Source organism: Streptomyces sp. NPDC018693 (assembly GCF_044391385.1).
GTDB lineage: Bacteria > Actinomycetota > Actinomycetes > Streptomycetales > Streptomycetaceae > Streptomyces.
This window is the reverse complement of the sequence record NZ_JBIRZZ010000001.1, coordinates 353,359-408,825: the sequence shown is the minus strand read 5'-3', so window position 1 is coordinate 408,825 and position 55,467 is coordinate 353,359. Positions and strand designations below refer to the sequence as shown.

The following is a 55,467-nucleotide window of genomic DNA, read 5'->3' as shown; positions in this document are numbered from 1 at the left end:
ACCAGCCGAGGAACTCCTCGATCTTCTCGGCACCGGCCCGGTGACCGTGCACGGTGGAGGAGCCCGCCGCCTTCGCCCAGCGCCGGTTGCCGTCCATGATGACGCCGATGTGCTTGGGCACCTGAGCGTGGTCCAGGTGGCCTTCCACCCGGCGTGCGTAGAGCCTGACCAGCAGGCCGCGCAGCTTGTCGCGCAGGTTCACGTGATTGTCAGCCCCTCCGTACGCAACGGACCCGAGAGCGGTCCCACGGGGCGAAGCGTACCGCTGCGCGGCCGGGAGCCGAATTCCTGGGGGGCGGACACAAGGTGGCACAAGGTGGTGCCACGGTGTTCCACGGTGGTTCCACGGTGGTGCCCAAAAAAACGGGCCGGTCCGTGGGGGGGAGACGGACCGGCCCGAGGGGGGGTTTCCACCATAACCCTTCGTAAGTGATGCTGCGCGCATCGGCGGGTCACAACTACTCTCCGCAGTCGCCTGACGACGCCGTGAGGGCCCGGAAAGGGGCTGTTCACGCGGTGTTCATGGCCGAAAGTCGGGCGGAATCCCAGGGCGATCGAGTGAAAGAGGGGTGGTTTCGGAGGCTCGAGGGGCGTCCCTCCGATGGGCTACCCGGCGCGCGAACGTCCGCTTGACGCACACGTCACCGCGCAGCCCCCTCCGCTGCGCGGTGACGCCCGCGCAGCTTTGCTTACGCGAATTACCCGGTCTGAACTTACGTGAGACTCAGGTGTGGTGGGAGGGGTTTCTGGTAACGATGTGAAAAACCTAGGGAGAGGCTTCCGGCCATTTCCGCGGAGGGCCTGCTAGAGGGCGGGCCGTCGAGGGCTCTGGCGGGCGTCGGGCCGTCGTGCCTCGATCAGGTGCCGGGCGCTGTGGGCGACGAAGGGTCCCTCGGCCAGGATCCGCTCGTGCAGGGCGCGCAGCTGCGGCTCGTACGCCTCGACCGTGAAGCCGGGCACCATCCACACCACCTTGCGCAGGAAGTGGACGACCGCGCCGATGTCATGGAACTCCATCCGCAGCCGCTCCGCCCGCAGATCCACGACCTCCAGCCCCGCCGCCTCCGCGTCGGCACGCTCGCGGTCCGGATGCCGACCGCCGCGCACCGCATCCGGCTGCGGCCCGAGAAAGAACTCCACGAGCTCGAAGACACTGCTGGGCCCCACATGCTGGGCGAAGTACGTCCCGCCGGGTACGAGCACCCGGGCGATCTCGGCCCACCGGGGCGCCACCGGATGCCGGCTGACGACGAGGTCGAACGTCCCGTCGGCGAACGGCAGCGGCGCGTCCTCCGCGACAGCGACCACCGCGACCCCGCGCGGCCGCAGCAGCGCGGTGGCCTTGGCGACGTTGGGCGGCCATCCCTCGGTGGCCACGGCGAGCCTGGGCACCACGGACTTCTCCCTGGACTTCGCCCTGTGCTCCGCCCGCCCCAGGGCGAAGTCCAGCACCTCCCCTCCCCCGGTATCGACGTCGAGCACGGCGGTGGCGGCGCCCAGCCGCTCGGCCAGGGACACGGCGTACCCCCAGGAGGGCCGTGCCTCGGTCGCCCGCCCCTCGAACCAGGAGAAGTCCCACCCTTCGGTGGGCACGGCGGCGCCTTCGGCGACGAGGGCTTCGTACGTACTGTTCTGCACGGGGGGCCTCGGCGCCCTCAGGAAACGAGCGGGCGCACGTCTTCGCCCACGAACCTCAGGAACCCTTCCGGATCGGGCTCATCGGCGGTCGGCAGCAGTACGACGGTGTCGGCACCGGCGTCCGCGAAGCGCCGCACCGCCCCGGCGACGGTCTCCGCGTCCCCCGCGACCCCGAGGCCCGGCACGGAATCGAGCCCGGTCGCGACCAGCTCACGCCGCAACCGCTCCTCAGCGCCCGTCCCCGTGGCGGCGAAGAGATAGACGACGAGCTTGTGCGCCCCCGACCGCCCGGCCGCGTCCCGCTCACGGTCGACGATCCCGCGCACCTCACGCACCCGCTCGGCGGAGGCGGACTCGTTGAGCACGGTGCCGTCGGCGACCTCCCCGGAGAGCCGCACCGTACGAGGCCCGATCGCGCCGACGAACACCTCGGCGGCCCCGGCGGCCGGCGGCCAGTCCAGCCCGACGTCGTCGAGCTGGACGTACCGCCCCTTGGTGGTGACCCGCTCACCGCTCAACAGCGCCCGCAGCGCGACGGTGTACTCCCGCAGAAGCGTCACCGGCGACTCGACCCGCGCCCCGACCTGCCCCATCCAGTCCTGCACGCCGTGCCCGACGCCGAGCGAGACCCGCCCCGGGAACATGCGGTGGAGGGTGGCCACCTCCATGGCCGTGACAGCGACATTCCGCAACGGTACGGGCAACAGCCCCACCCCGACCCGAACCCGCTCGGTCCACGCCAGCACGGCGGCGGCCGACGAGACACCACCCTCCCGGAAGCAGTCCTCCCACAGCCACAGCTCCTCAAGCCCGACGTCATCGACGAGCCGAGCGACCTCGCGCAGTCGCTCAGGGGGCAGCTGAGGCCGGAAGATGGCACCGAGAACAGTCATGACAGCTTCCTACCCAAGCGCCGGCAACTGCCACAACTCGTTAACACGGGGAAGGAGAACCGGGCGATGGGACGCCAACGCTGGCCGGACGGCCCAGGCACACTGACCGTGCACGGCGACCACGACACGGAGGTGGCCAGGACCATCCCCCTGGAGATAGCCACGTCCTACCGAGCCCGCACAAGGGGCCTGCTGGGCCGGGACTCGCTGGAGGGCGCGATGCTCCTCTCCCCCGCCTCCAGCATCCACACCTTCAGCATGCGCATACCCATCGACGTGGCCTACCTGGACCGTTCCCTACGCGTTCTCGCCATCCGCACGATGCCCCCGAACCGCCTCGGCCTGCCCCGCCCCCGCTCCCGGCACGTACTGGAAGCAGAGGCAGGCGCGATGTCCGAATGGGGCCTACGCCCCGGGGCACGCGTCTCGGTCCACCTTGGCCGGCCCTGAGTACCAACGCTCATGCCACCCCCCATCCCCTTGGTGTCAAATAGGCACGGGCATGACCTGATCCCTTCACCGCCGCGACGGCGCGAAGGGCGGTGTCACCGCTGGTGGTTACAGTTTCTGAAGCGGCTACGGGTTTCAGCCTGACCATTCGGGCCGTACGGGGAGGATGTGCTGTGTTGCCGAGCGAGGCCGGTTCGAGTTCGGGTCCGGACCAGACGTCGACATCGACGTCGCCCTCATGGGTCTCATCCATGTTCGACTTCGCCAAGGCCGCGGCCGCCGCGCAGGCCGACCTCGCCACCGAGCTGTCCTCCTTCACCGACTTCCGCAAGCGCGTCGACGAACTCATCCGCGACCTCAAGGGCTCGCCGGCCGGCCCCACCCAGGTGGCCCAGGAACAGCTCGCCCGCGCACAGTTCGGCGGCGGCGCCGGCGCATGGGCGGAGGCCACCGGCCTCTACACGGCCTACGAAACGGTCATCACCGAGCTGGAGAACCTCTCCAAACTCCTCTCGGACTCCATGGAGGGCATGAGCATCGCCGTCCTCGCCTCGCACAAGGGCTACGCGAACATCGACCTGGACATCCGCGACCGCATGACCGCGATCAGCGCGCAGACGACGGCCCACTACGGCGGCGCCTACACCCCCGACACCCCACCGGCACAGCCGAGCGATCCGGGCACCACCGGGACGAACACCCCATCCGCCAACGACGCGGGAGGCACCATCTAATGCCGGCCAAGGGCCCCGGACCCACCACCTCCTTCGAGAACATGACCCACGAGCAGATGCTCACCTGGCTCGACCAAGCCAATTCCGGCCAGGTCCAGGCAGCCGCCGAACGCCTCCTCGCCGCGGCGAAGGCCATCCGCGACATCGCCGAGGAACTGAAGATCCGCCCCCAATGGGTCGCCTGGAAGGGCGAGGGCGCCGACGCCTTCCGCACCTGGACAGCGGATCTGGCAAACTCCACCCTCCGCCTGGGCGACTTCAGCGACGACGCGGCCAAGTGGCTGACCGAGGCGTCATGGGCGATCGCCCGAGCCCAGTCATCCATCCCCCGAGAGGTCCCGGGCGACGTCCAAACCCTCCAGGCCAACGTCGACGCGGCCCGCGCCGCCCACAACGACCCCGACGCAGCAACCGCAGCCACCCAGGCAGAGCAGGAACTCCAGGCCCTGACGAGGCGCAAGGAAATGGCCCGCCTGCAGGCAGCCGCCCAGATGCGAAAACTGGCCCAGACGTACAGCTGGTCAGCAATGCAGATGAGCGCGTTGGAACGGCCCAAGTTTCCGCCGCCTCCCCAAGCTGTGCGCCCGCCGGAAAGCGAATCATTCTCAACAGAGATCTCCAGGCCCGGGGCAGGTGCCTCCCCCTCAGGCGCCCTGTCCTCCGAGGTGGCGGCCACAGCTGGTAGCGCGCCAGTCCATGGTGCCTCTACCCATGCTGCCGACGCCACGAGGACTGTTGGGCCGAAATCGCTGGAGCGTGCCACGGCATTGGACACCGCTCCTGCACCAAGCATGAGCATTGACTCATTGACCACCTTGCCGCCACAGGCCCCGCATGCCCCGACCGACGCCATCAGCGGCTCGCCTGTCCCGGACCAGGTAAGGCGCGAGGCGCCGACTCAACCGGGCTTGGCTGCCCCTGCGTTCGGAAACAACAGAGGCCGCACTGCCGTACATGGCCCGGGTAGGGCGGTCACGGGCTCGACAGAGCCTGTCAGAGCCGTCACCGGATCCCCCCGGCAGGGTGCACCGGTCACTGGTCCGATCAGCCCGTCAGGGCCCGGACAAACAGCGGCCGGACGATCACCCTTGCTACCTGGCCAGAGCGTTCCACCGACGAGTTCCGGTCGAATCCCCAGCGGCCCAGCGAACGGCATCGTCGGCGGTCGCCCGGTCACGCCGCCTGCGGGCAGATCGCAGGGTGCCATTCCACGAGGCGTGGTCGTCGGAGGAGAGCACGCACCAGCACGCGGCCCACTGGGCCCCGTTCCCGGAACGGCGAATCCGGCCGGTCGCACGATGGGCCAGCCGCGCCAGGTCACCGGTCGCAGCCTTCCGTCCCCCAGCAGCGGCATCGTGGGCGGGCGTCCGCTTCCGTTCAACGGAGTTGTCGGCGACGCCTCACAGCGGCCGGGACATACAGGAGCCCGTACGAGCGCACCAGGCGGCCCGACTACGCCGGTTGGTAACGGCGCGGCACACAACGGCGTTACCGGAGGCACGACCAGCACGTCACGCCCGGGCGGGAGCCAAGTCACCGGCGGGTCCCGTGCACCGCAGCCGACTTACTCGACAAACCCCGGCAAGAGGGGTGGACAGCGCCACCAAGCCGCGCAGGACCCAGAAACACGACAGCAGACCCGCCAACGTAACGTGCCGCGCGTCGTCGACTGACGCCTCCAGAACCGAGAAAGTGACTTCATGCACAGCAGCGCTCGAATCAGAGGCCGCCACGCGGCGACAGTGGCAGCTCTGGCCCTGCTGTTCGTGGGCACTGCGGGAACTCCGGCCGTAGCGGATCCGATCCGTGAGGACCAGTGGTTCTTGGACGCGATGAAGGCCGAGGAGATGTGGCGGATCAGCACCGGCGAAGGCATCACCGTCGCGGTCATCGACAGTGGTGTCGATCCGACCAATCCTGACTTGAAGGGCCGTGTCCTGCCAGGCAAGGACCTTGCCGCGAACCTCCCCGGGGACGAGCACACCGGCTACAACAGTCACGGCACAGGTATGGCCGGCCTGATCGCCGGAACTGGTGCCTCTGGAGGCGGCAACGGCGCCTTCGGCCTCGCGCCCGGCACGAAGATCCTCCCAATCCGGATGCCCGACCCCCTCAAAGCGGCCAACGAAGCAGCGGCAATCAGGCAGTTCAACGAGACGCTGCCAACGGCAATCCGCTACGCCGCCGATCAGGACGCGCAGGTCATCAATATTTCGCTGGGCCAACAGGGCACCAGCCAACAGGTGACAGACGCTGTGAAGTACGCCTTGGACAAGGGATCCTTGATCTTCGCAGGCGTGGGCAACGACGGGGAAAAGGGCAACCCGGTCATGTACCCGGCAGCCACACCAGGCGTGGTGGGCGTCGCGGCCGTGGGCAAGGACCTGCGCAGAACGGCCGAGTCAGAGTACGGGCCGCAGGTCGACATGGCCGCACCCGGAGACGCACTCGTCTACGCATGCGGCGGCAAGACCGGAGTGTGCGAAGGACACGGCACGAGCGGCGCCACCGCCCTCGCCTCCGCCAGCGCCGCCCTCATCTGGTCCGCCCACCCCGACTGGACCAACAACCAGGTCCTCCGCGTCATGCTCAACACCATCGGCGCCCCCACCGACGGCAGCAATCGCAACGACGCCATCGGCTACGGCATCGTCCGCCCCCGCATCGCCCTCACCAACCCCGGCGACCCGGGCCCGGCCGACGAGTACCCGCTACCGGACCTCGCGGCGGCACAGGCGTCACCGTCACCGAAGCCGGCCATCACCGGAACCCCTGGCACCTCCCAGGACATCGACTCAGGCATGGCAGTGCCCAAGCCCGACGACGACGGGGATGTGTCGTGGCTGGCCGTGGGCATCAGCGCCACCGTCCTACTCTGTGGCGGAATCGCCGTAGCCGTGGTCGCCCTGCAACGCCGACGGTCGCAGGCAACGAGTTCCTTTCCCAGTCAACTCCCCCACCGGCCAGCTGAATTCGGCTCACCACAAAGTGGGTCTAATCAGCACCGTCCCCCGGACCACACTCAGGGCAATTTCTGAACACGACCCACGTGGTTCCGGACGCCAAGCCCAGCATAGGCGGGTAACGTGCACACGGATCGCCAAGCCATGAAGGGGCGCGCGCACGCCCGCGCAGCGCACCAGACACATCACGACAGAACAAGGTTGGTACGGGGAGGCTCCGCGCATGGCGTGGGACGAGTGGGAACAACTCAAAGCCGAGGCTGCGAAGAAGCAACCGGCTCAAATGCAGTTGAACCATGTGCCAGTCGATCCCCTCGAAGGCGGGACTCGGGGTGACCTCGTAGCGGGCCAGCAAGACCTTGAGGCAGTCGGCAGGGCCGCTCATGACCTGTTCGACGATTTCTCCCAATACAGTAGCCACGCGCGAGTCGCCTCTGAATCAGCCGCAGGTGGACTCCAAGGCGAAGGGTTCGCGTTGGGTGCCGCGCTGGCGCACGTCGCCGAGCGCTGGGGCGAGCAGTCAAAGACGCTGCTGGACGCCTGCGCGCACATCTCCAACCACCTGCGGTTCACCCAGAACGTACATGCAGCCGACGATTCGTACATTGCCGGCGCCGTCAGCAGCATCGCCTTGCTGGACGAGGGCTTCGACGACAGGAAGGGTCACTGACGCCGATGGACCTCGACGCGCTCCGCTTCGGAAACTTCTCCAAGCTCGGTGAAGCAGTCACCGACTGGGAACAGATGACGCAGAAGCTCGCGCTTCTGATGGAAGAGGCGGAGGCTAACCTCAAAGCCAAGTCGTACAAGGCCAATTGGGCTGGTCTCAACGCAACCGTCAGCCGCGAGTTTGTCGACAAGACAGCTGCGGAGTTTACTGACGCGCACACCCAGGCCAACTCCATCACCAAGATCCTCAGCGACACGCGCGGCGAACTCATCAGTTACCGAACGCAGGTGAACGACGCGATCACGCGGGCTACGGCGCAAAACTTGAGCGTGATCGACACCGGTGGCGGCACCTTCACCGTCACGGGGAACACCCGGCCCGACTGGGCGTCCGACCCCAGCGGAAAGACCGGCGTGACGGACCAGAAGGTGGTGGACGCCTTTCGCGACGAGATCCAGGGAATCCTGACCAAGGCGACGGAGAGTGACAACAGTGCCGCAAAAGTTCTGAGGCTTCTTGTCGATCAGGCCAAGTACGGCTTCACTGACGCTTCCTACGCAGACCGGGACGAGGCGGCCAAGGCCGTGGCGGCCGCGGAGAGGTGGGCGAAGGCAGCCAAGAACCCGGCTGACATGACCCTCGATGACATCGCCGACTTCAACCGCACAATGGAGAAATACAACAGCGACCCTCTGTTCGCCGAGCAGTTCGCCAAACAACTGGGGCCCAAGGGCACGCTCCAGTTCTGGGCCGAGATGTCCCATGCCCACGCGGGTGCCCGGGACTCCGAACTGGACACGATGAAGGAGCTGCAGAACAACCTGAGCCTGACTCTGGCCACAGCTTCCTTCTCGGACTCGGACGCGATGCAGGACTGGAAGAGGAACTTCATCGCCGAACGCAACACGAACTTCCTTGCCAGCAACGCCATCAGTCCGATCGGGGCCCTAGGCTCCCAGATCATCAGCAGCCTCATGCGCCAAGGCCAGTACGACACGGAGTTCCTTGACGAATACCGAAAGGAGGTATTCAAAGCCGACAAGGCCGCAGGCAATTCAAACACCGACGCGCTGTATTCAAGAGGATACGACGTCATCTTCGGTGACGGCGACGGCCGAGACCCGCTCGAGGGCCTGTTCGAGGGCCTCTCTCATAACCCAGAGGCGGCAACTCACGCCTTCGAGTCCAAGTCGGACTTGGACCACATGCTCGGAACAACTACATATACAGATAGAGGAGAGCACCTCGGTCACGCTCTGGAAGCCGCCGTCACCGGACTTGCCAATGGTGACACAACATCCGTCGCTCCGCCGCACAGTGCGGCTCAGGTGGAAATCATGACCAACGTTATGAAGGCGGTGGCGCAACCCGGCGGAGGTGCGGGGCTCGTAGGCGAGGGCTTGGGGGACAGCTTCGGCAATATGGCGGCTTCTTATATGCCAGAGATCAGCCAGAAGCTGGGCGGCCGTGGATCTGAAGCGATATTCCTAACGAACAGCGATGACCCTGACGGCCTGGGTGATGTAAAGGACGTGGTCCGATTTCTCTCTGCCGTTTCCACAGATCCTGCAGGAAGGGCGGGCATCGTTCTCGGCGAAAGCATTTACACCAGCGGACTCATCGAGTCACACCTTTCGGATCCTTCCTTGTTCGACGGCCCTGATGATCAAGCCCTTAGGAATATCGGCAAAAACGCCGGAATGATTGAGGGTATCGTCGCCCACTCCCTTGCCGACGAAGAAGTTCGAGCCGCTGTCAAGGGTGAGACCGATTACAATGACGCCTTGAAGGCAAAGGGGGATTTTGCCAAAACCTGGATTGCGACCGGCATGACCTTTGTTCAAGTCCCCGAAGCTTATGGGGGCGCGGCGATGGGGGCCGTAGTCGGCGGAGGAATCGGGGCCGTAGCCGGAGCCGCCGTTGATCGGATCCTAGAGGGCCAGAAAATGAGTGGTGCACGTGACGAAGCGCTCTATCACAGCGCGAAGGATCTGTACGACTCACGTGACTCAGTCAGCCAGCACACGCAGTGGGCGGCTGAAGAAGCCATCGGTGAGCACAACCTCAACCTTCCCACAGATGGCACCAAGGACCTGATCCGTAACGCTGTTAATGACGGCTGGAACGACGGCAGTGACTTGTTGAGTGACACGAAGGAGCGTCCGCGTGGTTGAAGACAGGGAGAAGGCCGCCAATCGGGCGAGCGTGAGAGGATTTCTTCTCAGCCTGACAGCTCTCTGCCTTGCGGGTGCTACCGCCTGGTTCGTGTACGTGCAGTTCTTCACTAAGGGGCTTGAGCAGCTACCCGACAAGCTCTGTGAAGGCACCGTCGGACGCAACATGGTCATCCAGGTGCTGCCCTCGGCGCGATCAGCGGAAGAAGATGCCAGGCACGGAAACTCAGAAGACGACCAGAAATTTTCATGCCATATCACTACCAGCGGCGATTCGTCTCTCTTGGGCAGATCTTGGGTCCGACCCGTCTCTAAGGCCAATTGGCTCAATAGCTATGAGGGGGGTGCGGGAAACGGTCAACTCCTCCACACTTCGATCGATGGCGTTGAGGCTCTGGCGCAACTCAGCACCGAACATGCGGCGGTGTACATTTCCTGCGCGCCCCCTTCTGGGCCCTCCTACAACGCTGCCGCAGAGTATGGGGTCTTCACAGAGGTAGAGGCCAGCGGAGACACCAAGACCACCGGCCCCGAACTTGGACAGGCTCTGACCGACATTGCCTATCAGCTAACCAAGCACGTCTACAAATTGGCCGAGTGTCAGAAGCCGATGGACTTTCCTGATCAACTCCCTCGCTACGAGCCCAACACGACTGGCAGGAGTCAATAGGACACCATCTTGAGCGAGAATTCCGAGATCGCTCTCACAACAAACACCGAGTACGTGCGAGCCGGCCTCGATTCGGCACCGCCGTGGGAAGAGCAGGACGGTGTGCATGTGTCAGTCAACTCCGGCTCTCTCGTCCAGGTAATGCGTCCTCTGGCGGACACCCCCACCGCCTACGCCGAGTTGCGGAACTCGGTTTCCCAGGACATCGGCGGACAGCTTGCGGCAGTGCCAACAAGGCGCCGAAGAGTGGCACTTCGAGTCACCTCTGAGAAAGACTGCCTACACGATGGGAATGCTGGACGCCGTGGCAGCCGATATCGAGCGAGACCGGGGAGAGGGCAGCTGGAAGGCATGGAGCAGCGACGCCTTGGCGCGTTCAACTGCGGTCATGTCTACGGTGCCCCTTGTACGCACTGAATCCGGCAGGGTACATCGTTGCGGCCTGGCAGCAGGACCTACTTGAAGGTGGGCGAGAGGGCTGCTCAACCGGTTTGAGGAGCAGAGCACAGTCATGGTCAAGGCGTGCAGCGAGGGCGCCGGCATCGACGGAAGCCTTCGCGACTCGCTCCTCAAAACAAGGCAAGACACTGCGACTCTCGGCCGTCACGAAACCAGCCGAGACCTCAGTTGACCGAGGGTCCAATACAGCGCAAAGCGCCTGACAGACACGACGAACTGAGCCCGCCTCGCCCGGCAGTAAGGAATGTCATGCCCGCCATGCCCCTACGACGCGTCCGGCGCCCCTTCTTGATCGCAACTGTCACAGCCATCTCCTGTGCGGCGGTGGCCGGTGGGCTCGTGATGTGGCACTTGCGCGGCTCTGGCGACGGCTCTGACAGCTGCGACATCCTGCTCCAGGACACACGGGTGCACAAGGCGCTGGGCGACGGGTACAAGGCCGGGATGAACTGCTCGGAGCTAGGAGCAGCCATCAGGAACGCCGCAGTGGGGACTGTGGACCCATCCGACCCGGAAGGGCATTCACTCCGGCAGGCTCAAGCAATGAAGAACGTGTTGGTGGCCGTCGAGGACAGCCTCCGGGAAACCGGCGAGCATCTCGATCCCGAACTGAGGATGCCCCTGGCCGAGTCACTAGCGGCTTACAGGGCCGACACCCATGTGATCCTCGGCCTCGGCGACGCCGACTACGTCAGGCATGCCCTACCCAATCAACCCGCTTGGGAGAACGACAGCGGCGTGCACATGTCCCTGTCCCGGGACTCGCTGCTCCGTATCGTGCGGTCGGTATCGGAGGATCCCGCTGCTTACGTCACCCTTCGCGACGCGACGACGCAGCGAGCCGCTCAGGAACTCGCGTCCGTGAGCAGTGACACCACAGGCGCCGAACTCATCGCACCTCCTGCCCGGAGCTCTTCTGTCCTGGGGACGTTCGACGCTGTTGCCGACGACGTTCGGAGAGATCTCGACAACACCCGGGCAGAGGAATGGCAGCAAGACGTGCTCAGTGCGTCGACAAAAGTGGACTCTGTGCCGCCGCCGTATGCCGAAGATCCGGTCAGCCATCTCGTCGGCTCGTGGCGGCGAACCCTGCGCGAAAGCGGGGAAGCGAGCAGTGCCGAAGTCTTCGAGCGGCAGAGTGCCGCCATGGTCGACACATGGAGCTCTGCTTTGGGGCTGGACGACAAAACCCGGAGCTCGCTCCGAGAGGACGCCGCAAGCGACTCATTCCAAGCACGTCGTGAGGCGTTGCGCAAACTCTCCTGACATGGTTCTAGCGTCCACCGGCGCTCTCTGTGGCCTCGCAAATTTGTCCGAGCAATACACAAAGTAAATCGGTCCGGCCGGCGCGACGCCCGGACCGATTCCACGCGGCAGGTGCACAACCTCAGGCGGCAGACGCCCTGTTCCGGCGAGTCTCGGCGTTCAGCCGTCCCCCTTCCCCGCCGAGCCGTGGCACGCACAGCCGCAGCGGCCGACAAGGAGCAGCCCGCCGCCATACGGCAGTGGGATGTCCTGCAAGCGGCGGCACGCGTTGTGCATGTCCTCGTCCAATCGGACCGCGAGCATGCACTCTGTTGACAGTTCCTCCATGGCCGATGCTCCGCCGGGCCGCGCGCTCATTTCCCGCCCTCGGCTTGGCGGGACGGCGGCAGGAGGGTGAGTACGTCGGGCTGGGGCGGGTAGTGGCCGGCGCACGCCCGGCAGGCGTACACGACGAAGCCCGGACCGGAGTTCTGGTGGACCACGCCGACCACGACCGGGGTCTCGGTGGTCACGTGGCAGCGCGCGCACATTCGCATCGGCGGGCGGGACCGCCCTGCCAGGTACGTGGTCGGCGGGGTGTTTGTGGTGCCGGTGGCGTTGTCCGGCTCCGGCAGCGCACTGTCGGTCAGGCGCTCGGCAGGGTCCGTGCCCTCGGGGAGTTGGTGAGCTTCGGTGTCGTGCGGGTGGCTCTGCCGCTCACTCCGTGCCTCCATCACGCCGCCCTCTCCGCGCCGAGCACATGACGGTCGAGGTCGACACCGAAGTCGGCCGCCAGGACCAGGACTACGCGGCGTCGGGTCTGCCGCGCCCGCTCGTTTTCCCGTTCCTGTTTCCAGTGAGCGTGATCCTCCGCGCGTACGTACGGACGGACCGAGGTCGAAGCCCTGCCGTCCAGCGGCCCATGCAGCCCGTACGGGGAACGGTGAGCGGGAAGCCCTACGGTGACCCAGTCCGGGGCCCCATCCGGCTCATGGACGGGGGCCGGCGCGGCGGGGCTTGCGATCGCCCTCCGCCTGCCGGTGCCGGGCGCGCACATGCCAAGGATCCAGCGCAACAGCGCGTGGATAATGCTCACTGTCATCAGCTCCTCAGAGGCTGGTGGCCATGCCCCCGGACGGCGCCCACCGTCGCGGGGGTCCTTCTGTATCGGCAGACTAAACAACCTGGTCATGCCCTGCCATGGCATGACACGAATGAGCGTTGCCTTCCCTGGCCACTTACGGTCGAATCATGGTGGACATCCCGGAGGGCTACGGCCCGGACGACGAGCTCGACCCCGAGGCGGCTGACCCTCTGTACCTTCAGCTCGCCGCTGTGCTCATCTCCCGGATCGCCAGTGGCGCGTATCCGCTGGGCCGCTCCCTGCCCGGCGTCGACCGGCTGATGCAGGAGTTCGGGATTGCGCGAGGAACCGCCCGCAAGACGCTGGTCCTGCTCGCCGAGCTGGGCTACGTACGGACGGTCGTCGGCAAGGGGTCGTTCGTGATCGAGCGTGCGGCCGAGGGGGAGCCGACCGATCAGCCGGCGTCCGACGAATCGAGCGACTAGGTAGCGGCCCTCGGCGGCCCAGAAGGGCCGGAAGCCTCGAGCCTTCACCCAGAGGCATCAGGCTCAATGGACACACCTCAACCGCGTGGATGTGTACGTATACGTGTACGTCCCCTGTACGGTGGGCCGCACGGAGGCGTTCGTCGTCGGCCGCCGCCCGTCTCCGTTGTACAGCGCAGAAGGGAGCCGATCTCATGGCAGATGCCACTATTCGAGCCCGGTCCGAGACGCGGGACAAGCTCGCAGCCGTCGCCGAGGCCGAAGGGTTGAGTCTGCGGGCATGGCTCGACCGGCTGGCCGAGAGCGTCAGGACGCCCGCCGAGAGGGCCGAGGAGGCCGAGCGGACGCGGCGGCTCCTCGTGGAGTGGAGCGGTTACGACCCGGCCGTGCCCGATCCGGAGGCCGACGCGCTGCTCGCTCGCCGTATCGCGGAGGCTGACGTCGCGTGAGCGACCTGCACGTCGTACTGGACACCGGGGCGCTGCTCGCCCTGCGCGGCAATCCGCTGGTCTCCCGGCTGGTCTACCAGGCCACCAGCGGCACCGGGACGCGCCTGTACACGGCTGTCTGCGCGCTGGTGGAGGCGGACCGGCAGTATCCGGGGCTCGCTGAGCACGTCGTGCAACTGCCGGCGGTGGACATCGTTCCCCTCGATCTGCCCGCCGCCCTTGCACTGACCGCGGACACTGACAACGGGTGGGCGCAGCCGCACACCCAGCACATCGCCCTGCCGTCGGTGGAACGCCCCCGCGGTGCCGTGGTCGCAACCGTGACCCCCGAAGAGTGGAAGGGACGTCCGGTGCGGCTGCTGCCGCTCACGCCGGGCGCGTGACGCGGTCGGGCTCGGGGTCAGCGGTTCAGGTCCATGGCGGGGATTCCGAGCCTGTCGTACGGCTCCGGTGTGACGGTGGCGACCAGGGCGCCCTCGGGGAGTGTCGCGTTCGGTCGGGCCGCGTGGGCTGCCGCTGCGATGCCGAAGGGGACGGCGTCGGCGCAGTTCGGCGACGGTCGCGGCCAGGGCGTAGTCGTCGTCGATGACGTGCAGGACGTCCAGGAGTACTCCTGCGTGTTCGACGATGCCGGGACGCTCTCGCTCGACCTCGCGGAGGCACCGCATGGGCGCCCAGAGCCGGACGTCGTCGTTGGCCGCACCAGCATGGAAGAGGCTGGACAGCTGCTCGTTGCCGCCCATGGCCAGGAGGGTGGGGGTGTCCAGCGGCCGTGGCCTCATGCATCTTGCGCCGCATGTCCGCGGACTCCTCATCGGCGGTTGGAGCTTCGCCGGTTTCGCAGTCTGTATGAGTCCGGTGCGGTCAGCCTGTCGGAGATCGCGAAGGAGGCCGGACTGAACCGTCGGACGGTCCGGAATACCTGTCGGCCCAGGCCCCGCTGCGGGTCGCACCGCGAAGGATATGGGGCTCGGTCCCGAGGAGCAGGAGTCCCAGGAGTCGTAGCGCGGGGTGTCGGGTGCGTGGACTCCTGCTCCTCGGTGTTGGTTGACTCAGCCGCGGTCCGTCGCGCGTGGGTGGCCGGTGCCGGCGAAAGTGATCCAGCAGGTTTTGCGAGTGGTGTCGAGTAGGTACCAAAGGCGTCCGCCGCTGGTGACTTCGATCTGCCACTGCTCACAGGTCTGTCCGCGGTGGGTGCCGTGGGCCAGGCTGCCCTTCAGGCGATGGTGCCGAGGGGTCTCCGTGACCGGCCGAGGGTCCGTGCGCATGATCAGCCAGGCGCGATACGTGTTCTCGCGTGCCTGTTGAGCCAGGCTCTCCCAGCCTTTCGCCGATGCCGCGTCCGCGAAACGGACCTCCCACTCTCCGTCCCGCGCCGGAGGTGCGGCGCGATTTCCTCGTCCGGCGCTCATGAGATGTCCCGCGGGTCCGGCGCCTGACCGTAGTCGTCATCCTGGTCCCGGGTGAGCGCTGCCAGTAGTTCCGGGTCGGAGTACACCTCTGCCGTGTGCTGCCAGGCGATGAGCATCTGGGCGACAGAGGCACTGTTGCCGATGGAGTCGGCGGCCCGCATCGTGTCGACCAGTTCCACAGCGAACGCATGGACGTCCCGTTCGGGCAGGAAACGGACCCAGGGGAAGGCATCCGGCAGGAGGTCCAGGAGCAGTTCCATGCTGCCGGGCTCCCGGCGTGCCATCGCGGCGAGCATGCGAGTGGCGGCTGATACCACGGTCTGCTCCTGCTCGGCCCGTGCGGCCGTGGTGAGGACCAGATCCTCGCCGTCTCTGCGGTGCAGCAGCAATCGGGGTGATTCCTTGAGACGGGCGAGTGTCTGCTTGTTCTTGTTCACCAGCTCGGAGAAGTTCACGGCTGCGTTTTCGGTCGCCATGACTTTGAAGGTACTTCGAAAGTCTGCCGGCCGCCATCACCCGGAAGGGTTCCCCTCACAGTCGTTGTCGAGGCCGAAGTGCTGAGCCTGCAGGGTCGGCTCGGCCGGTTGACCGAGAGCGTCAAGACACCCGCCAAGCGGGCCGAGGAGGACTCGCAGACGCGACGGATCACCGCCGAGTGGGGCGATTACGACCCGACCGTCCCCGATCCGGAAGCCGACGCGCCGCTCGCCCGCCGCATCGCGGAGGTTGACGCCGCGTGAGCGAGCCGCACGTCGCACTGGACACCGGGGCGGGGCCACGCCCCTGCCCGGTTCGCGGTGCGGTTGGTGACAGACCTGGGAGGCGGGAGGGCGTTCTACACCCCTCCTGCGGCCGAGCGCTTCGAGTTCAAGGGGTAGCTCAGGTCGCTGGGAGTGGTTTGCGGTGGGGTTCTTCGAGCAAGATCGGGGTGATCATGCATTGCTTGAAGTTGAAAGGAACCTCGGTGGGCGTCGTACCTGTGGCAGATATCGACATGTTTGCGAGTTCGGATCGGCATACCCGGTATGAGCAGTATCGGCAGCTGCGGGAGTTGGGGGGCGTGGTGCGGTTGCGGGAGCCGGATGTGTTTGTGGTGACGCGGTATGAGGAGGTGAAGGGCGTGCTGGGTGATCATCACACCTTCGTCTCCGGGGAGGGTGTGGGGTTCAATCCCGACGTCAATCAGATGATGCGGGGAGTGACTCTGGTGAGTGATGCGCCGGAGCACGGGGTGTTGCGGTCAGTGGTGGGGGCGGGGCTGCGGCCGGGGGCCGTGCGTCGGCGTGGGGAGGAGATCGCGGAGAAGGCGCGGGGGCTTGTTGCCGGCGTTGTCGGCAGGGGGGAGATCGACGGGGTCAGGGAGCTGGCTCAGGCGATGCCGATGTTGGTCATCCCTGACTATCTGGGGCTGCCCGAGCGGAATCGTGAGCATCTGTACGAGTGGGGGCAGGTGGGCAACGACCTGCTGGGGCCGGTCACGGAGCGCACTCCGTACAACATGGAGATGACGCGGCGGCTGTTCGAGTTCGCCCATGAGCTGGCGGAGAAGCGGGAGTTGGAGCCGGGCAGTCCGGGCGCCGGCATGCTTGAGGCGGCCGATCAGGGGGTTATTCCGAGGGAGAAGTGCCCGTTTCTTCTCGTTGACTACATCGGGCCGTCGCTGGAGACGACTGCGTCGGCCATCGGGCATCTGCTTGTTCTCTTCGCCGAGCGTCCCGATCAGTGGGCCGCGTTGCGGGCCGAGCCAGGGCTTGTGGCTTCGACGATCAATGAGCTGCTGAGGTTCGAGAGTCCGGTGCGGGGGCTTACTCGGGTCGCGGCGCGGGACGCGGAGGTGGGTGGGGTGGTGGTGCCGAAGGGGGCTCGGGTGTGGGCCCTCTTCGCCTCCGCGAACCGGGACGAGCGGAAGTGGGAGCGGGCCGATCAGTTCGACTTCCGTCGCAACCCGCTTGATCACCTGGGGTTCGGGTTCGGTGCGCACAACTGTGTGGGGCAGGGGGTCGCTCGGCTTGAGTTGCACGCACTGATTCATGCGCTGATCGAGTCCGTTGAACGGATCGAGCTCACCGGCGATCCGGTCATCGCGGAGAACACGCTGCTGAACACGTACGCCGAGGTACCTGTCCGGCTCGTCGCGAGGGCGGGCGTGGCTGCCTGAGGGCGGGGCGCGCTGCGCTGCTTCAGTGCCGTTGCGTGGGGGCGAGGGGCGGAGGGGTCAGGTGGTCGCCTGACGGGGTGACGTCGTGCCTGTCCCACTCGGGGTCGTAGGCGCAGGGGGGGTGGCGCCGCCGGTGAAGTACGCGCGGTCCGGGTACCAGGTGAACGACATGCGCTCCGCGTCGTCGTCCCGCTGGGCTCGTAGAGTCCAGTCCTGGTTCCCGGCGCCCTCGCGGTACTCCGTGATCTTCCAGCCGGTGTTCCTCAGATGCTGGTGCAGGCGGCGTAGGGCGGGGGTGGCCCGGCTTGCGGGGACCTGGTCCAGGGCCCAGCTGTGGCTCAGCTGGTAGGCGCCGTCGACTGTCTTGTCGTCGAGGCCCAGCGGGCCGTTGTCCCAGCAGTAGGCAGAGCTGAACGTGTTCTCGGGGCTGGTGCCCGGCCGTTCGGGTGCTGGTCGCAGGATGCGGTCGAAGCCGAGGGTGTCGTACGCCTCCTGGGAGTGCTGGAAGACGCGGTTCGCCATGTCCTCGGGGGCGGTGCGGGGGAAGTCCGTCGATCCCCTTGCACTCCAGGCGAGGGTGGCGAGCAGGGCGAGTACGGCCAGAGCGGGTACGGCGATGAGGGCGACGCAGCCCCATCCGAAGGCGTTGAGGGTGGGGTACGGGGGCTTGCCCGCGGTTTGGGCGGGGGTGGGGGTGGGGGTGGGGGTGGTCCTCGGTGGGGTCTGTTCTGGCATGCGAGGACCGTAAGTCGGGTGGGGGTCTCGGTGGATGGGCGCGGTTACCCGGTGAGGTGTGGGTGCGCGTACTCAGTTGATCGGTGCGAGAGACAAACGCTCCAGTCGGGTCAGTTCTGGTCTCGCTGGAAGGTGACCTCGACTCGGCGGTTCTTCTTGCGGCCGGCTTCCGTGGAGTTGTCGGAGATGGGGTACTGCTCGCCGTAGCCGCGGACCTCGAAGGTGATGTTCGGGTCGTTCAGGGCGGCCGAGAGGGCCGTCTGTACCGCGTTGGCTCGTTGGCGGGACAGGACGTCGCCGTGGGCGGAGGAGCCGAGGTTGTCGGTGAAGCCGAAGACCCGGACCCGGGTGGCTTGCTGGTTCTTGATCTCCTGGGCCATCGCGGTGATGCGGGCCTTTGACGCGGTGCTCAGCTGTGCGCTGTCCTTGCCGAAGAGGACCTCTGCCTGGAGCGCGAACTTCACGTCCGCGTTAGTGTCTTCCCGGCGTTCCTCTCCTGACTGCTCCTCCACCACCTGCTTGATGTCCAGGACCTTGGGTTCGGCGAGCGTTGCGCCTTCCGGGAGTTTGAGGTCCGGGTCGTTGGGGTCCACGTCGACGGGGGCGGTGGCGGTGGGTTCGGTGCCTGGGGGGACGCTGGGGCCGTCGGCATGGGCCGACGGGACGGCCAGCAGGCAGGTGGTCGCCAGTGCTACTGCCACGGTTCGGGCTCGGGTCATCGTGCGCCTCACCCGGAGATGCCGATCGTGGCGGATGGGAACATCGGAAGCTGGAAGGCCACCTCTGTGGTTTCGGCCGGGGGCGCCGGGAACTGCATGAATACGGGCGTGGACTCCCCGGCCTTCAGGGCAGGGAAGTTGGTCGTGGTGAGGGGACGTCCGTCGGTGTCTCGCAGCACGTAGTAGCGCTTCTTGCTCTTGGAATCCACCAGCGTGGCACCGCCGAGAGACCTTCCGTTGCGGATGATCTCGGTTTCGTTGCCGCTCAACTGGGCCGGGACGTTGACCGTCTCACTGCCCTCGTTCTTGAGGTTGCCGTTGACGGTGACGAAGCCGCCGGAGTCGCGCTGGGCACTGGTGATCTGCAGCAACAGGCTTTGGGGACCTCTCAGCTCTGCCAACGGCTGCTCCGACTTCCCCTCCTGAGCACTCGGCTGGGATCCGCTGCTGCGGGTTGCGGATGATGGACTCTGCGGCTTGTCGCCGTCGTCGCCACCGCCGCCGCAGCCGGCCACTCCGAGGGCCAGACCGGCCGCGACCGCGCACGCGACCATCCCCCTTTGGGCCTTCGCCGTGAACCGAATGCTCATGCGTCTGCTTCCTTCGTCCTTCGTCGTTCACTTGTCAGTCGGTCAGATGGACGTCGAAGAGGTCCTGGGGCTCCGGGAGATCGGTCAGGTCCTCCGGGTCCAGGGACCAGATGCCGTCCTCGCAGGTGAGTTGCGGCAGCACGTCTTCCTCCGCTTCCTGAAGGAGGAATTCGCAGAGCGGCTCGATCACGGCGGAGGCTGTGGCCGTTGACCGCTTGTTCTCTGTACCGGGAACGATGGACTCACCCACGGTTTTATTGGTGTGCACGGTGACGGTGTAGCCGAGAAGTCCGTCCGGATCGCAGCCGTCCACACTGGCGTCGTTCTGCGCGGCAAGCTCGTAGGCGCGCCAGCATGAGTTCTCGATTCCTGGTGCTTCTCCGTCGAAGATGCGCCGCCATGCGGCGGGATCGAGAACACTCTCCACCCACGCGCCCGCGAGTTGATCCCGGGTCTCCTGTGCCACCGCGAGTGCCGCCGCGTCGGCCGCCGTCTGTGCCCCGTTCCGGTTCGCCGCCGCCTGGCCGACCGCCAAGTAGGCGAACGCGAGAAAGAGCAGGCCCGCCACCACCGTGATGTAGATGGGGGAAGCCTGCCCTGGGTCACGTCGCCTATCGGGACGCGTCAACCGCCCGTGACTTCGGTGATCTTGTCCGTGATGGCGTTGTAGATCGTCTGGCCGATGTCCGTCCCCGTGATCGCCAGCACAATCGCCACCACCACCGCAATGATCCCCAAGTACTCCACCGCCGTCTGCCCCCCGTCCCCCCGCGCGGCAGCGCGTGCGCGGAGTGACGTGACGGTGGTGTTGCGCCAGTTGGTCATGGGGGTCCCCTCCGGTGGTCACGGTGCCGGCGCCTGCACTGTAGGGAGCCGCACTGCGGTCGGGCGAGGGTCCCGGGGCCCAATTTCGGGCCCAGGGTGGGCCCAGGTGTGTGGTCATCCCGCCCCCAGCCACTTCGCGGTCGCCTCCGCGCGGCTCGTGCTGTGGAGCTTGGCGAAGATGCGGTTGATGTGGTTCTTGACGGTCTTCTCGGAGATGAAGCATGCGGCGGCGATCTGATGGTTGTTCATGCCGGATGCGATGAGGTCCATGATCTCCGCCTCCCTCGCGCTGAGTCGGGCCATCGGAGACCTCGACTGTGCCATAGATGGTTGCAGTTGCGAAAGCTGTTTGGGTGTCATCGGGCTTATATTTTCCCGACGTGGCGCGACGGCGTGTGCATTTGCATTCAGAGGGGACCTCAGATGTGCCAGCAGCGCGTCCGTCGCCGTCGGGCTCACGTGCGGGCGGCCCCGTACGACGTCCCGTACCGCCGTGAGCAACTGGTCCACCGTGAACTCGCCGTGGACCAGGTAGCCGCCCGCGCCTCCGCGCAGCGCTTCCTGGACTGTCTCCGTCTCGCCGCTGTACGTCAGCATCAGCACCGGCGCGATGTCCACCAGGTGCGGGAGGGCCGCGATGCCGTCCATGCCGGGCATGCGGACGTCCAACAGGACCACGTCGGGGCGGTGGGTGCGGGTCGCCTCGCAGGCTTCGGTGCCGTTCGCCGCCTGCGCCACGACCGTGATGTCCTCGTGGTCGGAGAGGAGGGCGGTCAGGCCCGCGCGGACGACGGGGTTGTCGTCGGCGACCACGACTCGCAGGGGCTGGGTGGTCATTCGGTCGGCGCCCCTTTCTCGGCTTTCTCGGCTTTCTCGGCTTTCTCGCCGCGGAGCAGGGGGAGTTCCAGGCGGACCTCTGTGCCCCGGCCGCCGCCGGTGATGTCGAGGGTCGCGCCCAGGGTCGCCGCCCGCTCCGTCATGCCCAGCAGGCCGAACCGGCCCGAGCGGCGCAGGGCGTCGAGCGTCGCCGTGTCCAGGGCCGGGGGCAGGCCGCGGCCGTTGTCGCGGATCGTGATGTGCAGGGTGTCGGGCTGTACGTCGGTGTGCACGTCCACGCGCGTCGCGTACGCGTGGCGGTGGGCGTTCTCCAGGGCCTCACCGGTGATCGCGAGGAGGTGGTGGGCGGTAGCGGATGAAAGAAGGACGGTCGGACGGGGGCCGGTTGTGCGGTACGACGTCGGCAGGGACGCTCGGTGCTGGAAGCTGCGGGCCTGGGCGGCCAGTTGCGGGAGTACGTCCGTCGGGTGGCCGGCGTCGGAGGCGGCGGCTCGTAGGTCCGTCAGCAGGGCCCTCGACTCCGCCGCCGCCGTCCGGGCCGCCCTCGCCACCAGGTCCGCCTGCTCGCGGAGCCGCTCCGGGGTGGCGTTCGCCGAGCGGGCCGTGTGGGCCAGGGCCTCGGCGGCCAGGGCCACGCCGTGCAGGGTCTTGGCCACCGAGTCGTGCATCTCCCGGGCCAGCCGCGCACGTTCGGCCTCGGTCGCCTGCGTGGCGGCCAGACGGGCCCGGGTCGTCGTGAGGGCCTGCGTCGCCTCGCCGAAGCGGAGCATCAGGCCGCGGAGAGTCGAGCCGACCGCGCCGGTGATGACGCAGAAGCCCGGCAGGAGGAGGCGTTCGGCCAGGCTCGCGTCCGGGCCCGGGTGCAGGGTGGCATGGACGAGCAGCAGTATCAGCGACTGGAGGGAGGCGAAGCAGGCGGCGCCTCTCCAGCCGTAGACGATGCCGGCGAGGAGGGGGGTGCAGACGCTGACGTAGGCGATCGTGGTGTCGGGGCCCGCCGAGATCAGGAGCAGGGAGCCGGTGAGGGTGTCGGCCGCAAGGAGGGTGGGGTGGCGCAGGAGGAGGGGGCCGAAGCGCTCCCAGTCACGGAACAGGGCGTACGAGATCATGAAGGTGACGACCACCGCCGTGCCCACCAGGCGGACGCCCAGGCCCGGCGAGGCGTTCAGCAGCGCCGAGGGGGCGGCGAGGGCGATCATCGCCAGGCGGAAGCCGAAGACCTGCCGGCACATCGCCTGGAGGGCGTTCACCTCCAGGGTCGACGGTGCTGGAGCGTCCGGGGCGCGGCGGCGGTGTCCGAGCAGACCACCGCTCCATGCCCTCGCCGTCATCCCCGCCGCCATCCCCGCAGTCATCCCCGGAGTCGTCATCGACGCCATCGTCCGACCTCCCCCCTACTCCCCCGTGATCGTCCCGAAGTCCGTGCCCGAGCCGAGCAGCAGGCCCGCTCCCAGCAGCAGCATCGTCGCCGGGACCATGAAGGTGGTGATGACCAGCGTGGCCCTCGGTACCGCACGTGCGGCCTTGCGGCGGGCGTTCTGCGCGTCCGTGCGGCGCATGTCCTTGGCGATGGCGACCAGGGTCTCGACGATCGGCGCGCCCAGTTCCTCGCCCTGCTGGAGAGCGGTGACGAACATGGCGACCTGTTCGGAGTCGTTGCGGCGGCGCAGTTCCGCGAACGCCTGGCGGCGGCTCATGCCGAGGTCCATCTGGCGCAGGGTGATGCGGATCTCGTCCGCCCAGGGGCCCTCGTAGCGGCTGGAGACCCGGTCGAGGGCCTGGCGGAAGCCGAGGCCGGCGCTGACGACCACCGCCAGGACGTCCAGGAAGTCCGGCAGGGTGCGCTCGATGACGTCCTTGCGGACCCGGATCGCCGACCAGATGCCGACCTCGGTCCACAGCGCGCCGAAGGCCAGCATCAGCAGGGCCACGAACCACTGGCCGCGCAACACGAAGACCAGGCCACCGACAGCGCCCAGGAAGCCGTAGACGGCCCGCCGCGCCGCGTACCGGTCGATCGTCAGGCCGCCCGGGTTGCCGGCCAGGTCGATCCTGCGGCGGTACCTGGCGACCTGTTTCGGGCCCATGAGGCGGAGTACAGCGGGCGCGTACCGCATACCGAGCCGGTCGACCAGCGAGTCGACCGCGCCCGTGCGGGTCGCGCCGACCTCCAGGGCGAGCGCCAGGTCGGGGGGCAGTCTGGCGTCCGCGCGGTACATGCGCAGGCCGGCGAAGACGCCCCAGACGCCGAGGCCCATGAGGGAGGCCAGAAGCAGGCCCATCGGTTTGTCTCCCTCCCTCAGACGTCGATGCGGGACATACGGCGGATGAGGACGAAGCCGGTCGCGTAGAGACCGAAGGCGATGACCACCGCCGCCTGGCCCAGCGGGGAGCCGGTCATACGGTCCAGGGCGCCGTCCTTCACGCCGTTCATCAGGAACAGCGAGCCCACGCCCATGACCGGCACCGCGTACGAGGTCATGTTGACCTGGGAGAGCTGGGTGCGGATCTCACGGCGGGTCTCCTTGCGTTCCTCCAGGGTCTCGGTCAGGTTCCGCAGCGCGCCCACGACGTGGCCGCCGGCGCGGTTGGAGAGCACCAGGGTCGTCACCAGGACCACCAGTTCGCGGGACGGAAGCCGGTCCGCCAGCTCGCCCAGCGCGTCGTCCATGGAGTGGCCGACCGCCAACTGGTCGGCGACCTTGGCGAGTTCCTCGCCCGCCGGGGCCTCCAGCTCCTCCGCCGCCATGCCGATCGCGGTGCGCAGGGCGAGGCCGGCGTGGGTGGCGTTGGCCAGGATGCGGGAGAGTTCGGGGAGTTGGTTGATGAACCGCTCGATGCGTTTCTGGCGCTGCCAGTTGAGGAACTGCCAGGCCGCCCAGACGCCGAGCAGTCCGGCGATCGGGCCGAAGAAGGGCGCCAGGGTCGCCTGGCCGACCAGCCACAGGCCCGCGACGCCGGCCAGCATGTACGCGAAGAACTCGCCCGGCGTCACGTCCAGCCCCGTCGCCGCCAGCTTCCGCTCCAGGGCGCGCCCCAGGGTCGTACGGCGCAGTCGTCGGTCGAGGTTGCGGAAGCGGCGCCGGCGGCCGGTGGGCGGGAGGCCGGTGTGGGTCAGGCGGTCGACGAGGGCGTCCCGCTGGGCGCGGCCGGAGGCGTACGCCTGGACGCCCGCGACCGCCAGGGCGCAGGCCAGGAGGGTCACTCCGGTGGTGAGCGTGATGAGGTCCATGGGTCTCCTACGGGCCTGACCGGGTCTGCCGGTCCTACCGCGCTTCTCTGGTCGCGAGGTCGTGTGCCGTGCGGGCCACGCCGAAGGCCGGTGGGACGGGCTGGCCCGCCATGTAGAGGCGGTCGGCGGTGCGGCGCGGGAGGGGGAAGCAGCGGAAGGCGCCGTGGATGCGACCGTCCGCCGTCATCGGCTGGGCCTCGAAGCGGGCGATGGTCGCCAGGCGGTACGGTTCCCCGCCGTGGCTGTCGAGGAGCGCGATCTCGGTGATCCGGCGCGCGCCGTCCGCGAAGCGGGTGAGCTGGATGATGACGTCGACGGCGCTGTTGATCTGGTCGTGCAGGGCGACGAAGGGGATCTCGACGTCCGACATGGAGGCGAGGGTCTGCAGCCGGGTCAGGGCGTCCTCGGCGCTGTTGGCGTGGACGGTCGCCAGCGAGCCGTCGTGGCCGGTCGACATCGCCTGGAGCATGTCGAGGGATTCGCCTCCTCGGACCTCGCCGACCACGATCCGGTCGGGGCGCATCCGCAGCGAGTTGCGGACCAGGTCGCGGATGGTGATGTGGCCCTTGCCCTCGACGTTCGGGGGGCGGGACTCCAGTCGGATGACGTGGTGCTGCTGGAGCTGGAGTTCGGCGGAGTCCTCGATGGTGATGATGCGTTCGCCTTCCGGGATCAGCCCGGAGAGGGCGTTCAGCAGCGTGGTCTTCCCGGTGCCGGTCGCCCCTGACACGATCACGTTGAACTTCGCCTGCACCAGGCCGGCCAGCAGGAACAGCATGTGTTCGTCGAGGGAGCCGAAGCCGACCAGTTCGTGGAGGGTGAAGGAGCGGGGGAAGCGGCGGATGGTGAGGATCGGGCCGGTGAGCGACAGGGGCGGGATGATGACGTTGACGCGCTCGCCGGACGGGAGGCGCGCGTCGACCATCGGGTTGGACTCGTCGACCCGGCGGTTGACGGTGGAGACGATCCGCTCGATGGTCTGCATCAGCTGGTCGTGCGACGCGAAGCGCAGCGGCAACTGCTCGACCCTGCCCGCGCGTTCGACGAAGATCGCGTCGGGGCCGTTCACCATGATCTCGGTGATGGACGCGTCCTCCAGGAGCGGTTCCAGGATGCCGAGGCCGAGCGCCTCGTCGACGACCCGGCGGATCAGCGCCGCGCGCTCGGCCGTGGACAGCACCGGGCCCTCGCGGCTGATGATGTGCCCGAGCACCCGCTCCAGCCGGGCCCGGCGCTCGGCCGCCGCCAGCGAGCTCATCTCGGCGAGGTCGATCTCCTCCAGCAGCTTGGCCCGGTAGGTGGCGACCAGGTGACCGTCCTCGCCCCGGCTGCCGTTCTCCTCGGGGGAGGTGATGCGTGACCTCAGGCTCAACGGGTTCTCCTCAGCGGTCGAGCGGCATGGTGGCGGACTTCCGGGCGGGGTCGAAGTTCCAGCCGGGGACGATCGACGGGATCTGGACGGTCGCGGTGACGGTGACCTCGTCGCCGCCGTGGGACTCCGCGCAGCGGGTGCCGTCGGCGAGCCAGTCGCTGACCGCGTTCACACAGCCCTGCTGGGCGCTCTGTTCGAGCGACGCGGCCCGCGCACCGGCCCGCGCCGCCGTGCCGGCCTGCTGCGCGGTGTACGCGATCAGGCCGAGCTGTACGCCGGCCAGCGCGACGAGGATCAGGACCGGCACGAACCCGAGGTACTCCAGGGCGACCTGGCCGCGGTCGCGGACTTTCCCGTCGTACGACATCTCAGTCCCTGCCCTTCTCCTCCTCCACCGCGCCCGCGTGCCCCTCGACCTCGAACGGGAAGCCGATCGAGCCGGGGAAGAGGACGGGGACCCGGAGCGTGACCGTGGCGGTGACATAGCCTTCGCCGCCGCAGGTCACCGTGCCGCTCCACGCGTCGGGCAGCTTCTCCAGGCCGGCCGCCCGGCACGCGCCCAGACGCTCGCCCGGAGGAGCCGCCGTCCCCGCCCGCACCGCCTCGTCGGCAGCGTTCCCCGCGAGCGCGAACGTGTACCCCACGAGTACGAACTGCCACACCAGCACCAGCGTGACGAGGATCAGCGGGGTCATGCCGAGGAACTCGACGGTGACCTGGCCCCGGTCGCCGCCCCTGTCCCTGTTCCCCTCCCTGCGCGGACGCATGCCGCTCACTCCTTCCGCCTGCGGAAGCCGACCGCGCCCCGGCGCACCAGCGCGGTCTCCGGCGCCTTGACCAGCCCCAGCTCCCCGGCCAGCGCCCACAGCGCCTGCCGTACCGTGCCCTTGGCGTCGAGGGCGTGGACGCGGCCCGCGTCGACGGCGGCGGCGAGTTCCTTGAAGTGGGCGGGGACGGTGGTCGTGGCGATGCCGGTGCCGGTGATCTTCTGGATGAGGGACGGCTGGATCTCGGTGGCGCGGCTGTGGCGGTTGACGACGACCGTGGTCTCCTCCGCCTTGCGGATCTGCAGGCGGTCCCACATGCGGACGGTGCGTTTGGCGCCGCGTACGGCGACCACGTCGGGCGTGGTGACGAGCAGGGCCCGGTCGGCCGTCTCCACCGCGGCCGCGCCGGCGCCGCTCAGCTGGGCGCCGCAGTCGATGACGACGACCTCGTAGCGGGAGCGCAGGGCGCCGACGATCTGCCGGGCGGCGCGGTCGGTGACCTCCTCGCCGCGCTCGCCCTCGCCGGGGGCGAGCAGGAGCGCGACCCCGCTGTCGTGGCGGAAGACGGCCTCGGCGAGGACGCGGGGCGTGATGTCGGTGATGGCGGCGAGGTCGACTATCGAGCGGCGGAACTGGACGTCCAGGTAGGAGGCGATGTCGCCGGTCTGGAGGTCCATGTCGACCAGGGCCGTCTCCCGCCCGGACGCCTGGGCGGCGAGGGCGAGTTGGACGGCGGTGAGGGTGGCGCCGACGCCGCCCTTGGCGCCGCTGACGGTGACGACGGTGCCGCCGGCGCCGGTGAACGCGTCGCCGCCGTGGCCGAGATGGCGCCGTACCCCGACCGACCACTGGGCCACGGCCTGGACCCGGCTGGCGAGTTGCTCGTAGTCGAGGGGCAGGGTGACCAGGCCGCGGGCGCCGGAGTCCATGGCGGCGGAGAAGAGGCCGGGCGAGGCGTCGGTGGTCAGGAGGATGACGCCGACCGCCGGGAAGCGCAGGGCGACCTCGCGGACCAGTTCCAGCGCGGGGACCGGGCCGATGCGTTCGTGGACGACGACGACCTCGGGCAGTTCGTCGACCGACTCGACGGCCAGCCGGGCGAGGGTGTCGACCAGCTGGGTGGAGTCGGTGACCGGGACGACCGGTTCGGCGTCGGGGAGCTGGCTGAGCAGGGTGGTGAGCGAGCGGGCCGCGTCCGGGTCGCCGACGGCCGGCAGGATCCTCGTGGGCATGGCGGCCGCCTCTCAGTTGTCCTTGGCGAGCTGGTAGGTGCGGTCCTGCTCCGGGACCGCGGTGTCGCTGCCCGGTGCCACCAGGGCGAGGCGGACCCGCTTGGCGAACGACTCGGCGTACGTGATGCGCTGGGCGTCGAGGGTGGACAGCGCGAAGGTGATCGGCACGGCGTCGGTGGGCTGGCGGCCGCGGTCCTCGGCGTCGGGCCGGAGGGCGGTCAGCTCGCCCACGTCGAGGACGCGGGCATGGGTCACGATGATCTTGGAGACATCGGGGTCGCTGTCGCGGGCGCCCTCGAAGGTGGCGTAGACGTTGACGGTCGAGCCGGGGGTGATCTTGCCGGCCACGCCGGTCGCCGCGTCGATCATGATGGCGACCTCCTGCTCCCCTGGCCGGAGCGCTGGCTGGTCGACGATCATGTCGCGCTGGAGCAGGGAGCCCTCGCGGAGCGTCGTCACGGCTATCTTGCCGCGGATCTCGGCGAGGTCGCGCACCGCGTTCTCGGACAGCCAGCGCTCGGGCATCTCGATCTTCTCGAACTGGCCCGTGCTCAGCGTGGTGTACGGCTTGATCTCGGATTTCAGCCGGTACGCGGTGACCTCGGGGCCGACCTTGGACTCCACGTCGTCCATGACGGACAGGACGCCGGCGAACGCGCCGAGGGCGCACACGACCGACAGGATCAGGAGAATCACGCCGCGGCGCTGACGGGAGTTCATGGACCGTGCTACCTCGTTGTGGGGTCGGGGCGAGCGGGAAACCGGGCTCAGTCGCCCGCGGTGAGCGCGCGGACGGGTCGTGCGGCCTGGACGGCCCGTGGTCCGGGTGGTTGTCCGGATCGCTGTCCGGGTCGTTGTCGTACGGTCTCGGCCGTGGGCGGCGGCGTGGCGGAGCAGAACACGCAGCGGTCGCCGATGACGTCGAGGCCGCACCAGTGGCAGGTGGTCTGCCGTACCGAGGTGACCAGCTGGTAGAGGACGGACAGGTCGGGCAGGTAGGCGCAGAACTCGACCAGCTTCCCGGTGCCCCACCAGGTGGCGGACTCGGCGGGCGCGGCGATCTCCTTCAGACCCTGGGCGCGCCAGTGCGGGGCGAGGGTGCCGGTGACCCAGTCGGCGGACAGCTGCCCCTTGGCGACCAGCAGCCAGGTGCCGAACTCGGGCCCGGGCAGCGGCACTCCGGGCACCGCTTTCACCAGCTGCGGCTGCGGATGGGCCAGTACGGCGAACTGGCTGCCCGGCAGCCAGGAGCGGGCGTGGGAGCTGAGCTTGACCGGGAGCCGGTCGAGGCGGGCGACCGAGCCGAGCAGCGCGCCGGCGTGGATGTAGTGGGTGAGCAGCCGGCCGGCGCAGGCGAGCACGCCGGGGCCGAGGTCGCAGGAGGCGAGCTGGCGCAACTGGCGGGCCAGGACGGCGAGTCCGAGGGGCGGCAGGTCGGGACGGAAGAGCGCGATACGGTCACTCTCCAGCAGGGAGCGCACGGTGTGCAGCCGCTGCTCGACGGCTTTGGGTACGGCGCCGGAGTAGACGACCACGACATGGCCGTACTGCTCGATGAGCGTCTGGACGGCGGCCACGGACTGTTCCAGCGGCTGCCGGTCCAGGTCCGCGAGCACGGCGGCGGGCAGCGTCCGCTCGTCCTGCGGCGGCAGCACCATGTCGACGCCGGTCACGGCAATGGCAGTTGGCACGCGCAGCTCCCCGATTCCCGCGGTCCGGCCCACCGGTGTTACTCCGGCGCACCGAGGTGACTTCATTGCGTGACTACCTCAGCACTGTATCCACGCCCCTGTGGCCGGAGAACAACTTTCGGTGACTAGGGAGCAACTCTCTTCGCGCCCTCTTTGCCCAAGTGGGAGGAAAGCGGGGCATGTTGCGCCCTCTTGACAGAGCAATTGGTCTGGACCAACGTATTGTCATGTCCCCACTCAAAAGATCGACACGGTTCTGGTCGGGCGCGATGACCCTCGCCCTCGCCGTCTCGCTGGCGGGCGCGGCTCAGGCGTCCGCAGCCGACGTGAACAACGCGAAGAACGCCGGATTCGAGTCCGGCCTCACCCACTGGTCGTGCTCCGCGAACAGCGGCACGACCGTCCCCTCCCCCGTCCACGGCGGCACGGCCGCGCTGAAGGCCACCCCGAGCGGCCAGGACAACGCCCGGTGCTCCCAGACGGTGGCCGTCCGGCCCAACTCCACCTATTCCCTGAGCGCCTGGGTCCAGGGCGGCTACACCTACCTGGGCGTCACCGGCACCGGCACCGGCACGACCGACGTCTCGACCTGGACCCCCGACTCGACGACCTGGAAGCAACTGTCGACGACGTTCACCACAGGCGCCTCGACCAACTCGGTGACCGTGTACCTCCACGGCTGGTACGGCCAGGCGGCCTACCACGCGGACGACATATCGGTCCACGGCCCCGACGGCGGCGGAGGCGGCGACCCGACCCCGACGGTCCCGGGCACACCCGGCGGCCTGCGGGTCTCGGGTACGACATCCTCCTCGGTGTCCCTGGTCTGGAACGCGGTGTCCGGCGCGACGGGTTACAGCATCTACCGCAACGGGACGAAGGTGACGGCGGTGACCGGCACGACGGCCACCGTGACCGGACTCGCGCCCTCCACCTCGTACTCCTTCCAGGTCACGGCGACGAACACGGCGGGCGAGTCGCCGAAGTCGGCGACGGTGACGGGGACGACCTCCGGCACAGGCGGCGGAACGGGCCTCCCGAAGCACGCGGTGACCGGCTACTGGCAGAACTTCAACAACGGCGCGACCGTCCAGCGGCTCTCCGACGTCCAGGCCCAGTACGACATCATCGCGGTCGCCTTCGCGGACGCGACGGCCACGCCGGGCGCGGTCACCTTCAACCTGGACTCGGCCGGCCTCGGCGGCTACACCGTCGACCGGTTCAAGGCGGACATCCGGGCGAAGCAGGCCGCCGGGAAGAAGGTCATCATCTCGGTCGGCGGTGAGCTGGGCAGGGTCGCGGTCAACGATGCCGCGTCCGCGACCAACTTCGCGAACTCCGTCCATTCCCTCATGCAGACGTACGGCTTCGACGGCGTCGACATCGACCTGGAGAACGGCCTGAACGCGACCTACATGACACAGGCGTTGAGGTCCCTGTCGGCAAAGGCGGGCCCGTCCCTGATCATCACGATGGCCCCCCAGACCCTCGACATGCAGTCCCCGTCGAACGCCTACTTCCGGACGGCCCTGAACATCAGGGACATCCTCACGGTCGTCAACATGCAGTACTACAACAGCGGTTCCATGCTCGGCTGCGACGGCAAGGTCTACAGCCAGGGCACGGTCGACTTCCTGACCGCCCTCGCCTGCATCCAACTGGAGAACGGCCTGTCCCCCTCCCAGGTCGGCCTGGGCCTCCCGGCGTCGACCCGGGGCGCGGGCAGCGGGTACGTCTCCCCGGCCGTCGTGAACAACGCCCTGGACTGTCTGGCCCGAGGCACCAACTGCGGCACCTTCAAGCCGTCCCGCACCTATCCCGACCTGCGCGGCGCGATGACCTGGTCGACGAACTGGGACGCGGCGGCGGGCAACGCCTGGTCGAACGCGGTGGGGCCGCACGTGCACGCGCTGCCGTAGCACCGACAGGGCGCCGGACCCGTACGCGGACCGTGTCAGCCCATCGGGCGGTAGTGGCCCAGGACCCACGCCAGCTGCGGGAACCACTCCGCGAGGCGGGCGCGGGGCCTGGCCTCCACCTCGCCCTCGTAGAACTGTCCGTCGAGGTGGATCACGCCGACCAGCAGTGACCTGCCGTTGGGGCTCGCCCTGTAGTGGACGCTGCGGATCTCCGGCCAGGGGAAGTCCGCCGACGCGTCGCCGAGCTGCAGGGTGACGCCCTCGGCGTCGACCACGATCGCGTTGCGTCTGTCGACCGCCATGAACTCCGGGCCGACGGGCACCATCGGCCCCGGCATCGGCATCTGCTGGGGTGCTGCCGGAGCGTAGGCAGGGGGAGGGGGGACCGGGGCGTACTGCGGCGGGGGCGGGCCGAAGCCCGGGGGTGGGGGTGGGGGCTGCTGGGTCATCCGGCGATCCGTCCTCTTACCTGTCCGTCGTCCGCTCTCGTATTCGTGTGAAACATTCTCCCCGGCCCACCGCATCAGTGAAGTGAGGACCTCTTCTACAGCCGGCACACAGCAACAGGGGGAACGTATGAGACAGGCCCGCGCGGACGAGTACGCGGAGTTCGCGGCGGCGCGGGCCGGGCATCTGTACCGGTCCGCGTGCCTGCTCACCGCCGGTGACACCCATCTCGCGGAGGACCTGGTGCAGGAGACGCTCGGGCGGATCTACGTCCGCTGGCGGCGGGTCTCCCGCGTCGGCAACCCCGCCGCGTACGCGCAGACGGTGCTCACCCGGACCTTCCTCGCCCACCAGCGGCGGCGCAGCAGCACCGAGCGCGCCACCGACGTCCTGCCGGAGTCGGCCGCGGCCGCGCCCGACTCCACCCTGCGGCTCACCCTCCTCGACGCACTGGGACGGCTGCCCGTCAAGGACCGGGCCGTGGTCGTCCTGCGGTACTGGGAGGACCGGTCGATCCAGGAGACCGCGGACGCCATGGACACCAGCTCCGCCGCCGTGCGCACCCGGTGCGTGCGCGCACTGGCCCGGCTGCGGGAGCTGCTCGGCGAGGACATCGGCGCCTACGCCAGGCCCTGACCTGGCCCCCCTCTGCTTCCATCCTCTTCACCGACCGACCCGAAACGGTGGTGCCCCATGCCCATGGACCAGTACGACGACCAGCGCGACGACCCCTTCGAGGGCCGGCTCTCCGCCGCCCTGCACACGACCGGCAGCGACTTCGACACCGACCGCGCCGCGCTCGCGGCCCGCGGTACGGCCCGTGGCCGGCGGCTGCGGGCGCGCCGTAACGTCGCCGTGGTCGGCGGCGCGGCCGCGGTCGCGCTCGCCTGTGTGAGCGGTGCGCTGCTCGTCGCGAACGGCGGTGGCGGAGGCGACGGCAGGCCGAACACCTCGTCCGTCGCCGCGAGCGGCAAGCAGACCCCCACGCCCACGGCCACCACCACGGCCACGCCGAGCGGTGTCACCGCCGAGCAGATGATGAGCACCGTGAAGTCGCTGCTCCCCGAGGGCGATGTCAGCCAGGAACGGAGCGAGGGCACGGAGAAGCCCATGATGATGCCGTTCGCGTCGTTCGTCTTCGACGACGGCAAGGGCGCGGCGGCGATGAGCGTGAACCTGGACCGCGTCGAGCCGGGCAGCGAGGACGCCAGGTTGTTCGGCACGTGCCCCGACAAGAGGCTGACCGACTACGACGACTGCTCCGTGCAGCGGCTCCCCGACGGATCCGTGCTCAGGATCCTGCAGACGTACGAGTACAGCGACCGGCGCGAGGACACCAAGGTCTGGTACGGGGACCTGATCACCGCGAAGGGGCAGCGGGTGACCCTGGGCGAGTGGAACGCGCCGGCCGAGAAGGGCGAGCCGGTCAGCCGTCCCGAGCCGCCCCTGTCGCCGGAGCAGTTGAAGAGCTTCGTCACGGCGAAGGAGTGGCTCGCCCTGATCGACGCCATCCCCGAGGAGGACAAGCCGACCGCCGCCCCCGCCGAGCCTCCCGCGGGCATCGGCGGTCAGCGGATCGTCGTCACGCTCACCGGTCTGCTCCCGCAGGGCGTGAAGGTCGTCGACAAGGGCAGCCAGGACTCCGAGTACGCCTACGTCGTGGTCGACGACGGCAAGGGCGAGAGCTTCGTCCAGATCAATGTGCAGCCGGACATGAGCGACGTCCGGCACCAGCTGTTCGGCGCCGGCTCCGAGACCCTCGACGACGGGACTCAGGTCGCCACGCGCCAGGGTCGCGGCGAGAAGGCGGACCTGGTGATGTGGACCGTCGACACCATGCGGCCCGACGGTCGCCGCGTCGTGATCAGCGCCTTCAACTCGGGCACGCAGAAGGACCCGGCGACCCGTGAGACACCGGCCCTGACGATGGAGCAGCTGCGGAACATCGCCCTCTCCCCGCGCTGGGAGGCCCTCGGCTGACGGCAGGGCAGGGCGAGCGGCCGTCAGAAGAAGTCCGACCACTGCTGGTCCCAGATCTCCTTCACGCCCAGGACGAGGAAGAGCAGCCCCGCGATCGCCAGCATCGTGTTGCTCAGCGGGCCGTTGCGCCACTCCCTCGGGGTGCGTGAGGAGTTGAGGAGCCAGATCAGGGTGCCGGCGAGGAACGGCATGAAGGCCGCGCCCAGCACGCCGTAGAGGATGACCAGGCGGAAGGGTTCGCCCTGGAAGAGCAGGACGATGGGCGGGAAGGTCAGCCAGAGCAGGTAGGCGCGGAAGGGCCAGGACCTCTCCCGCTGCCCGGAGGCGACCTCCTCGCCCATCAGCTCGCCCCGCTTGCGGTAGCGGGTGACGAAGTCCGCGAACATCAGGCTCACGCCGTGCCAGACGCCGATCAGCGAGGTGAAGGAGGTGGCGAAGAAGCCGATCAGGAAGAACTTGGCGGTGGCCGTGCCGTACTCGGCCTCCAGGATGCCGCCCAGCTGGACCAGGCCCTTGCCGCCGCCGGCGAGGGCGATCCCGGCGGAGTGCAGCAGCTCCGCGCCGACGATCAGCATGGCGACGACGAAGATGCCGGTGGTGGCGTAGGCGACCCGGTTGTCCAGGCGCATGACCTTCATCCAGCCGGTGTTCGTCCAGCCCTTGGCGTTGACCCAGTAGCCGTAGGCGGCCAGCGTGACGGTGCCGCCGACACCGCCGATCAGGCCGAGGGTGTTGAGGACGGAGTCCTTCTCGTCGGGCAGCACGGGCAGCAGGCCGGCCAGCATGTCGGGGAGGTTCGGGGTGACGCGGATCGCCAGGTAGACCGTGACCACGAACATGACGCCGACCAGGACGGTCATGACCTTCTCGAAGACGGCGTACTTGTTGAACCAGACGAAGACCAGCCCGATCAGGCCGCAGCAGATTGCCCACCACTTGAGGTCCATCACGTCCGGGAACAGCGCCTGCAGCGGCAGCGCGCTGGACGACATCGCGGCCGCGCCGTAGACGAAGCCCCAGATCACCACGTACACGGCGAAGAACCACGTGGTCCAGCGGCCCAGGCTCGCCCAGCCGTCGAACAGGGTGCGTCCGGTGGACAGATGCCAGCGGCCGGCCGCCTCCGCGAGGGAGATCTTCACCAGGCAGCCGACGACGGCCGCCCAGAGGAGTGTGTATCCGAAGCTGCTTCCGGCGATCAGCGTCGCGACCAGGTCACCGGCGCCGACGCCGGTCGCGGCGACCACGATGCCGGGGCCGATGTACCGCCAACTCGATGTGCGCGGTGGGGGGTTCGCGCCGGACGTGGCCTCCGTGTCGGTGGGGTCTCCCGTGGTTTCCGTCATGAACTGAGGGCTACCCGCCCGCACGCTGCCCGCACGCACAGGTCCCCGACTCCCCACCCGCGCCTACGCGTACTGCAGCCGGACGGTCGTTCCCCCGTCGTCCCCGGGCCGCAGGTCGACGTACGCGCAGACCTGGCGGGCGTACCACAGCCCCTGCCCGGGCTCCGGCTCGCTCGCCCGCGGCGGTACGAAGCCGACGAGCGGGTCGTCGACGCGGTGGCCCAGGGAGACTTCGCAGACGCAGGCGGGTCCGTCGCGCCACAGCAGCACACCGGTGACCGGGCCGAGGGTGGCGGCCTCGGCGGCGGCCGTGCCGAACAGCTCGGCGTCCGCGACGGGCATCCCGTGGCGTTCCGCCCAGGACCGCACGGCCCCCGCGTCCGGGCGCTTCAGCCGGTCGGCGCCGCGCGGGGCCGGTGGCAGTGGTACGGCGTCCAGTTCGGCGGCGAGCCGCAGCGGGTCCTCGTAGACGCCGGTGCCGGGGTGGGCGCGGCGGGCCGCCTCGACGACGGCGGGGCCGGCGGTGCGGGTGTCGTAGACGCACAGCGCGGTCGTCGAGGCGGGCGCGAAGAGGAGGTTGACGAGGGCTTCGTAGCGGATCCACTCGGCGCTCTCGCGCGGGGAGCGGCCCGCGCGCCCGCCCCACACGGGTTCCATGAGGAGGTGGATGCGGCCGCCGGGGCCGGCGTGCGCGGCGAGGTGGCCGGCGGCCCGGGCGACGGCGTTGGCGGCGGAGCCGGTGTACCACTCGGTGTGCGGGACCAGCCCGACGGACCGGGCGTCGGTGCCGAGCGCGTCGCGCAGCAGGTCCAGCTTGCCCGGGTCGGCGATGGCGACGGGAGGCGGCTCGTCGGGGGCGGCGAGGCCCTCGGCGAGGAAGGGGAGGGCGGCGGCGAGGAAGGCGTCGTCGGTGGCGATGGCGCTCATCCGGTGGGTGAACTCGCTGTGCACGCCGTTGGATCGGACGGTGGTCGCGGTCATGGGGTTTCCTTCCGCCTCGGGTCTTGCGTCGGTCTGTCCCAGCGCTGCCCGGCCGCCCATGCCGCGATCCGCTGGTTGGCGAGGCCCTGGGCGACGAGTTCGGCGCCCTGGGTCTCCCGGCGGGTGAGGCGTACGCCCTCGGGCGCCGCCGTGTCCTCGGTGCCGACGAGGGCCGGGTCGTGCGGGTCGGACAGGTGCACGAAGCGCCCGCCGTCCGGGACGGCGCGGCCCACCCGGGCGGCGAGCCGACCAGCCGGGCGCGCGCAACCGGTCCTCGGGGGGTGGGGTCTGGGCCCCTCACTCTCACCCGGGCCGTACCGGCACCGCACTCATGGATCACACCCGGGAGTGCACTTTGCCGCGCGCCGGGTCATCAGCGGCAGCCACGCGTACACTGCGCGGCCGAAATCCGCGTTGGCCTGCACCGGCCACATCCACGCCCTATTGACCTGACCATGTCACGGCTCCACGATGAGCGGCATCCGCACGTCGTACGTCGCACGAACAACCCCACCTCCCACAAGGAGATTTCATGCGACTCCGTCCACGCGGCAGACGCTCTGCCGCCTGTGCCGTTCTCCTCGCCCTCGCCCTCGCCGCCCCGATCACGGCGACGTCCACCGACGCCGCCGCCGACGGCGCCCGGAAGGCGAGCGCCTCCGCCGACGACATCCGGCAGTACGAAGTCCACGTCCACAACAGCTCCGCGGCCGAGCGCACCGCCATCGCCTCGGCGGGCGTGTCCATCGACGAGGCGGACGAGGAGGGCGTGGTCGTCTCCGGTCGCGCCGACCAGATCAAGAAGCTGCGCCAACGGGGCTACGAGGTCCTGCCGTTGGACGCCGCCCCGGATCGGGTCGCCGAGGACGAGATCCGCCTCCACGACTTCCCGTCGGCCGACTCCCGGTACCACAACTACGCCGAGATGACGGCCGAGATCGACCAGCGGCTCGCGGCTCACCCGAACATCATGAGCAAGCGGGTGATCGGCAAGTCGTACCAGGGCCGGGACATCATCGCCGTCAAGATCAGCGACAACGTCGGGGCGGACGAGGCCGAGCCCGAGGTGCTGTTCACCCACCACCAGCACGCCCGTGAGCACCTCACGGTGGAGATGGCCCTGTACCTGATCCGCGAGCTGGGCGCGGGCTACGGGTCCGACTCCCGCGTCACGAACATGGTCAACAACCGGGAGATCTGGATCCTCCCCGACCTCAACCCCGACGGCGGCGAGTACGACATCGCCACCGGCTCGTACCGCTCCTGGCGCAAGAACCGGCAGCCCAACTCCGGCTCCTCGTACGTCGGCACGGACCTCAACCGGAACTGGAACTACCGGTGGGGCTGCTGCGGCGGTTCCTCCGGATCGCCGTTCTCCGACACCTACCGGGGCTCCGCGCCGGAGTCGGCGCCCGAGGTGAAGGTCGTCGCCGACTTCGTGCGCAGCAGGGTCGTCGGCGGTACGCAGCAGATCAAGGCCGGCGTCGACTTCCACACGTACAGCGAGCTGATCCTCTGGCCGTTCGGCTACACGTACGCCGACACGACGACCGGCATGACGGCCGACGACCGGAACGCCTTCGCCACGGTCGGGCAGAAGATGGCCGCCAGCAACGGCTACACGCCGGAGCAGTCCAGCGACCTGTACATCACGGACGGGTCGATCGACGACTACCTCTGGGGCGCGCACAAGATCTTCGGCTACACCTTCGAGATGTACCCGAGGAGCAGCTCCGGCGGCGGCTTCTACCCGCCCGACGAGGTGATCGAGCGGGAGACGTCACGCAACCGGGACGCGGTGCTCCAGCTTCTGGAGAACGCGGACTGTATGTACCGGTCGATCGGCAAGGAAGCCCAGTACTGCGGTTAGTCCGCTGCTCCTCGAAGTAGGCGTCCACTCCCCGAAGTAGGCGTCTACTCCTCGAAATAGGCGTCCAGAACCGCGTCCAGCTGTTCCTCCCACTCCGTGAACTGCGACCTCGCCTTCGCCTCGACCTCGATCGGGTACCAGCGCTGGCCCGGGGTGTGGATCGTGACGGTGAACCGCTTGCCGAAGCGGGCGGTCGCCGTCTCGATCGCGCCGATCTCGTCCCAGCGGAACTCGCAACTCTGGTCGTCGAGGGAGAGCCGTACGCCCTTGTGGTCGGCGAGGATCCGGGCGCGGCGGTCGGCGGCCTCGAAGACGGGGCCGTCGGCGGGGGCCTCATCCTCGTCGTCGGCGGCCTCGGTGTCTTCTGCGGCTTCGGCGGCCTCGGTGTTCTCCTCGGCCGACTCGGCTTCCTCCGCCTCCTCCACGTCCCGCGTCGGCTTCGCGTCCTCCGGCTCCGCCTCCGCCGCCTTCGGCGTGGTGAGCCCCGGGATGAAAGCCGGGTCGAATCCGGCGCCCTTCACGGGCTCGCCCTTCAGGGGCTGGCTGCTGGTACCTATGCGCTGCTGCTCCACAGCGGGCAGTATGGTCGAAGATCCTGTGCCGGACACAGCCAGCCCCCAGTTCGTTATCAGAACGGCCGGAGTGGTCCGGCCGAAAGGGGCGCGGGGCTGTGTCGATATGCGGCTCCGCCGCGTGGGCGCGACAGCCCCCCGCACAGCCGCACTCGTGCCACAAGCACTGCACCATCAGGAGGCTCCATGAGCAGCGAAGCTCTCGCCCGGCTGGCCGACGAGACGGTCGACCACCGCTTCAAGGGCCTCCCCCCGGACGCCGACGGCCACACCGTCGCCGAGCTGGCCGCCGAGCGGCGCAACCTCTTCACCGGCGGCTTCACCACCCCCGTCCTGACGCTGTCCGCCGAGCGCCTGGAGCACAACCTGCGGCTGATGGAGACGTACGCGACCCGCCACCGCCTCGCCTTCGCCCCGCACGGCAAGACCTCCATGGCCCCCCAGCTGTTCCACCGCCAGCTCGCCCACGGCGCCTGGGGCATCACGCTCGCCGTGCCGCACCAGGTGCGGGTCGCCCGCGCCTTCGGCATCCAGCGCGTGTTCCTCGCCAACGAGGTCGTCGACCCGGCGGCCCTGCGCTGGCTCGCCGCCGAGCTGACCGCCGACCCGGACTTCCACCTGGTCTGCTACGTCGACTCGGTGCGCGGCGTGGAACTGATGGACACGGCCCTGCACGAGGCGACCCGTCCCCTGGACGTCGTCGTGGAACTGGCCGCCGGTGAGGGCGCGCGCACCGGCGTCCGCGCCGATACCGACTGCGCGGCGGTGGCCGACGCGGTGGCCGCCTCGGCGCACCTGCGGCTGGTCGGGGTGGCGGGCTACGAGGCTCAGGTGCCCGGCGCGGCCCCGGAGAGCGTACGGGCCTGGCTGCGGCGGCTGGTGGCGATCGCCGCCGACCTCGACAAGGCGGGGCGGTTCGCGGGGGCCGAGGAGATCGTCATCAGCGCGGGCGGCAGCGAGTGGTTCGACGCGGTCGCCGACGTCTTCGACCAGATCCCCGAACTGTCCCTCCCGGTGCTGAAGTTGCTGCGCTCGGGCGCGTACGTCTCGCACGACGACGTCCACTACCGCAAGCTGACGCCCTTCAACCGCGTCCCCGACGAGGGCGCGCTGGAGCCGGCCTTCCAGCTGTGGGCGCAGGTCGTCTCCCGGCCCTCACCCGACCAGGCGTTCGTCAACGCGGGCAAGCGGGACGCCGCCCACGACCTGGACCTGCCGGTCGCCCGGGTGGTACGCCGGGGCGGCGCCGAGCGCCCGGCGACCGGGATCGAGGTCACCGCCCTGTCCGACCAGCACGCCTGGCTGGGCACCGCGCCCGGCGTGGACCTGGAGGTCGGCGACTGGGTGGGCCTGGGCCTGTCCCACCCGTGCACGTCCTTCGACAAGTGGCCGCTGATCCCGGTGGCCGAGGCGGACGGCACGGTCGTCGACTACATCCGCACCTTCTTCTGAGCCCGAGAGGGAGGCCGCGCGGTATGGAGGACCTGGTCATCCGGGACGCCGACGTCGTCGACGGCACCGGCGCGGACGCCTACCGCGCGGATGTCGTGGTCGACGGCGGCCGGATCGTCGCGATCGTCAAGGAGGCGGCCGCGGCCGGCTGCCAACGCCCGAGAGCCGGCCGCGAGGTGGACGCGGAGGGCCTGGTCCTCTCCCCCGGCTTCATCGACATGCACGCGCACAGCGACCTGGCCCTGCTGCGCGACCCCGACCACAGCGCCAAGGCCGCGCAGGGAGTGACCCTGGAAGTCCTGGGCCAGGACGGCCTGTCGTACGCGCCCGTCGACGACCGCACGCTCGCCGAGGTCCGTACCGCCATCGCCGGCTGGCACGGCCCCGGCGACGACATCGACGTCGACTGGCGGTCGGTGGGTGAGTACCTGGACCGGCTGGACCGGGGCATCGCCGTGAACGCGGCCTACCTGGTCCCGCAGGGCACCGTGCGGGCGATGGCCGTCGGCTGGGAGAATCGCCCGGCCACGCCCCGGGAACTGGACCGGATGCGGGAGCTGGTCGCGCGGGGCCTGGCGGAGGGCGCCGTCGGCATGTCGTCCGGGCTCACCTACACGCCCGGCATGTACGCCGACGGAGCCGAACTGACCGAGCTGTGCCGGGTGGTGGCGTCGTACGGCGGCTTCTACTGCCCGCACCACCGCTCCTACGGCGCCGACGCGCTCGCGGCGTACGCGGAGATGGTGGAGCTGGCGCGCCGGGCGGACTGCCCGCTGCACCTGGCCCACGCCACGATGAACTTCGGGGTGAACGAAGGCCGCGCGCCCGAGCTGCTGGCCCTGCTGGACGAGGCGCTGACGGCCGGCGCCGACATCACGCTCGACACCTACCCGTACACCACCGCCGCCACGACCCTGGTCGCCCTCCTCCCCGGCTGGGCGAACGAGGGCGGCCCCGAGCAGGTCCTGCGCCGGCTGGCCGACGACACCACGGCCGAACGCATCCGGCACGACCTGGAGGTGACCGGCTCCGACGGCTGCCACGGCGTGCCCGTCGACTGGGACACGGTCGAGATCGCGGGCACGGGCGACCCGGCGCTGGCGGACTTCGTCGGCCGTACGATCGCGCGATCGGCGGCGGCGCGCGGCGAGGCCCCCTGGACGACGGCCCGCCGCCTCCTCCTCGCCGACCGGCTGGCGCCGACGATCCTCCAGCACGTCGGCCACGAGGAGAACGTCCGTACGATCATGCGCCACCGCGCCCACACGGCCGGCTCCGACGGCATCCTCCAGGGCGCCAAGCCGCACCCCCGGGCCTACGGCACCTTCCCCCGCTACCTGGGCCACTACGTACGGGAGCTGGGCGTGCTGTCGCTGGAGGAGTGCGTCGCGCATCTCACCGGCCGTCCGGCCGCCCGGCTGCGCCTCCCGGACCGGGGTCTGGTCCGCGAGGGCCACCGGGCAGACCTGGTGCTGTTCGACCCGGCGACGGTGGCGCCGGGCGCGACCTTCGAGCGGCCGAGGCAGCTGCCGACGGGCATCCCGTACGTCCTGGTCGACGGGCGGTTCGTCATCGAGGACGGGCGGCGGACGGACGTACTGGCGGGGCGGGCGGTACGGCGGACCGCCCGCCCGTGAACCCGGCTACGGCTTGGGCAGGGTGCAGCCGCTTGCGCTGAGGTTCAGCCGGTTGCCCGTGGTGAAGCAGGCGGGGATGGTGTACGTCTGCTGGGCGTAGTTGATGCCCTGGCGGACGGTGACGGTGCCGCTCTCGTCGATCTCGCACGGGTTGTTCACCGTGCAGCTCTGGCCGTCCTCGTTGCCGGTGTTGTTCACGGCGACGACCTCGCCGGTGGCCTGGTCGACGACGGGCGAGCCGGAGGTGCCGCCGATGGTGTTGCAGGACGAGGTGTAGCGGACCGAGTCCTTCCAGGTCCAGCCGCCCTCCTTCATCTGGTGCACGAACCCGTCGATGTCGCAGTGGTAGAGCCGCTTCCAGTACCCGGAGGCCACGGTGATGGCGGTACCGGCGACGGGGTGCGTGTCCCGCACGGTCAGCGGACTGATGCCGTAGGTGTTCCGGATCGCCGCGTACGTGGTGGTCGTGCGGTAGATCGAGACGTCCGTGTCGGTCATCGTCGCGTAGACGATCTGGTTGGCGCGGAGCGTGCCGATCCGGGTGCCGGCGGCGTTCAGCAGGCCGAAGGTGCGGTTGGAGGACCGGCCGGTGATGACCTGGCCGGGCTGCGGGAAGCCGGTCTCCAGACAGTGGCCGTTGCTCATCACGAGCGCCGGGTCGGTGTCCAGGGAGTTCGGGAAGCGGATGACCGAGCCGGAGCAGTTGCTGAGCGAGACGGTGCCGGCGAAGGTGACGGCCTGCAGCGTGGGCGCCTCGGCGGTGGGCGCCTCGGCCGAGGGCGCCGCGACCGCGGGTGCCGCGCCGGCCCCGGCGATCACCAGGGCGAAGAGCGCGGCGACGAGAGGCTTTCTCATGTGGGGGTCCCCTCTTGCGACGGGGGCGACCGGAGATCCTCCGGCCGCCCAGATTTGTCATGCGCATCTCAGCACGCAAGAGGTGACACAACAAGCGGCCCGTTTCAGCCACCGGGCCCCGAGGAAGGCGCCCCCTTCAGGAGGCGCCCCTACCGTGGCCCTTTCGACCCCCCTTTCCCTTTCGAGTCGGAGTTGCCGGGCCCGGAGTCGGCCGGCGGCGGTGCGGGCGCGCTCGTCGGCGTACCGGGCGCACCGCCCGACGAGGCACTGGGCGGTGCGCTCGGGGCCGATGGCGAGGCCGACGCGGAGGCCGCGGCGGAGCCACTCGCGGAGGCGTCGGCGTCCGGCCGCCCGGCCCCGGCGGTGCCCCCCGCGGAAGGAACCCCCGTCGCCTCGGGATCCCCCGCGTCCGCGGAGTCCGCCGCGGACTGCGACACCCCGCCCCCGGGCTGCCCCGACTTCCCCGGCGCCCCGTCCGAGGACCCGAAGCCCAGCCCCGCGACCAGCGCCGCCAGGGACACCGCGCCCACCGCCCCACCGGCGGCCAGCACCCGGGGCGACCGCCACACGGCCCGCCGCCGAGCCCGCCGGCGCTCCGCGCGGCCACCCTCCGGATCGGGACCCCATCCGTGCCGCTCGGGCTCCCACCCCGGCTCCTCCGGAACCCACCCCGGCTGATCGGGGTCCCATGCCTGGCGGGCCGGAATCCGCGGCAGCTCGCTGGTTTCGTCGTACGCGTTGCCCTCCCAGCCGTGGGCGGCCGCGGGGTCGGCGTACCCGTCGTACGCCGGGGTGGGCTCGGCGTACGGGTGGTAGACCATCGGCGGCTCCTGGGGGGCACCGCCCTCCTGGTGTGCACCGAGAACGTCCGGGGCGCCGGTCGCATTGTTTGCCGGATTCACGCCGTCTGCCCCGTTTTCGCGCTGAGGTGGCCTGGACATGGCCGCGCATTGTAGAGACGGGGGTGACTCCTGGGACAGTCATCGGCGATACCAGCACAAACCGGCATGGTTCACGTGGCGGAAAACACGCCCCGAGAGGCGTGGTCGCGCCGTAAGCTCCCAGACATGCAGGTGATCCAGTCCACAAAGCTCGCCAACGTCTGTTACGAGATCCGGGGCCCGGTGCTCGAGGAGGCGATGCGGCTGGAGGCTGCAGGTCACCGCATCCTCAAGCTCAATACCGGCAACCCGGCCGCCTTCGGGTTCGACTGCCCGCCGGAGATCCTGGAGGACATCCTCCGCAATGTCTCCTCGGCGCACGGCTACGGCGACGCGAAGGGCCTGCTGGCCGCCCGCCGGGCCGTCGTCATGCACAACCAGACACTCGGCATCGAGACGGACGTCGAGCACGTCTTCATCGGCAACGGCGTCTCCGAGCTGATCGTGATGGCGATGCAGGGCCTGCTGGACGACGGCGACGAGGTCCTCGTCCCGGCGCCCGACTACCCGCTGTGGACGGCGGCCGTCGCCCTCTCCGGCGGTACGGCGGTGCACTACCGCTGCGACGAGCAGTCCGACTGGCTGCCCGACCTCGCGGACATCGAGCGGAAGGTCACCGACCGCACCAAGGCGATCGTCATCATCAACCCGAACAACCCGACGGGCGCGGTGTACGACGAGGCGATGCTGCGGGGCCTGACCGACATCGCCCGCCGCCACAACCTGCTGGTCTGCTCGGACGAGATCTACGACAAGATCCTGTACGACGGCGCCACGCACACCCCGACCGCGAAGATCGCCCCCGATCTGCTGACGCTCACCTTCAACGGCATGTCGAAGGCGTACCGGGTGGCCGGCTACCGGGTGGGCTGGATGTCGATCTCCGGCCCGCGCGCGCACGCGGACTCCTACATCGAGGGTCTGACGATCCTGGCGAACATGCGGCTGTGCGCGAACATGCCGGGCCAGCACGGGGTGGCGGCGGCACTGAGCGGACGGCAGTCCATCAACGACCTGGTGCTGCCGGGCGGGCGGCTCAAGGAACAGATGGACACGGCGTACGAGCTGCTGACCCGGATCCCGGGCGTGACCTGCGTCCGCCCGAAGGGCGCGCTGTACCTCTTCCCCCGGCTCGACCCCACGGTGTTCAAGATCAAGGACGACCGCCAGATGGTCCTCGACCTGCTGCGCCGCGAGAAGATCATGGTCGTGCAGGGCACGGGCTTCAACTGGCCCGAGCCGGATCACTTCCGGGTGGTCACCCTGCCGACGGTGACGGACCTGCGGGACGCGATGGGGCGCATCGCGCGCTTCCTGGACGGCTACGGCCAGCCCTGACGAGCCGTTTCCCAGCAGTTTCGCGATCAACACAACTTTAGACGAAATCTAAGCTAGGATGGCTTCCTGCCAGAGCACGGGAGGCCATCCTCATGTACGAACCGATCCGCACCAAGTCGGTCCACAGCACGATGGCCGGCGCCGCCTCGGACTTCCCCCACCGCTCCCGCGAGGAGGAGCTGGACATCCAGCTCGCGGGACACCTCTCGGCGCTGCTCGCCGTCACCGACGAGCTGCGCACCCAGGAGCCGTCCACCGAGCTGGACGCGGCCGCCGAACGGCTCGCCCAGCAGGTGACCCGGCTGAGGGGAGGCCGGACGCCGGTCCGCGCGCTGCCCTCCGGGGGCTCGGCCGACATCAGAGCGCTGCACGAGCGCGCCCACACCCTCGCGGGCCGCGCCCTGGTCGTCGCCGCGTCCCGCGCGGACACGGCGGCCGCCATCCTGGCCGCCGAACGCATGGACGCCCACACGGCCGCCCTCACCTCCCCGGAACTCACCGCCCACTGAGCCCCCAGGGCTCCCCCGACGGCCCCGGTCCGCGCGCACCCGCAGCGACGCGCGGACCGGGCGCCACAGCCTCAGTACTCTGGCGGCATGGAGTACGCGAAGATGCGCGCGATTGCCGAGCAGCTCGGGACCTACGCCGAGCAGCTCGAAGGCACCTGGCGAGTCGAGATCGGCCCGTCAGGCCCGATACTGGCCATGATGTGCCCGTCGAAACGCCACGAGGGCACTCTTCGCCGCATCTGCAAGCAGTTGGACGCTCAGCTCCTCGTCACGCACCCTGGCTGTGGCTGCGTACCTGGCCCCGACATCGAGCACCCCGCGCTCTCCCGGATGCGCCGCCCCGACGCCGTCGTCATCCCCGAAGACGTCCTCGACGAAGAGGGCCTCGCTGTCGACGCCACGCAGGTCCTGGCCGTCATCGAGATCGTCTCGCCGTCCACCCCTGACAACGACTACGTCGAGAAGCTCACCGAATATCCCGCCATGGGCATCGCCCACTACATGATCGTCGACCCACGCGCGGGCACGATCGAGGTGCACTCCGACCCCTGCAAGGCCGGCTACAGCCGCAAGGAGCCGTACATCTACGGCGACACGGTCCCGTTCGGCCCCTGGAGTGTGGAGACCTCGGACTTTCGCCGTTACGGCAAGGCAGGGAGCAGCTCGGGCTGAACGGGCGAAGGCCCGCCGTCGCTCCACCCGTCGGGGCGGACGGGAAGACGACGGCAGGCCCAGGGCCGCGCACGCCGTTGTGTGCGGCCTCGCCGGTGTGCACCGCGGCCGGCCGTGACGATGTTGCTGGTCAGGGCACAGTCGGTAAGCCGGCCGCGGAGTCGAGGGGGGCTCAGCCCAGGCGCTTGACCAGCGCCCGGTACTCGTCCCACAGCTCCTTCGGGGTGTGGTCACCGAAGGTGTTGAGGTGCTCGGGGACCAGCGCGGCCTCCTCACGCCAGACGTCCTTGTCGACGGTGAGCAGGAAGTCCAGGTCGGTGTCGGACAGCTCCAGCCCGTCGGTGTCCAGGGACTCCTTCGTCGGCAGGACGCCGATCGGGGTCTCCACACCGTCGGCCTTGCCCTCCAGCCGCTCCACGATCCACTTCAGGACCCGGCTGTTCTCACCGAAGCCCGGCCAGACGAACTTGCCCTCGTCGTTCTTGCGGAACCAGTTGACGTAGTAGATCCGCGGCAGCTTCGCCGGGTCCGCGTTCTGGCCGACCCTGATCCAGTGGGCCATGTAGTCGCCCATGTTGTAGCCGCAGAAGGGGAGCATCGCGAAGGGGTCGCGGCGCAGTTCGCCGACCTTGCCCTCGGCGGCTGCGGTCTTCTCGGAGGCGACGTTCGCGCCGAGGAACACCCCGTGGTTCCAGTCGAAGGACTCCGTGACCAGCGGTACGGCGCTGGCGCGGCGGCCGCCGAAGAGGATCGCGGAGATCGGCACGCCCTTGGGGTCCTCCCACTCGGGCGCGATGATCGGGCACTGGGCGGCGGGGGTGGTGAACCGGGCGTTGGGGTGGGCGGCCGGGGTGCCGGACTCCGGCGTCCAGTCGTTGCCCTTCCAGTCGGTCAGATGGGCGGGCGTCTCCTCGGTCATGCCCTCCCACCAGACGTCGCCGTCGTCCGTCAGCGCCACGTTGGTGAAGACCGAGTTGCCCCACAGCGTCTTCATCGCGTTGGCGTTGGTGTGCTCACCGGTGCCGGGCGCGACGCCGAAGAAGCCGGCCTCGGGGTTGATCGCGTACAGCCGGCCGTCCTCGCCGAACCGCATCCACGCGATGTCGTCGCCGATGGTCTCGACGGTCCAGCCGGAGATCGTGGGCTCCAGCATGGCGAGGTTGGTCTTGCCGCAGGCGGACGGGAAGGCGGCGGCCACGTACTTGGCATCGCCGGTGGGCGGGGTCAGCTTGAGGATCAGCATGTGCTCGGCCAGCCAGCCCTCGTCACGCGCCATGACGGAGGCGATCCGCAGGGCGTAGCACTTCTTGCCGAGCAGGGCGTTGCCGCCGTAGCCGGAGCCGTAGGACCAGATCTCGCGGGTCTCGGGGAAGTGCGAGATGTACTTGGTCCGGTTGCAGGGCCAGGGGACGTCGTCCTGGCCGGGCTCCAGGGGGGCGCCGACGGAGTGGACCGCGCGGACGAAGAAGCCGTCCTCGCCGAGCTCGTCGAGCACGGGCTGGCCCATACGGGTCATGGTGCGCATGGAGACGGCGACGTACGCGGAGTCGGTGATCTCCACGCCGATGGCGGACAGCTTGGAGCCGAGCGGGCCCATGCAGAAGGGCACGACGTACATGGTGCGGCCGCGCATGGAGCCGCGGAAGACGCCCTGTTCACCGGTGAAGACGTCGCGCATCTCGGCGGGGTCCATCCAGTGGTTGGTCGGCCCCGCGTCCTGCTCCTTCTCGGAGCAGATGAAGGTCCGGTCCTCCACGCGCGCGACATCGGTCGGGTCGGAGGCGGCGTAGTAGGAGTTCGGGCGCTTGATGGGGTCGAGTTTCCGGAAGGTGCCCTTCGCGACGAGCTCCCCGCACAGGCGCTCGTACTCGGCCTCGGATCCGTCGCACCAGACCACGCTGTCCGGCTGGGTCAGTTCGGCGATCTCGTTGACCCACGAGATCAGTTCCTGGTGCTTGGTGGGAACGGTGATAGCCGAGTTGTCGCGCGCCACGGTTGCTCCTAGGTGAGGGTTTTGTCCTTGTATGCCCCGTGGGGGCTGCGACCCGGATGCTTCACAGACGCTCATCCGGTGCCGACCGCACTCATTTGATCATCCGACGGGTGGGCGCATATGTCCAGAGGGCGTCACAGATGAGCAGGGTGAGACGCGCCACGCCCACCGGGCAGAAGATGAGATGATGGCCACTAATGGCCGGTCGGCCGCCCCCGACTGATCCGTAACTTACGGCTCCGTAGGTACGATGCGGCGCATGACAGCGCCCGCCCCCGACGCGCCCCTGGACACCCCGGCCGCCGGCCAGGGTCCCGACGCGCCCGCGCCCTCCCTGCCCCGCCAGATCCGGCAGCAGGTCTCCCAGCACCTCACCGACCCGATCAAGCCCAAGCTGCGCGGCTGGCTGCACCTCGGCATGTTCCCGGCCGTGCTGGTCGCGGGCCTGGTGCTCACCGCGCTCGCGGACTCCCCGCGCGGCCGACTCGCCTGCGGGATCTACGTCCTGACGGCCTGTCTGCTGTTCGGCGTCAGCGCGCTGTACCACCGCGGCAACTGGAGCCCGCGCATGGACGGCATCCTGCGCCGGCTCGACCACGCCAACATCTTCCTGATCATCGCGGGCACCTACACCCCGCTGACCCTGCTGCTCCTGCCGGGCGCCAAGGGCCAGTGGCTGCTGTGGGGCATCTGGGCGGCCGCCGCGGCCGGCATCGTCTTCCGGGTGTTCTGGGTCGGAGCCCCCCGCTGGCTGTACACCCCGTGCTATCTGGCGATGGGCTGGGCGGCGGTGTTCTTCCTGCCCGACTTCATGCGCACCGGCGGCATCGCCGTGCTCGTCCTGGTGATCGTCGGCGGTGTCCTCTACAGCGCGGGCGGCGTCGTCTACGGCATCAAGCGGCCCAACCCGTCACCGCGCTGGTTCGGCTTCCACGAGGTGTTCCACTCCTTCACCCTCGCCGCGTTCGTCGTCCACTACGTCGGGATCTCGCTGGTGGCGTATCAGCACGCATAGACGATTTCCAGCCACTTTTCCGGCCACGGCTCCTCGCCGTGGCCGTTTTTTCATGCCCTCACACCGGATACAGAAGTCACTGACGATTGACATGACCTATCTTTTGAGAGCTACTCTCATTTCATGGCTACTGTCATCCCCTCTCGGGCCGAGACCCGGCCCGACCCCCGCCGCTGGTGGGCCCTCGGGGCCCTGGTCGCGAGCATGCTCGTGCTCGGCTTCGACATGACGATCCTCAACGTCGCCCTGCCGGCGATGGCCGCCGACCTCGACGCCGGCACGGGCGAGCAGCAGTGGATGGCGGACGCGTACATCGTGGTGTTCGCGGCGCTGATGCTCCCCGCGGGACTGCTCGGCGACCGGTTCGGGCGGCGCCGGATGCTGATCGCCGGTCTGGGCGTCTTCCTGGCCGGGTCGGTGCTGGGCGCCCTCGTCGACGACGTGGCCTCGGTGATCGCCGCCCGCGCGGTCATGGGCGTGGGCGCCGCGCTGATCACTCCGCTGGCACTGTCCGTACTGCCCTCGCTGTTCCCCTCCGCGGAGCGCGCCAAGGCCGTCGCCCTCGTCGGCACCGGCTCCGCGCTGGGGCTGCCGCTGGGCCCGATCATCGGCGGCTGGCTGCTCGACCACTTCTGGTGGGGCTCGGTCTTCGTGCTGAACGTCCCGATGGTCGCGATCGGCATCCTCGCCTGCGTCTTCCTGCTCCCGGAGACCAGCGACCCGGCTTCCCCCAGGGTCGACGCCCTGTCCACCGCGCTCACCGCGACCGGGCTCGGCGCCCTCATCTACGCGATCATCGAGGCGCCCGAGCGGGGCTGGGGCGACCCGCTGATCCTCGGCATGTTCGCCGCCGCCGCGCTGCTGCTCGCCGGGCTGGTCCTGCGCGAGCGCCGGGTCGAGCGGCCCATGCTCGACATGACACTGCTCGCCCACCGCGGCTTCCTGTTCAACACCGTCGCCGCGACCCTCGTCATGTTCGTCCTGTCGGGACTGCTGTTCCTGCTTCCGCCGTACTTCCAGGCGGTCCGCGGCCATGACGCCCTCGGCACCGGCGTACGGCTGCTGCCGCTGGTCGGCGGCCTGGCCTTCGCGGCCCGGGCGGTGCCGCCGGTCGCCGCCCGCTTCGGGGCGCGCGCCACGGTCAGCTCCGGTCTGGTGGTGCTCGCCTTCGCCGCCTTCCTCGGCAGCCGTACGACGGCCGACTCCGGCTACGGCTTCATCGCGCTGTGGCTCACGCTCACCGGCCTCGGCTTCGGCTTCGCGCTGGTCCCCGCCATGACCGCGGCCCTGGAGACCCTGCCCGGCGACCGGGCCGGCAGCGGCACCGGACTGCTGATGACCCTGCGCCAGGTCGGCGCCGCGATCGGCATCGCCGTGCTCGGTTCACTGCTCTCCGGCGCCTTCCGCGACCGGCTCGACGTCACCGGGCTGCCCGGCCCGGCCGCCGACACCGCCCGGGAGTCGGTGGTCGCGGCCCGCCTGGTCGCCGGGCGAACGGGCTCCGCGGACCTCGCCACGTCCGCGAGCAGCGCGTACGTCCACGGCATGGGCGTGGTCCTGATCGTCTGCGGGGTCGCGGCTCTGGTCGCCGCGCTGCTGGCGGCGGCGTTCCTGCCGACGACGTCGACCGCCGAGGAGCCGGCCGTCGCCGCCCCGGCGGAGGATGCTCGACAATGACCTTCATGACGGCCGCACAGAGCACCTCCCCCGCCGACCGCCCCCAGCTGGGACTGCGCGAACGCAAGAAGATCAAGACGCGTGAGGCGATCCGCGCCGCGATGTACGCGCTGGTCGAGGAACAGGGGTACGACGCCACGACGATCGACCAGATCGCCGAGCGCGCCGAGGTGTCGCCGTCGACCGTCTTCCGGTACTTCCCCACCAAGGAGGACATCGTCCTCACCGACGAGTACGACCCGGTCCTGATGGAGGTGCTGCGCAACCGCCCGGCGGACGAGCCGTGGGCGGACTCCATCCGGTTCGTGTTCCTGGCGGCCGCCCGCGCCGGGGTCGAGGAGGACCTGGAGATGGCGCGGCGGCGCACCCGGCTGGTGGCCGAGGTGCCCGCAGTGCGCGCGCGGATGATGGAGAGCATGTCGGTGACCAGCCGCATGTTCTGCGCCGCGATCGGCGAGCGCACCGGACTCGACCCCGACAGCCTGGAAGTGCGTGTCTATGTGACGGCGTTCGTCGGCGGCCTGCTGGAAGCCTCGATCCACTGGGCCGAGCACGGCCACCAGGGTGACTTCGTCGCCCTCGTCGGCCGCGCCCTGGACGTCCTGGAACACGGCCTGCCCGACCGGAAACCCTGAGACCGGGCCCACTCCCCCATGCCATCCTTGACCAGGTGAACGCACCCGAGATCCACGTCGAAGTCGCCCGCGAGCTGGCCCTCTTCGTCCCACCCCACCGCCGTGCCGGCGCCACCGCGCTCGCCGTCGACGGCGTCTCGACGCTCGGCCATGTCGTCGAGTCCCTCGGAGTGCCCCTGACGGAGGTCGGCACCCTGACCGTCGACGGCCGCCAGGTCCCGGTCTCGCACATCCCGTCCCACGGCGAGTCGGTCCGGGTCGAGCCGGTCGCCCGCCCCCAGCAGGTCCCCGGAGCCCCCCTCCGCTTCCTCCTCGACGTCCACCTCGGCACCCTCGCCCGCCGCCTGCGCCTCCTCGGCGTCGACACCGCCTACGAGTCGACCGACATCGGTGACCCGGCACTCGCGGCCCGCTCCGCCGCCGAGAAGCGCGTCATGCTCAGCCGCGACCGCGGCCTGCTCCGCCGCCGCGAACTCTGGTCCGGCGCCTACGTCTACAGCACCCGCCCCGACGACCAGCTCCACGACGTCCTCGACCGCTTCCGCCCCACCCTCCACCCCTGGACCCGCTGCACGGCCTGCAACGGCCTGCTGAAGCAGGCCACCAAGGAAGAGGTGGCCGACCAGCTGAAGCACGGCACCCACCGCACCTACGACGTCTTCGCCCAGTGCACGTCGTGCGGCCGCGCGTACTGGAAGGGCGCCCACCACGACCAGTTGGTGGCGATCGTGGAGGACGCCCTGAGGACAACGCCCTGAAGCTCAGCCGCGCTTGACGTCCTTGGCGTCGCAGGCGATGCCGTTGCGGTTCGGGTCCAGCTTCAGCGGGTCGTCCTTGCCGTTGACGGTCAGGCGGCCGTACTCGTTCTTCTTCAGCCAGTCGCAGCGCGCGGCGGTCGTGTTCTTCACCTGCGGCGGGAAGTCCGTCGGCACGCACACATTGGCGGAGCCATAGTGCCGGTCGCACCCGGAAACCGTGGCCGGCACCCGCTGCGAGGTCCGCTTCTTGCCCGGCTTGACGACCTTGCCCTGAAGGTCGTCGGCGAAGGAGTGGATGTGCGGGGAGGGCGCGCCGCTCGACGAGGACACCGAGAACGTCGACGGCGAGTCGGCGCTCAGGCCCGCCGGCCCGGTCAGGTGGACCCACCGGGCCACCGAGGGCACCCCGTTCGCGTCGACCGCGAAGAGCATGTACCAGCCGGGCGGCGCCAGGTTCGGGTTGCTCGTGACGTTGAGGTCGATGTTGTTGCCGTCGACGGACAGGGGCAGGTCGACGAAGCGCTGGTTGGGGTCGGAGGAGTGGGTGACCGCGGCGGGGCGGATCAGCTCGGCCTTGGCGATGGGCCGGTCGACCGTGATGCGCTGGGTGTCGCCGTAGTTCCACTCGGAGTCGATGACCGAGGTGATCGTCGGGCGGGGGCCCTTGAAGAGGTAGGGCGGGCTGTAGATCGACACGTCGTGGTTCCAGCTTCCGTTGCCCGGGTTGTCACCGGTGGTCATCACCCGGCCGTCGGGCAGCAGGAACGCCGACGAGTGGTAGCCGCGCTCCTCCGGGTCGGGGACCACGGGGTCGAACGTGTTGGTCGCCGGGTCGTAGAGCGACGACTCGTACACCGGGTCGGCCCGGTTGTGCAGCGCACCGCCGGTCTCCAGCACCTTCCCGTCGGGCAGCAGCACCGCGGAGACGTACATCTTGCCCTGCGCCCCGGTCTGCGCGACGGGCCCGTTGCCCAGGTCCACCGTGCCCTGCGGCAGCGGCGGCCCGGCGACGTACGACGGGTTGGCGGCCTTGAGGTCGATGACGTCGGTCAGCCGGTTCCCGTCCGGGTTGGTGTCGATGTTGCCGCCGCCGATCGTGAGGACCTTCTGGTCCTGCGCCGGGGGCAGCAGCACGCTCGCCGACTGGTCCCGCTGGTCCTTGTTCTGCAGCCCGGGGACCTCGGTGATCGTGTTGGCGTCGTAGTCGTAGATCGCCGATCCGGTGCCCGGGATGTTGTTGCCGAAGACATGGCTGCCGGAGTAGAAGAGCCGGCCGTCCTGCATGAGGATCATCGACGGGTACAGGCCCCAGTACGACCAGGTCTGGTTGACCTGCCAGGTCGGCAGCCACTTCTGCTCCGCGTCCGACCACCGCTCGGCGGTCACGGAGCCGGTGGAGTCCTCACGCAGCCCGCCGAAGGACAGCACATCGCCGTTGCCCATGATCGTGGCGGACGGGTACCAGTGGCCGTCGTTCATGTCGTTGGTCTTGACGTACGACTCGGTGGCCGGATCGAAGATGTACGAGTCCTTGAACCCCTCGTAGCCGTGCGTACCGGCGGCGTCCGGGTAGGCGAGGTTGCCGCTCATCACCAGCACCCGCCCGTCCTGCAACTGCACATGCCCGGCGCAGAACATGTCCTTGGGGGTGGGGATGACCTTGTAGCTGCCGTTGGCCGGGTCGTAGACGGCACTGGTGAAGGTGCCCGCCTCGAACAGCTCCTCGCTGTTGCCGGAGCCCGCGATCAGCAGCACCTTGCCGTTGTGCAGGACGACGGAGTGCATGGAGCGGACCGGGTTCTGCGTGGGCAGCACGTCCCACTTGCCGTCGGCGCACTGCTGGGCGGTGCCGGTGCAGTCGGCGGGCGGGAGGACGTCGGGCACCTGCTCCATCGTGTAGTCGTCGGTGGTCGCCGAGCCCGTGCCGTACACGGAGACGCCCCAGGCGATCCGGTCGGTGCCGGCCGGGACCTCGGGCGTGCGCACCGACGCCTCGGTCCAGGTCCCCGCCATGTCCAGGGTCTTGAGGTCGGTCCAGTACTGCCAGCCGGCGGTGGTGTCGTGCCGGAAGACGGTGAGGGAGGCGTCCGGGGTCGTCGACTTGTACCAGAGGGACAGGTCGTACTGCTTGCCCGGCGCCACCGCCGGCGCGCAGTCGGCGGACTCGGTGATCAGGGCCTTGCGGTCGCCGTCGACCCGGCGGGTCAGCTCGACCTTCATGGCCTTGGAGCCGGAGTGCGCGTCGGCGACGGTGGAGAAGGTGAAGTCGTTGTCCCCCCAGCCCGACTTGGACCAGCAGGCCGGCATGTCGCCGGTGCCGGCTGTCTCGAAGCCCGGGTTCTTGATGAGGTTGGCGGCGGACGCGGACTGCGGCGAGCTGAGCAGCAGGCCCCCGGTCAGTCCCGCCACCGCCAGCATGGCGGTAGTGGTTCGGCGTTTGATCACGCGGCTCTCCTAGCGGCATTGCGGCGGCTGCCGCGCGTCCCCCCGCGCGGCAGGTAGACCAGCGCTTCGGTTCCGACGAAGCGCAGGACGAACGTGGTGACCAGGGCCAGCGCGGTGGCCGGCAGCGCGTCCATGCCGAAACGGTGCACGAACAGCGCGATCAGCGGGATGCGCAGCACCAGGTCGGCGTTCGCGAGCAGCGCGAACCGGCCGAGCCGGTCCCACCAGCGGCGGTGGACGCGCCGGTCACGGAAGAGCAGATGCTCTATCAGCCAGAAGTTCCAGGCGACGCCCAGCTGGTTCGCGAGGATCTCCGCGGGCACGTAGTGCATGCCGGCCACGGTGAGCGCGTACAGGCCGAGCAGGTTGGGCAGGAAGCCGCTCAGCCCGATCAGGCCGAAGCCGACCATCCGCGCGGCCGGGGAGGCGGTGCGCAGTCCGGCGAGGTGGCGCAGGAAGCGCAGGCCCTCCTGGGCGGTCGACTTGGACTCGCCGGCGAAGCGGTCCTGGAAGACGAAGGGCACCTCGGTGACGGTGCGGGGGCGGCTGCGGACGGCCAGTTCGAGGAGGATCTTGTAGCCGAGGGGCTTGAGGACGTCCGCCGTGACGGCGTTGCGGCGGATCGCGAAGAAGCCGCTCATGGGGTCGCTGATGCCGTGCAGCCGGCGCGGGAAGAGCGCCTTGGTCAGCCAGGTGGCGGCCCGCGAGACGGCGACGCGGTAGCTCCCGGCCAGCCCGGCCCGGCTGCCGCCCTTGATGTAGCGGGAGGCGACGACGAGCCCGGCGTTCGCCCGCTCCCCGGTGGCCACCAGCTCGGGTACCAGGGAGGGCGGGTGCTGGCAGTCGCCGTCCATGACGACCACCCAGTCCGACCCGGCCGCCTTGATGCCCTCGACGACCGCGCCGCCGAGCCCGCCGACGGGCTGTTCGCGGTGGATCAC

At 69.5% G+C, this 55,467-nt stretch carries 56 protein-coding genes and 1 pseudogene (2 of these 57 cut by a window edge); 26 read left to right on the top strand and 31 right to left on the bottom strand.

Features of this window, described 5'->3' with window-relative positions; genetic code table 11:
* The 3 genes from ACH5AC_RS02005 to ACH5AC_RS01995 all read right to left on the bottom strand — a co-directional run.
* On the bottom strand, positions 1–202 hold the 5' portion of the coding sequence (locus ACH5AC_RS02005; RefSeq protein WP_398859600.1) for an isoprenyl transferase. The gene continues 572 nt to the left of window position 1, outside the view; the window shows 202 of its 774 coding nt (coding positions 1–202); it begins with the start codon at positions 200–202; its stop codon lies off the left edge, out of view.
* 602 nt (positions 203–804) lie between these two features.
* Positions 805–1,638 carry a class I SAM-dependent methyltransferase gene (locus ACH5AC_RS02000; RefSeq protein ID WP_398859599.1) on the bottom strand — a complete coding sequence of 278 codons (834 nt, stop codon included), beginning with the start codon at positions 1,636–1,638 and terminating at the stop codon, positions 805–807.
* 17 nt (positions 1,639–1,655) lie between these two features.
* A complete protein-coding gene (locus ACH5AC_RS01995) occupies positions 1,656–2,531 on the bottom strand; it encodes an LLM class flavin-dependent oxidoreductase (RefSeq protein WP_398859598.1) in 876 nt (291 codons plus the stop codon).
* Between the two features lie 66 nt (positions 2,532–2,597).
* Here ACH5AC_RS01995 and ACH5AC_RS01990 point away from each other — a divergent pair, with 66 nt between their 5' ends.
* The 7 genes from ACH5AC_RS01990 (at position 2,598) to ACH5AC_RS01960 (ending at position 11,917) form a co-directional block, all read left to right on the top strand.
* Positions 2,598–2,981: a DUF192 domain-containing protein gene (locus ACH5AC_RS01990; RefSeq protein WP_398859597.1), complete on the top strand. Its 384-nt coding sequence runs from the start codon at positions 2,598–2,600 to the stop codon at positions 2,979–2,981.
* Between the two features lie 251 nt (positions 2,982–3,232).
* The gene (locus ACH5AC_RS01985) at positions 3,233–3,715 is read left to right on the top strand and encodes a hypothetical protein (RefSeq protein WP_398859596.1); all 483 of its coding nucleotides are present in this window, start codon (positions 3,233–3,235) and stop codon (positions 3,713–3,715) included.
* A 1,700-nt stretch (positions 3,716–5,415) separates the two neighbouring features.
* Positions 5,416–6,753 (top strand): type VII secretion-associated serine protease mycosin, encoded by a 1,338-nt coding sequence (mycP, locus tag ACH5AC_RS01980; protein ID WP_398859595.1) that lies wholly within the window; start codon positions 5,416–5,418, stop codon positions 6,751–6,753.
* A gap of 148 nt (positions 6,754–6,901) precedes the next feature.
* Positions 6,902–7,348 (top strand): hypothetical protein, encoded by a 447-nt coding sequence (locus tag ACH5AC_RS01975; RefSeq protein ID WP_398859593.1) that lies wholly within the window; start codon positions 6,902–6,904, stop codon positions 7,346–7,348.
* A 5-nt stretch (positions 7,349–7,353) separates the two neighbouring features.
* Positions 7,354–9,522, top strand: a complete 2,169-nt coding sequence (locus tag ACH5AC_RS01970) for a hypothetical protein (RefSeq protein ID WP_398859592.1) — start codon at positions 7,354–7,356, stop codon at positions 9,520–9,522.
* Positions 9,515–10,192: a hypothetical protein gene (locus tag ACH5AC_RS01965; protein ID WP_398859591.1), complete on the top strand. Its 678-nt coding sequence runs from the start codon at positions 9,515–9,517 to the stop codon at positions 10,190–10,192. Before ACH5AC_RS01970 ends, ACH5AC_RS01965 begins: the two co-directional genes overlap by 8 nt.
* A gap of 708 nt (positions 10,193–10,900) precedes the next feature.
* Positions 10,901–11,917: a hypothetical protein gene (locus ACH5AC_RS01960; RefSeq protein ID WP_398859590.1), complete on the top strand. Its 1,017-nt coding sequence runs from the start codon at positions 10,901–10,903 to the stop codon at positions 11,915–11,917.
* Between the two features lie 353 nt (positions 11,918–12,270).
* Here ACH5AC_RS01960 and ACH5AC_RS01955 read toward each other — a convergent pair whose 3' ends face one another.
* A complete protein-coding gene (locus tag ACH5AC_RS01955) occupies positions 12,271–12,630 on the bottom strand; it encodes a hypothetical protein (protein WP_398859589.1) in 360 nt (119 codons plus the stop codon).
* Positions 12,631–13,147: 517 nt separating this feature from the next.
* Here ACH5AC_RS01955 and ACH5AC_RS01950 point away from each other — a divergent pair.
* From ACH5AC_RS01950 to ACH5AC_RS01935, 4 genes and pseudogenes are all read left to right on the top strand, one after another.
* Complete coding sequence (locus ACH5AC_RS01950) at positions 13,148–13,465, top strand: GntR family transcriptional regulator (protein ID WP_398859588.1); 318 nt, start codon at positions 13,148–13,150, stop codon at positions 13,463–13,465.
* Between the two features lie 194 nt (positions 13,466–13,659).
* The gene (locus tag ACH5AC_RS01945; protein WP_398859587.1) at positions 13,660–13,914 is read left to right on the top strand and encodes a hypothetical protein; all 255 of its coding nucleotides are present in this window, start codon (positions 13,660–13,662) and stop codon (positions 13,912–13,914) included.
* The gene (locus tag ACH5AC_RS01940; protein WP_398859586.1) at positions 13,911–14,297 is read left to right on the top strand and encodes a hypothetical protein; all 387 of its coding nucleotides are present in this window, start codon (positions 13,911–13,913) and stop codon (positions 14,295–14,297) included. The genes ACH5AC_RS01945 and ACH5AC_RS01940 overlap by 4 nt, the downstream gene beginning before the upstream one ends.
* Before the next feature lie 438 nt (positions 14,298–14,735).
* Positions 14,736–14,902 (top strand): annotated as a pseudogene (locus ACH5AC_RS01935) (IS21 family transposase); the annotation flags it as partial.
* 64 nt (positions 14,903–14,966) lie between these two features.
* On the opposite strand, the gene ACH5AC_RS01930 reads toward ACH5AC_RS01935, so the two are convergent.
* Positions 14,967–15,326 (bottom strand): hypothetical protein, encoded by a 360-nt coding sequence (locus ACH5AC_RS01930; protein WP_398859585.1) that lies wholly within the window; start codon positions 15,324–15,326, stop codon positions 14,967–14,969.
* Positions 15,323–15,802, bottom strand: a complete 480-nt coding sequence (locus tag ACH5AC_RS01925; RefSeq protein ID WP_398859584.1) for a hypothetical protein — start codon at positions 15,800–15,802, stop codon at positions 15,323–15,325. Before ACH5AC_RS01925 ends, ACH5AC_RS01930 begins: the two co-directional genes overlap by 4 nt.
* Positions 15,803–15,910: 108 nt before the next feature.
* Between ACH5AC_RS01925 and ACH5AC_RS01920 the strand changes: the two genes are divergently transcribed.
* Together ACH5AC_RS01920 and ACH5AC_RS01915 are read left to right on the top strand one after the other, a co-directional pair.
* Positions 15,911–16,066 (top strand): hypothetical protein, encoded by a 156-nt coding sequence (locus ACH5AC_RS01920; RefSeq protein ID WP_398859583.1) that lies wholly within the window; start codon positions 15,911–15,913, stop codon positions 16,064–16,066.
* A 224-nt stretch (positions 16,067–16,290) separates the two neighbouring features.
* A complete protein-coding gene (locus ACH5AC_RS01915) occupies positions 16,291–17,484 on the top strand; it encodes a cytochrome P450 (RefSeq protein WP_398859582.1) in 1,194 nt (397 codons plus the stop codon).
* Between the two features lie 57 nt (positions 17,485–17,541).
* Here the strand turns inward: ACH5AC_RS01915 and ACH5AC_RS01910 are convergent, their stop codons facing one another.
* From ACH5AC_RS01910 to ACH5AC_RS01840, 15 genes are all read right to left on the bottom strand, one after another.
* Entirely contained in the window at positions 17,542–18,219 is a 678-nt protein-coding gene (locus tag ACH5AC_RS01910) for a hypothetical protein (RefSeq protein WP_398859581.1), read from the bottom strand.
* Positions 18,220–18,329: 110 nt separating this feature from the next.
* Positions 18,330–18,938 carry an OmpA family protein gene (locus ACH5AC_RS01905; RefSeq protein WP_398859580.1) on the bottom strand — a complete coding sequence of 203 codons (609 nt, stop codon included), beginning with the start codon at positions 18,936–18,938 and terminating at the stop codon, positions 18,330–18,332.
* An 8-nt stretch (positions 18,939–18,946) separates the two neighbouring features.
* Positions 18,947–19,528 carry a hypothetical protein gene (locus ACH5AC_RS01900; protein ID WP_398859579.1) on the bottom strand — a complete coding sequence of 194 codons (582 nt, stop codon included), beginning with the start codon at positions 19,526–19,528 and terminating at the stop codon, positions 18,947–18,949.
* A gap of 34 nt (positions 19,529–19,562) precedes the next feature.
* On the bottom strand, positions 19,563–20,156 hold the full coding sequence (locus ACH5AC_RS01895) for a pilus assembly protein TadG-related protein (RefSeq protein ID WP_398859578.1): 594 nt from the start codon (positions 20,154–20,156) through the stop codon (positions 19,563–19,565).
* Entirely contained in the window at positions 20,153–20,353 is a 201-nt protein-coding gene (locus tag ACH5AC_RS01890) for a hypothetical protein (protein ID WP_398859576.1), read from the bottom strand. Before ACH5AC_RS01890 ends, ACH5AC_RS01895 begins: the two co-directional genes overlap by 4 nt.
* 114 nt (positions 20,354–20,467) lie before the next feature.
* Positions 20,468–21,190 carry a response regulator gene (locus ACH5AC_RS01885; protein WP_398859575.1) on the bottom strand — a complete coding sequence of 241 codons (723 nt, stop codon included), beginning with the start codon at positions 21,188–21,190 and terminating at the stop codon, positions 20,468–20,470.
* A complete protein-coding gene (locus tag ACH5AC_RS01880) occupies positions 21,187–22,560 on the bottom strand; it encodes a sensor histidine kinase (RefSeq protein ID WP_398859574.1) in 1,374 nt (457 codons plus the stop codon). The genes ACH5AC_RS01885 and ACH5AC_RS01880 overlap by 4 nt, the downstream gene beginning before the upstream one ends.
* A 24-nt stretch (positions 22,561–22,584) precedes the next feature.
* Positions 22,585–23,472 carry a DUF5936 domain-containing protein gene (locus ACH5AC_RS01875; protein ID WP_398859573.1) on the bottom strand — a complete coding sequence of 296 codons (888 nt, stop codon included), beginning with the start codon at positions 23,470–23,472 and terminating at the stop codon, positions 22,585–22,587.
* 17 nt (positions 23,473–23,489) lie between these two features.
* Entirely contained in the window at positions 23,490–24,422 is a 933-nt protein-coding gene (locus ACH5AC_RS01870) for a type II secretion system F family protein (RefSeq protein WP_398859572.1), read from the bottom strand.
* A 34-nt stretch (positions 24,423–24,456) separates the two neighbouring features.
* Positions 24,457–25,794 carry a CpaF family protein gene (locus ACH5AC_RS01865; protein WP_398859571.1) on the bottom strand — a complete coding sequence of 446 codons (1,338 nt, stop codon included), beginning with the start codon at positions 25,792–25,794 and terminating at the stop codon, positions 24,457–24,459.
* A 10-nt stretch (positions 25,795–25,804) separates the two neighbouring features.
* Positions 25,805–26,161: a TadE/TadG family type IV pilus assembly protein gene (locus ACH5AC_RS01860; protein WP_398859570.1), complete on the bottom strand. Its 357-nt coding sequence runs from the start codon at positions 26,159–26,161 to the stop codon at positions 25,805–25,807.
* A 1-nt stretch (position 26,162) separates the two neighbouring features.
* The gene (locus ACH5AC_RS01855) at positions 26,163–26,561 is read right to left on the bottom strand and encodes a TadE family protein (protein ID WP_398859569.1); all 399 of its coding nucleotides are present in this window, start codon (positions 26,559–26,561) and stop codon (positions 26,163–26,165) included.
* A gap of 5 nt (positions 26,562–26,566) precedes the next feature.
* Positions 26,567–27,793 (bottom strand): CpaE family protein, encoded by a 1,227-nt coding sequence (locus ACH5AC_RS01850; protein WP_398859567.1) that lies wholly within the window; start codon positions 27,791–27,793, stop codon positions 26,567–26,569.
* 12 nt (positions 27,794–27,805) lie between these two features.
* Positions 27,806–28,513 (bottom strand): Flp pilus assembly protein CpaB, encoded by a 708-nt coding sequence (gene cpaB, locus ACH5AC_RS01845; protein WP_398859565.1) that lies wholly within the window; start codon positions 28,511–28,513, stop codon positions 27,806–27,808.
* 47 nt (positions 28,514–28,560) lie between these two features.
* Positions 28,561–29,451 (bottom strand): hypothetical protein, encoded by an 891-nt coding sequence (locus ACH5AC_RS01840; protein WP_398860058.1) that lies wholly within the window; start codon positions 29,449–29,451, stop codon positions 28,561–28,563.
* A gap of 260 nt (positions 29,452–29,711) precedes the next feature.
* On the opposite strand from ACH5AC_RS01840, the gene ACH5AC_RS01835 reads away from it, so the two are divergent.
* Positions 29,712–31,403 carry a chitinase gene (locus tag ACH5AC_RS01835; protein ID WP_398859564.1) on the top strand — a complete coding sequence of 564 codons (1,692 nt, stop codon included), beginning with the start codon at positions 29,712–29,714 and terminating at the stop codon, positions 31,401–31,403.
* A gap of 35 nt (positions 31,404–31,438) precedes the next feature.
* On the opposite strand, the gene ACH5AC_RS01830 is transcribed toward ACH5AC_RS01835, so the two are convergent.
* Complete coding sequence (locus tag ACH5AC_RS01830; protein WP_398859563.1) at positions 31,439–31,852, bottom strand: hypothetical protein; 414 nt, start codon at positions 31,850–31,852, stop codon at positions 31,439–31,441.
* A 127-nt stretch (positions 31,853–31,979) separates the two neighbouring features.
* On the opposite strand from ACH5AC_RS01830, the gene ACH5AC_RS01825 reads away from it, so the two are divergent.
* Entirely contained in the window at positions 31,980–32,486 is a 507-nt protein-coding gene (locus tag ACH5AC_RS01825) for a SigE family RNA polymerase sigma factor (protein WP_398859562.1), read from the top strand.
* Positions 32,487–32,543: 57 nt separating this feature from the next.
* The gene (locus ACH5AC_RS01820) at positions 32,544–33,830 is read left to right on the top strand and encodes a hypothetical protein (RefSeq protein WP_398859561.1); all 1,287 of its coding nucleotides are present in this window, start codon (positions 32,544–32,546) and stop codon (positions 33,828–33,830) included.
* A gap of 23 nt (positions 33,831–33,853) precedes the next feature.
* On the opposite strand, the gene ACH5AC_RS01815 is transcribed toward ACH5AC_RS01820, so the two are convergent.
* The 3 genes from ACH5AC_RS01815 to ACH5AC_RS01805 all read right to left on the bottom strand — a co-directional run bounded on the left by ACH5AC_RS01815 (position 33,854) and on the right by ACH5AC_RS01805 (position 36,390).
* Positions 33,854–35,176, bottom strand: a complete 1,323-nt coding sequence (locus ACH5AC_RS01815; protein ID WP_398859560.1) for an Nramp family divalent metal transporter — start codon at positions 35,174–35,176, stop codon at positions 33,854–33,856.
* Between the two features lie 63 nt (positions 35,177–35,239).
* Positions 35,240–36,157: an anti-sigma factor RsbA family regulatory protein gene (locus ACH5AC_RS01810; RefSeq protein WP_398859559.1), complete on the bottom strand. Its 918-nt coding sequence runs from the start codon at positions 36,155–36,157 to the stop codon at positions 35,240–35,242.
* Positions 36,154–36,390 (bottom strand): hypothetical protein, encoded by a 237-nt coding sequence (locus ACH5AC_RS01805; RefSeq protein ID WP_398859558.1) that lies wholly within the window; start codon positions 36,388–36,390, stop codon positions 36,154–36,156. Before ACH5AC_RS01805 ends, ACH5AC_RS01810 begins: the two co-directional genes overlap by 4 nt.
* A 299-nt stretch (positions 36,391–36,689) precedes the next feature.
* Here ACH5AC_RS01805 and ACH5AC_RS01800 point away from each other — a divergent pair, with 299 nt between their 5' ends.
* Positions 36,690–38,027, top strand: a complete 1,338-nt coding sequence (locus ACH5AC_RS01800; RefSeq protein WP_398859556.1) for a M14 family metallopeptidase — start codon at positions 36,690–36,692, stop codon at positions 38,025–38,027.
* Positions 38,028–38,071: 44 nt separating this feature from the next.
* On the opposite strand, the gene ACH5AC_RS01795 is transcribed toward ACH5AC_RS01800, so the two are convergent.
* On the bottom strand, positions 38,072–38,599 hold the full coding sequence (locus ACH5AC_RS01795; protein WP_398859554.1) for a hypothetical protein: 528 nt from the start codon (positions 38,597–38,599) through the stop codon (positions 38,072–38,074).
* 186 nt (positions 38,600–38,785) lie between these two features.
* Here ACH5AC_RS01795 and ACH5AC_RS01790 point away from each other — a divergent pair, with 186 nt between their 5' ends.
* The gene (locus ACH5AC_RS01790; RefSeq protein ID WP_398859553.1) at positions 38,786–40,051 is read left to right on the top strand and encodes an alanine racemase; all 1,266 of its coding nucleotides are present in this window, start codon (positions 38,786–38,788) and stop codon (positions 40,049–40,051) included.
* Between the two features lie 23 nt (positions 40,052–40,074).
* Complete coding sequence (locus ACH5AC_RS01785) at positions 40,075–41,688, top strand: amidohydrolase family protein (RefSeq protein WP_398859552.1); 1,614 nt, start codon at positions 40,075–40,077, stop codon at positions 41,686–41,688.
* A 6-nt stretch (positions 41,689–41,694) separates the two neighbouring features.
* Here the strand turns inward: ACH5AC_RS01785 and ACH5AC_RS01780 are convergent, their stop codons facing one another.
* Both ACH5AC_RS01780 and ACH5AC_RS01775 read right to left on the bottom strand, forming a co-directional pair.
* Positions 41,695–42,543 carry a serine protease gene (locus ACH5AC_RS01780; RefSeq protein ID WP_398859550.1) on the bottom strand — a complete coding sequence of 283 codons (849 nt, stop codon included), beginning with the start codon at positions 42,541–42,543 and terminating at the stop codon, positions 41,695–41,697.
* A 149-nt stretch (positions 42,544–42,692) separates the two neighbouring features.
* Entirely contained in the window at positions 42,693–43,364 is a 672-nt protein-coding gene (locus ACH5AC_RS01775; RefSeq protein ID WP_398859549.1) for a hypothetical protein, read from the bottom strand.
* A gap of 246 nt (positions 43,365–43,610) precedes the next feature.
* Here ACH5AC_RS01775 and ACH5AC_RS01770 point away from each other — a divergent pair, with 246 nt between their 5' ends.
* From ACH5AC_RS01770 to ACH5AC_RS01760, 3 genes are all read left to right on the top strand, one after another.
* Positions 43,611–44,822, top strand: a complete 1,212-nt coding sequence (locus ACH5AC_RS01770; RefSeq protein ID WP_398859548.1) for a pyridoxal phosphate-dependent aminotransferase — start codon at positions 43,611–43,613, stop codon at positions 44,820–44,822.
* Positions 44,823–44,914: 92 nt separating this feature from the next.
* A complete protein-coding gene (locus ACH5AC_RS01765) occupies positions 44,915–45,331 on the top strand; it encodes a hypothetical protein (RefSeq protein WP_398859547.1) in 417 nt (138 codons plus the stop codon).
* An 87-nt stretch (positions 45,332–45,418) separates the two neighbouring features.
* Positions 45,419–46,003 (top strand): Uma2 family endonuclease, encoded by a 585-nt coding sequence (locus tag ACH5AC_RS01760; protein ID WP_398859546.1) that lies wholly within the window; start codon positions 45,419–45,421, stop codon positions 46,001–46,003.
* A 172-nt stretch (positions 46,004–46,175) separates the two neighbouring features.
* Here the strand turns inward: ACH5AC_RS01760 and ACH5AC_RS01755 are convergent, their stop codons facing one another.
* Complete coding sequence (locus tag ACH5AC_RS01755) at positions 46,176–47,996, bottom strand: phosphoenolpyruvate carboxykinase (GTP) (RefSeq protein WP_398859545.1); 1,821 nt, start codon at positions 47,994–47,996, stop codon at positions 46,176–46,178.
* Positions 47,997–48,255: 259 nt separating this feature from the next.
* Between ACH5AC_RS01755 and ACH5AC_RS01750 the strand changes: the two genes are divergently transcribed.
* From ACH5AC_RS01750 to ACH5AC_RS01735, 4 genes are all read left to right on the top strand, one after another.
* Positions 48,256–49,011 carry a hemolysin III family protein gene (locus tag ACH5AC_RS01750; RefSeq protein ID WP_398859544.1) on the top strand — a complete coding sequence of 252 codons (756 nt, stop codon included), beginning with the start codon at positions 48,256–48,258 and terminating at the stop codon, positions 49,009–49,011.
* 123 nt (positions 49,012–49,134) lie between these two features.
* Complete coding sequence (locus ACH5AC_RS01745) at positions 49,135–50,688, top strand: MFS transporter (protein ID WP_398859543.1); 1,554 nt, start codon at positions 49,135–49,137, stop codon at positions 50,686–50,688.
* Positions 50,685–51,323 (top strand): TetR/AcrR family transcriptional regulator, encoded by a 639-nt coding sequence (locus ACH5AC_RS01740; protein ID WP_398859542.1) that lies wholly within the window; start codon positions 50,685–50,687, stop codon positions 51,321–51,323. Before ACH5AC_RS01745 ends, ACH5AC_RS01740 begins: the two co-directional genes overlap by 4 nt.
* A 35-nt stretch (positions 51,324–51,358) precedes the next feature.
* Positions 51,359–52,081 (top strand): Mut7-C RNAse domain-containing protein, encoded by a 723-nt coding sequence (locus ACH5AC_RS01735; protein ID WP_398859541.1) that lies wholly within the window; start codon positions 51,359–51,361, stop codon positions 52,079–52,081.
* 3 nt (positions 52,082–52,084) lie between these two features.
* On the opposite strand, the gene ACH5AC_RS01730 is transcribed toward ACH5AC_RS01735, so the two are convergent.
* Entirely contained in the window at positions 52,085–54,499 is a 2,415-nt protein-coding gene (locus tag ACH5AC_RS01730) for a galactose oxidase-like domain-containing protein (protein WP_398860057.1), read from the bottom strand.
* Positions 54,500–54,522: 23 nt separating this feature from the next.
* A protein-coding gene (locus ACH5AC_RS01725) for a glycosyltransferase (protein WP_398859540.1) crosses the window boundary here: on the bottom strand, positions 54,523–55,467 show its 3' portion. The gene runs 243 nt beyond the window's last position; the window shows 945 of its 1,188 coding nt (coding positions 244–1,188); its start codon lies beyond the right edge, outside the window — the gene reads right to left on this strand; it ends in the stop codon at positions 54,523–54,525.

Coding starts and splice junctions, on each gene's coding strand:
- ACH5AC_RS01825 (WP_398859562.1), top strand. CDS start 31,980: ATGAGACAGGCCCGCGCGGACGAGTACGCGGAGTTCGCGGCGGCGCGG.
- ACH5AC_RS01790 (WP_398859553.1), top strand. CDS start 38,786: ATGAGCAGCGAAGCTCTCGCCCGGCTGGCCGACGAGACGGTCGACCAC.
- ACH5AC_RS01885 (WP_398859575.1), bottom strand. CDS start 21,190: ATGACCACCCAGCCCCTGCGAGTCGTGGTCGCCGACGACAACCCCGTC.
- ACH5AC_RS01760 (WP_398859546.1), top strand. CDS start 45,419: ATGGAGTACGCGAAGATGCGCGCGATTGCCGAGCAGCTCGGGACCTAC.
- ACH5AC_RS01810 (WP_398859559.1), bottom strand. CDS start 36,157: ATGACCGCGACCACCGTCCGATCCAACGGCGTGCACAGCGAGTTCACC.
- ACH5AC_RS01800 (WP_398859556.1), top strand. CDS start 36,690: ATGCGACTCCGTCCACGCGGCAGACGCTCTGCCGCCTGTGCCGTTCTC.
- ACH5AC_RS01840 (WP_398860058.1), bottom strand. CDS start 29,451: ATGGTGCTGCCGCCGCAGGACGAGCGGACGCTGCCCGCCGCCGTGCTC.
- ACH5AC_RS01855 (WP_398859569.1), bottom strand. CDS start 26,561: ATGCGTCCGCGCAGGGAGGGGAACAGGGACAGGGGCGGCGACCGGGGC.
- ACH5AC_RS01925 (WP_398859584.1), bottom strand. CDS start 15,802: ATGGCGACCGAAAACGCAGCCGTGAACTTCTCCGAGCTGGTGAACAAG.
- ACH5AC_RS01930 (WP_398859585.1), bottom strand. CDS start 15,326: ATGAGCGCCGGACGAGGAAATCGCGCCGCACCTCCGGCGCGGGACGGA.
- ACH5AC_RS01950 (WP_398859588.1), top strand. CDS start 13,148: ATGGTGGACATCCCGGAGGGCTACGGCCCGGACGACGAGCTCGACCCC.
- ACH5AC_RS01875 (WP_398859573.1), bottom strand. CDS start 23,472: ATGGGCCTGCTTCTGGCCTCCCTCATGGGCCTCGGCGTCTGGGGCGTC.
- ACH5AC_RS01890 (WP_398859576.1), bottom strand. CDS start 20,353: ATGACCAACTGGCGCAACACCACCGTCACGTCACTCCGCGCACGCGCT.
- ACH5AC_RS01960 (WP_398859590.1), top strand. CDS start 10,901: ATGCCCGCCATGCCCCTACGACGCGTCCGGCGCCCCTTCTTGATCGCA.
- cpaB (WP_398859565.1), bottom strand. CDS start 28,513: ATGAACTCCCGTCAGCGCCGCGGCGTGATTCTCCTGATCCTGTCGGTC.
- ACH5AC_RS01745 (WP_398859543.1), top strand. CDS start 49,135: ATGGCTACTGTCATCCCCTCTCGGGCCGAGACCCGGCCCGACCCCCGC.
- ACH5AC_RS01910 (WP_398859581.1), bottom strand. CDS start 18,219: ATGCCAGAACAGACCCCACCGAGGACCACCCCCACCCCCACCCCCACC.
- ACH5AC_RS01765 (WP_398859547.1), top strand. CDS start 44,915: ATGTACGAACCGATCCGCACCAAGTCGGTCCACAGCACGATGGCCGGC.
- ACH5AC_RS01900 (WP_398859579.1), bottom strand. CDS start 19,528: ATGAGCATTCGGTTCACGGCGAAGGCCCAAAGGGGGATGGTCGCGTGC.
- ACH5AC_RS01880 (WP_398859574.1), bottom strand. CDS start 22,560: ATGACGACTCCGGGGATGACTGCGGGGATGGCGGCGGGGATGACGGCG.
- ACH5AC_RS01905 (WP_398859580.1), bottom strand. CDS start 18,938: ATGACCCGAGCCCGAACCGTGGCAGTAGCACTGGCGACCACCTGCCTG.
- ACH5AC_RS01750 (WP_398859544.1), top strand. CDS start 48,256: ATGACAGCGCCCGCCCCCGACGCGCCCCTGGACACCCCGGCCGCCGGC.
- ACH5AC_RS01815 (WP_398859560.1), bottom strand. CDS start 35,176: ATGACGGAAACCACGGGAGACCCCACCGACACGGAGGCCACGTCCGGC.
- ACH5AC_RS01775 (WP_398859549.1), bottom strand. CDS start 43,364: ATGGTCTACCACCCGTACGCCGAGCCCACCCCGGCGTACGACGGGTAC.
- ACH5AC_RS01955 (WP_398859589.1), bottom strand. CDS start 12,630: ATGGAGGCACGGAGTGAGCGGCAGAGCCACCCGCACGACACCGAAGCT.
- ACH5AC_RS01785 (WP_398859552.1), top strand. CDS start 40,075: ATGGAGGACCTGGTCATCCGGGACGCCGACGTCGTCGACGGCACCGGC.
- ACH5AC_RS01770 (WP_398859548.1), top strand. CDS start 43,611: ATGCAGGTGATCCAGTCCACAAAGCTCGCCAACGTCTGTTACGAGATC.
- ACH5AC_RS01740 (WP_398859542.1), top strand. CDS start 50,685: ATGACCTTCATGACGGCCGCACAGAGCACCTCCCCCGCCGACCGCCCC.
- ACH5AC_RS01870 (WP_398859572.1), bottom strand. CDS start 24,422: ATGGACCTCATCACGCTCACCACCGGAGTGACCCTCCTGGCCTGCGCC.
- ACH5AC_RS01945 (WP_398859587.1), top strand. CDS start 13,660: ATGGCAGATGCCACTATTCGAGCCCGGTCCGAGACGCGGGACAAGCTC.
- ACH5AC_RS01820 (WP_398859561.1), top strand. CDS start 32,544: ATGCCCATGGACCAGTACGACGACCAGCGCGACGACCCCTTCGAGGGC.
- ACH5AC_RS01990 (WP_398859597.1), top strand. CDS start 2,598: ATGGGACGCCAACGCTGGCCGGACGGCCCAGGCACACTGACCGTGCAC.
- ACH5AC_RS01860 (WP_398859570.1), bottom strand. CDS start 26,161: ATGTCGTACGACGGGAAAGTCCGCGACCGCGGCCAGGTCGCCCTGGAG.
- ACH5AC_RS01830 (WP_398859563.1), bottom strand. CDS start 31,852: ATGACCCAGCAGCCCCCACCCCCACCCCCGGGCTTCGGCCCGCCCCCG.
- ACH5AC_RS01850 (WP_398859567.1), bottom strand. CDS start 27,793: ATGCCCACGAGGATCCTGCCGGCCGTCGGCGACCCGGACGCGGCCCGC.
- mycP (WP_398859595.1), top strand. CDS start 5,416: ATGCACAGCAGCGCTCGAATCAGAGGCCGCCACGCGGCGACAGTGGCA.
- ACH5AC_RS01995 (WP_398859598.1), bottom strand. CDS start 2,531: ATGACTGTTCTCGGTGCCATCTTCCGGCCTCAGCTGCCCCCTGAGCGA.
- ACH5AC_RS01780 (WP_398859550.1), bottom strand. CDS start 42,543: ATGAGAAAGCCTCTCGTCGCCGCGCTCTTCGCCCTGGTGATCGCCGGG.
- ACH5AC_RS01835 (WP_398859564.1), top strand. CDS start 29,712: ATGTCCCCACTCAAAAGATCGACACGGTTCTGGTCGGGCGCGATGACC.
- ACH5AC_RS01730 (WP_398860057.1), bottom strand. CDS start 54,499: ATGCTGGCGGTGGCGGGACTGACCGGGGGCCTGCTGCTCAGCTCGCCG.
- ACH5AC_RS01970 (WP_398859592.1), top strand. CDS start 7,354: ATGGACCTCGACGCGCTCCGCTTCGGAAACTTCTCCAAGCTCGGTGAA.
- ACH5AC_RS01975 (WP_398859593.1), top strand. CDS start 6,902: ATGGCGTGGGACGAGTGGGAACAACTCAAAGCCGAGGCTGCGAAGAAG.
- ACH5AC_RS01985 (WP_398859596.1), top strand. CDS start 3,233: ATGTTCGACTTCGCCAAGGCCGCGGCCGCCGCGCAGGCCGACCTCGCC.